The following is a 57,671-nucleotide window of genomic DNA, read 5'->3' on the forward strand; positions in this document are numbered from 1 at the left end:
GCCCAGCCAGCAGCGCCCGGCGATGCTCCCAATGCGGCCGCCCCCGCAGCCGAAGCAACGCAGCCACGTATCAACGCCCTGCCGCAGCCGGGCGCCAACGTCGCACCACAACCGGACCAGGCTGCCGGTGAGCCGACGGTCGCACCGGCGGCCACGGCGCCTGCAACCGGGCAGCCTGCTGTGTCCGCGCCGATCGACACGACCGTCGGTGCACCTGCCGGCACGGACGTTCCCAAGAGCCTGTTGCCGCACGACCTCTCGCCCTGGGGCATGTTCATGGCCGCCGACTGGGTGGTCAAAGGCGTGATGATCGGCCTTGCCTTCGCCTCGCTGATCACCTGGACCGTGTGGCTGGCCAAATCACTCGAGATCGCCGCAAGCAAGGCGCGGCTGAAGAAGGCGCTGCGCGGTATCCTGCACGCCCGCAGGCTCGCCGACGCCTCGCAGACGCTCGGCGACCGCGCCGGCATCGGCGGCGTGCTTGTTCGCGCCGCCGTCGACGAGTTCGAAATGTCGGGCCACGAATTCGGCCATGCCGACGCCTCGGGCATCAAGGAGCGCGTCGAGTCGAGGCTGATGCGCATTCAGGCGCAGGCAGGCCGCCGCCTCAGCCGCGGCACCGGCGTGCTCGCCACGATCGGCGCGACGGCACCCTTCGTCGGCCTGTTCGGCACCGTCTGGGGCATCATGAACTCGTTCATCGGCATCTCGGAATCGCAGACGACCAACCTCGCTGTCGTCGCTCCCGGCATCGCCGAAGCGCTTCTCGCGACCGCGGTCGGCCTGATCGCCGCCATTCCGGCGGTGGTGATCTACAACGTCTTCGCGCGTTCGATCACCGGTTACCGCCAGGGCCTGGCCGACGCCGCGGCTGGCGTGCAGCGCCTGGTCAGCCGCGATCTCGATCGCCAGCCACAGCGCAGTGAGCGCTTGCCGGCCAATGAAGCCATGCGCGGCAACGGGCGTGGCGCGCCCGCCGTCGCTGTCTAGGAGTCGGGACCATGGCCGGCGGCATCAGACAATCCGTTGACGAGGACGATCTCCAGGAAAACCACGAGATCAACGTGACGCCGTTCATCGACGTCATGCTGGTGCTCTTGATCATCTTCATGGTGGCAGCACCCCTGGCCACCGTCGACGTCAATGTCGACCTACCGGCCTCGACCGCGACCGCCACGCCGCGCCCTGAGGAGCCGCTTTACGTGACGCTGAAGGAAGACCTCAGCATCTCGATCGGCCAGGACGCGGTTGCCCGCACCGCGTTCCAGCAGCAGCTCGATACCGCCGCCAAGGCCGACAAGGAAACCCGCATCTTCCTGCGCGCCGACCGCGGCGTCGACTATGGCGAGCTGATGGAAGTGATGAACCTGATGCGCGGCGCGGGCTACCTCAAGATAGCGCTCGTCGGGCTGGAGCAGGTGCAGGCCACTCCGCCTGCGGTCAGCGAGGGGCAGGCGCAATGAGCGCTGCAACGCATGACCAGTTCAGCTTCGGCGGCATCAGCCGCAGCGAGGCATTGCTGTGGTCGACGGCGGCGGCCGTCATCTTTTCCGTCCACATGGCCGGCGCCTGGTATCTCAACCAGCAACCGCCAATGATGATGGAAGACATGCAGGCGCAGTCCGCCGTGATGATCGACCTCGCGCCGATGGCAATGGCCCCGGAAGCCGTTGAGCAGGACGTGACCGACATGGTCGACAGTGCGGCGGCCGAAAACGTCGAGGAAATGACCGAGACCATTTCGCCCGATCCAGTCGAGCCGGTGACGGAGCCGGTCGAGCAGGTCGCGGAGCTGACGCCGGAGCCTCTGGAAGAAGTCACCGAGGCCGAGCCGATCGAGGACGTGATCCCCGACCTCGTCGAGGCACCGCTGCCTGAAGTGGCGATGGCGATCCCCGAACCGCGTCCCGAGATCAAGAAGCCGAAGCCGGTGGAAAAGCCGGTGCGCGAAAAGAAGCCGGTGCAGAAGAAGCCCGAGCCGGTCAAGGAAGCCAAGATCGAGAAGAAGCCGTCGCAGCAGAGCGCCGCGGCGAAGAAGTCGGCGCAGAACTCCGACAGCGTGCGCGCGCCCGCACCCGGCCAGGGCAGCGGCAAGGCAATGTCGCCGGCGCGCTGGCAGTCACGCGTCTTCGCCCATCTGAACAGGCACAAGCCGCGCAACGTGCGCAACCGGGGCGTTGCCGCAGTTCAGTTCTCGTTCAATTCCGGCGGCGACGTGCTGTCGGTCAAGCTTATCAATTCGTCTGGCGACCCGGCGCTCGACGAAGCTGCGGTCAGCCTGGTGCGCCGGTCCTCGCCGATCCCGGCGCCGCCGCCGGCGGTGCCGTCAGTGATCGTTGTTCCGATCGACTTCAAGCGCTGACGGGCGCCTCCCTGTCAGGTGCAGCCAGGCGCAGTCCCTCATCGAAACGCCTCGTGGTTCACGTCCGGCTTCCATGGTCGGCTGGCGATCACTTTGCGCCTGCAAGCATCGTGTGTTGTTTCTGCTACACCCGTAAGACTTTCTTACTGCGACAATTCATGCGGGCCGCGATGCGACTGCCGCCGTTAGTTCAGCAGAATCAAACACTAAACATGATAAAAATAGGAAGGTTTTAGCCCGCAACCCCGGCAGTGCCGTGTTTTCCCTAAGGTGTTGGGGTTGCAGGCACTTTTTTGATGGCCTATCGAACGTCCGTCGCGGCCGCCCCCCAGGCATGCGCGATCGGAACTGGTGCAAACAAGAGTGAAAAAATGACACTCACCAGGCTGATGACCAGCTTTGCGACGTTGCGTCCGCGCATCGAGGCGCTGACGCGTGGCCGCGTCGGTTGCAGCGCGACCTCCGAGGACATCGTTCAGGACACGTGGATCAGGCTGTCCAACGTCCGTCATGACGACGCCATCGACAACCACGCCGCCTTCACCATGCAGGCGGCGAAGAATGCTGCCATCGGGCACTTCCGCAAACAGCAGCGGCGCAACGAGATCGACGCCGAGGTCAATGAGCTTCTGTCGACGTCGGTGGACGAGATCTCGCCCGAACGCATCGTCATGGGTCGCGACATGCTGCGCGCCGTCGACAAGGCATTGCAGACGATGCCGGAGAGAAGCCGGCGCATCTTCCTAATGAACCGGGTCAACGGCGTCTCGCACCGCGAGATCGCCCGCCAGCTCGGCATCAGCGACGAGGCCGTCTACTACCATATCCGCCGCGTCGTCGAGCGCCTGGCCGAGCTGCGCGACAGCAACGGCTGACCTGTTCCAAGATTTATTTTGCCGTGACGCTTAGGCGTGGTGCCATCTCGCGTGTCTATGATAGCAAGATGGTTAGTGTGCCCGAACCGATGGGCACCGCTTGCGTGACTGGCGATGGGCAAAGGGCAACACGGATCCGAGATCGACCGCGGCATCGCACTCGATGCGCGCGACTGGATCGTTCGACTAAGCGCCGGCAATGTCAGCCGGCAGGATCTCGACCGATTCAACGCCTGGCGGGCCCAGTCCCCGGGGCATGCGCGGGCCTTCGCCCGCGAAAAGGAATTCTGGCAGCTGCTGCAAAATGTCGACGGCAGCGGCCTGGATGTCGCCCCGGTTGCTATGCCAATGCCTCGGTCGGCCGTCAGCCGGCGCAAATTCCTCGTTGGCGGCGCCGTCGCCGCCTCGGCGGCGGCTGTCGCTGCTCCGCGGGTCCTGACCTGGATGCGGTCGGACTTCGCAACCGGCGCGGGCGAACAAGTGTCTGCCACCCTGCCCGACGGCTCGACCATGCTGCTCAACACCAACAGCGCCGTCGATGTCGATTTCCGACCGGGCCTGCGGCTGGTGAACCTGCTTTCGGGCGAAGTCGAATTCTCGGTCAGGCCCGATACCCGCGCACCGTTCCGTGTTGCGGCCCTCGGTGGCAACAGCGATGCCGTCGAAGGCACCTATGCTGTTCGTTCCATCGCAGACGAAGTGACGGTCACGGCATCGGCAGGACGCATTTCCGTCTCGGGCGGCGCCAAGGCCGATGCGGCCAACACCGTGTCGCTCGCCACCGGCCAGCAGACGCGCTACCTCACTGGCAAGGCGCCGCTCGCAGTTGCCGACGTCAATCTCGAGAGCGAACTCGCCTGGCGTGGCGGCCGCGTGGTATTCGAGGGCAAGCCCTTCGTCAGCGCCATCGGCGAGCTTGGTCGCTACGTGCCCGAACGCCTCGTGATCGCTACGCACACCCATGATGCGAGCCCTGTCAGCGCCGTGTTCCTGACGCGCGACGCCCATGACGCGATCGAGGCCCTGGCCCAGACGCAAGGGATGTCGGTGCATCGGGTTCCGGGCGTCGTCATCGTCATCTCCTGAGCCCGACGAAGTCGATCCAACTTATTTCAGAAAAATCGCAACTGGCTCTTTAGGCAGTTGGCCTGTTCGCGCGTCACACCATCGAGGGCGCGCGGTGGATGCGTGCGCCAGACCTTTGGGGACCAGCACGATGGGCAACGGCAACATGGATTTTGGCAGCAGGGCGTCGGGGCGCCTGCTGGCACGGCTTCTTGTGGGCACGGCGCTTGGCGCCGGTATGCTGACGGCTGGCACGGCGATGAGTGTTGCCCATGCACAATCGGCGACGCGCGCGCAGAGCATCAGCCTGCCGGCACAGTCGCTCGGCCAGTCGTTGAGGCAGCTGGCGGCGCAGACCGGCCTGCAGATCGCCTTCGGAACCGCTGACGTCGGAGGGGCAGCCGCCCCTGCCGTCTCGGGTAACTTGTCGCCGGAACAGGCGCTGCAGCGCCTGCTCGCGGGCAGTGGCCTCAACTACCGCTTCACCGGGCCCAATACGGTTTCGGTCCAGTCGGCCTCCGCCAGCGCGGCTACGGGCGGGCTTAGCGTCTCGGCCAATGGCGCTGTGGTTCTCGACACCATCGACGTGACCACGCTGGGCTCCGGCGGCAGCGTCAACAATGTGCAGATCAACACCGCGGATCTGGCGCAGAAGGCGCCTGCCGATCTGCAGGAAGTGTTCGCCAACGAACCCAAGGTCGCGGTCGGCAGCTCACTTCCGATGTCGCAAAAGGTCTATGTGCAAGGCATCGAAGAGACCAATCTTGCAGTTACTGTCGACGGAGCCCGCCAGAACAACAAGGTCTTCCACCACAACGCGACCAACCTGATCGACCCCTCACTGCTCAAAGCCGTCAGCATCGACGCGGGTGTAGCCCCGGCCGATGCCGGCCCCGGCGCGCTCGGCGGCTCGATCGCCTACGAGACCAAGGACGCGCGCGACCTGCTCGAGCCGGGCAAGAGCCTCGGCGGCCTGGTCACCGGCACCTACGACTTCAACAGCGAGACCTCGACTGTCGGTCTCGCCGCATATGGCATGAAGGACGGCTTGGAGTTCTTCGGCTATCTGAACTTCGCCAAGGGCGACAACTACACCGCCGGCAATGGCAGTGAGGTCGGCGGGACCAGCGCCAATCTGTTGAGCGGCATCGGCAAGGTCGCCTACCAGGCGGAAAACGGCTATCGCTTCGAGCTGAGCCACGAACAGCTGCGCGACGACGCCCCCCGGCCGTTCCGCGCCAACATGGGCGAACTCGATCCTCCCAAGTACTGGGAGCCGAAGATCCGCGACTATACGCTAGACCGCAGCAGCACCGTCTTCACGTTCACTGACGATTCTCCCGAAGGATGGTGGGATCCGAAAGTGGTGATCGCCTACACGAGCGCGACCGTGGAGACGCTCATCTATCCGAGGCCCGTGGCACCGAGCACCGTTTCAGCCACTTATACCGGTATCGGCAAGACCGAGAGCCTTAACGGCAAGGCAGAAAATCGCTTCGCGCTCGACATGGGCAGCATCACCGCCGGCTTCGATTTCTACAAGGACACCGCCGATCTGGACGCCAAGGAAGATTCGTCCACCGAGCATGCCAGCAATGTCGGCCTCTACGCTCAGGCCCGGCTGGAGCCATGGGAGCGGGCGCGGCTGTCATTCGGCGCACGCGGCGACAACCAGTGGTTCGAGGGAACGACGGGACAGGAATGGACCAATGCCGGTCTGAGTGGCAACATCTCGGGCGAATATGACCTCGTTCCCGAATTCCTCACTGCCAAGGCCGGATATTCGCATATCTGGGCCGGGGTGCCGCTGGCCGAGAATTTCAACTTCAATCCGAAGTGGAACTACGGCGACGGTCCGAAGCCGGTGACATCGGACAACTTCACCGCAGGACTGGTCGCGACCTATGAAGGCTTCACCCTTGAGGGCGGCATCTTTCGTACCGACATCTACGACGCGCGCACCGCCTACTGGCCTCCCGGACGAGCCATCGAGGCACATGATGTCCGCTCACAGGGCTTCTCGCTCGGCGGTGGTTATGACTGGGGTGCAGGGAATCTCAGCGTCAAATATGTCAACATCGACGTGACCATCGACGGTGGACCGGCGGATTCTTACCTCGGCAACTACCTAGCGACCCCGGTCGGCCAGATTTTCACGCTCGCCGCCGTACACCGTTTCGACGACTGGGGCGTAACCGTTGGCGGCGACGTCGAGATCGCCCTTGACTACGACAAGTTGCCGAAGGGCTCGAAGCGGATCGAGGGGCACGAGGTGGTCAACGTCTTCGTCGAGTACCAGCCGGAGTCGCATCCGAACCTGACGTTCCGCGGCGAGGTGAAGAACCTGTTCGACGAGAACTATGCCAGCCGCGCGACCTACGGCCAGGAGTTCAACGATGTGAAGCCGTTGCTGGAGCCGGGCCGATCATTCCGGCTGAGCGCGACGGCCAAGTTCTGACCCTGATGGCCACGGGCGTTGTCCGTGGCCATTTCAACTGAAGCACGGACGGAGAGATCATGTTCCAATCGACAGGACGGTTCGAGACTGCGCATGGCGTGAAGTACCTGACCCAGCTGTGCAAGCATTTTGCCCATAAGATCGAGGTGAGCCATGGCGACGGACATGGCGAATGCCATTTCCCGTTCGGCCATGCCGTGATGAAGGCCGATGTCACTGGCCTAGCGATCGAAGTGGATGCGCCCGACGCCGATCAGTTGGCGCGGACCAAGGCCGTCATCGACGACCACCTCGTCCGCTTCGCCTTCCGCGAGCCGGAACGCAGCATCGCGTGGAGTGCCTGAGGCGCCAGGCAGCGCCTACGTTCCCGAGAAAATCCGTCAGATACCCAGCTGCTGCAAGGGACTCTATCGGTCAAACCATGTGGTGACGACAGATGAAGCTCACGCAGCGGCAGGTTGCCGAACACGCGACGTTCCAGAATTTCGCCAACTGCTATGTCCGCGAAATCTCGCCCGGCAGGGTGACCCAGCACAGGGTCGGACCGGAAGACCCCATCGACTGCATCGAACTGGTTCTGGCAGCACAGCAGCTGGTGCTGCTCGCCGAGCTTCGGTCGCACTCGCTCTGCGGCCCGCACCGCTTCGGACAGGTCTGGCAGCGCCGGGCGACGGAAGGCGGCTGGCGCAATGTCGAGCCCTTCGCCGCACTCCAGCTTTTGTTGCAGGAGGCCTACAGGCAGCTGCATGACGAGCGCGGCGATGCGATGCGCGGCTGCGAACTCGAACTGCTCGGGCGGGCGCTGCAGAGCTACCAGCAGACGCTGCGCTACATCGAGGCACATCGCGTCGACGATGACGACGACAGCTTCATCGCAGCCGAACAGTCGCTGGTGTTCGGCCACTCGCTGCACCCGACGCCGAAGAGCCGGCAAGGCATGACCTCCTGGCAGGAGCCGAGCTATGCGCCTGAGCTGCGCGGCAATTTCCAGCTCGTCTATTTCGCCGCCGACGCCTCCATCGTCAGCCACAAGTCCGCGGCCAGCCAATCCGCGCCCGAGATCGTCGCGTCGCTGGCAGGTCCCGGCGAGATCGAGACGCGGCGTGGTGAGATGCTGCTGCCGATGCATCCGCTGCAGGCCGAAGCGCTCTTGCTCGACGACGGCATCCGCGACCTGCAGGCATCGGGCAAGCTGCGCCTCATCGGTCCGGCCGGCCCGGCATTCACCGCTACGTCCTCCGTGCGCACGGTTTACAACAAAGATCTGCCATGGATGCTGAAGTTCTCGCTGCCGGTGCGGATCACCAATTCGCTCAGGGTCAACAGCCGCAAGGAGCTGGAGGCCGGCGTTGCCATGGCCAAGCTCGTGCAGCGGGCAGGCATCGGCGGCGGCGACGGCCGCTTCAGAATCATTTCCGATCCGGTCTACATCACGCTCGACCTGCCCGGTCGCGGCGAAAGCGGGTTCGAGGTGATCCTGCGCGAAAACCCGTTTGTCGCCTGCAAGGGCAATGGCAAGATCACCATCGCAGCACTGACCGCCGAGCCGCTGCCGGGTGAATGGTCGCGGCTCGAACGCATCATCTACAATATCGGCCTAAGAGACGGCACGCATCCCGAGCTGATCTGCCGCTACTGGTTCCAGCGCTATCTCGACTGCGCGCTCGACCCGCTGGTCTGCCTCTATGACGATTTCGGCCTGGCACTCGAAGCGCACCAGCAGAACAGCCTGATCGACATCAGCCAGGGCTATCCGAGCACGGGTTATTATCGCGACAATCAGGGCTTCTACCTCTCGAAACGCCACCGCGCTCGCCTCAGCCAGCATGTGCCGGAGGCGGCGGAGATCGCCTCGCTCTACTACGACGACCGCGATATCCAGGACCGCTTCGCCTACTACCTGATCGTCAACCAGATCTTCTCGGTCATCGCCCGCATGGGCCATGACGGCCTGGTCGAAGAGGAGGTCCTGCTGAACATGCTGCGGGACCGGCTGGAGGTGCTGTCGCGAACGACATCGGGCGTCGGCCGCGAATTCGTCCGCGGCGTACTCGACCGCCCGACGGTAGCGTTCAAGGCCAATCTGATGACGCGGCTGTTCGATGTCGACGAGCTGCAGACAAGCAACGAGCGCTCGCTCTATGCCCGCCAGCCCAACCCCCTCTTCGCGGCCATTGCGGGCCTCTATCACGGAGATGGCAGTGCCCTTGCCTCTTGACCTGCCCGGCCGCCCCGATGAGCGCGTGGTCAGGCAATTGGTCGAGGCGGTGCTGTATGAGGGGCTCGTCGTGGCTGGTGTAACCGGCGACGGCGCACAGCTCGTCTTTACCTGGTCGGATGGCGCCAAGCGGTTTCGCTGCTCGGGCATGGCAGGCGCTTTCGGCCGGATCCGCCTTTCGGCCGGCTCGGTCGAGAGCGAGGGCCGCGACGGCTTCTGGCAACCGGCGACACTCGACGAGCTGGTCGCGAGCCTGCCGGCCTCGGTGGAAGACCGGCGCCGGCTGCTCAGCGAGCTGCACAGCACGGTGGCGCATTGCAGTTGGAACGAGCGCAACCTGCACAGTGGTCCGCGTCGCGACCTGGCCTTCGCCGCGCTGGAAGGCGCCCTGCACGAGGGCCACGCCTATCACCCATGCTTCAAGGCGCGGACGGGGTTCAGCGAAAGCGACCATCGCGATTTCGGCCCCGAAGCCGGCAACAGCTTCCAGCTCGCCTGGCTGCTGATGAAGCGCACAGAGGTGAGCCAGCGCTTGCCTGGGGATGAAGGCGCGTTCTGGATCGCCGAGCTTGGGGCGGACGTTTGTGCGCAGCTCGACCGCGAGCGCGCGCGCCTCGGCCTTGGCTGGGCGGACTACTGCCTGCTGCCGCTGCATCCCTGGCAGTGGCAGTCGCTGCGGGAGACGCTGCTTGAGCCATGGCTTGCCGATGGCACGGCGCATTTCGCCGGCATCGCCGGCGACCGTTACGTTGCGAGCCAGTCGATCCGGACGCTGCTCAATACCGACCGCACCGAGGCGGCAAACGTCAAGCTGTCGATGAACATGAGCAACTCGTCGTCGCTGCGGACAATCGAGCCGCATTCGGTGTGCACGGCGCCTGTCATCTCGCGCTGGCTCGGCGAAATCGTCGCCGGCGATCCGCTGTTCGAAACGACCTATCCGCTTGTCGTGCTCGACGAATATGCCGGCATCATCGCTGGCCGCGACGGGCCGCTGGCCGGCCAGCTCGCAGCGATCTGGCGCCGCAGCGTCAGCGCAACGCTCGGTGACGGCGAACAGGCCGTGCCGTTCAACGCACTGATGGCTGTCGAGCATGACGGACGCCCATTCATCGACGCGTGGGTGCACCGCCACGGCTTCCGCAACTGGCTGGAGCAATTGTTGCAAGTCGCTGTGCTGCCTGTCTGGCATCTGCTCGTCGGGCACGGCATCGCCACCGAGGCGCATGGACAGAACATGGTGCTCGTCCACCGCGACGGTTGGCCTGTCAGGCTCGTGCTACGCGACTTCCACGACAGTGTCGAATACGTGCCTGGCTTCCTGCATGAGCCGGACAGGGCGCCCGATTTCCTGGCGCTCGACCCAGACTATCGGGACGCACCGCCCGACCAGTATTACTGGATGGAAGATGTCGAGACGCTCGGCGAATTGGTGACGGACGCGCTGTTCGTCTTCAACCTGGCCGAGGTCTCGCACCTGTTGCAGACATTCTACGGTCTGCGCGAAGCCGACTTCTGGAACGCCGTCCGGCAGATGCTGGCCGAGTACGCCGCCACTCATGGGCTCGGCCACCGGCAGGACATGCTCGGCCTCGCGCGCCCGAGATTGACGGCTGAAGCCCTGCTCGCCCGCAAGCTGAACACCGGCCGCTCCAGCCATGCCGTCCCCAACCCCCTCTCCACCCCCGACGCCTGAAGGAAAATCGATGCTCCAGATCGACGACAGGTACTATGACCGACAGAAGTTCGAGCAGATGGTGGCGCAAAGCGCCGACCGGGCCGGACTTGACCCGAACGGGCGCTATGCCGTCTGTTTCAGCGACACGGCGGCCTGGCTGGCGCTGTTCTTCGCCATCCGCAACATCGGCGCCAGCGTCTTCCCTATCCATCCGGCAACGCCGCATGCCGCGGCACGCCGCCTGGCCGTCGCGGCGGACTGCCACGCGCTCTATTTCAACAGCCTCGACGCCGAGACGCTGTCGAGCGAAACCCCGCCAGGCGCCACCGGTCAGCTCCTGCAGATGAGCTCGGGCACGACGGGCGCGCCGAAATGCATCGCCCGCGGCTGGGCCGAGATCGACGCCGAGGTGGCAAGCTATGTCGCGACCTTCCGCAAGCCGGAGGAGATGACGCCGGTCATCGCCTGCCCGACGACGCATTCCTACGGGCTGATCTGCGGCATCCTCGTCGCCCTGAAGCGCGGCCGGACGCCCGTCATCGTCGATGCCGGCAATCCGAAATACCTGCTCAGGACCCTGCGCGCTATCGAGCGGCCATTGCTCTATTCGTCGCCGGCGGTGCTGCACACGCTGGCCCGGCTGATGCCCGAGGGCGAGAAGCTGTTCGCGGCGATGACCTCCGGCACGGTGCTGCCTGAGCCGTGGTTCGCCCGCATCCGGGCACGCACCACGCATCTGTTCCAGCAATATGGCTGCTCGGAAACCGGCTGCATCGCGGTCAACCCCGATGTCACCGACGCGGCCGACATGGGCTTCGTCCTGCCGCATCACGCGGTCAGCTGCAGCAACAGCGCGGTTGCGCCATCCGAAATTGTCGTCAGCGGTCCGAATGGCGCCGTCGCTACCCGCGACCTCGGCTACTACAGGCCTGATGGCATGCTGGTGTTCGTCTCTCGGCTCGACGACACCATCAATGTCTCCGGCCTCAACGTCTATCCGCGCGAGGTCGAAGACGTGGTGATGTCGATGCCTTCGGTCACCGACGCCGTCGCTTTCCGCAAGGCTGACACGCTGGCCGGCGAGCGGGTCGGCCTGCTGTTCAGCGCCACCGAGCGGCTGGAGGGGCCCGTCGTGCGGCAATGGTGCGCCCAGAACCTCGCCAGCCACCAGTTGCCGATGGAGATCGTCCAGGTCGACGCGATACCACGCCAGGCCAACGGCAAGATCAGCCGGCGCGAAGTGGCGGCACAGCATGCCGCCGGCCAGTTCACGGCAGTGGCGAGGGAGGTCGCGTGATGAACACCGAACAGGTGATCGAAGCGATCGGCACAGTGCTGCACGATCACATGAAGCACGCCCATGTCGAGCGTTTCGGACCCGAGGCACGGCTCAACGAGGACCTCTATCTCGACTCGGTGCTGATTCTCGAGATCTTCCTCAGCCTGGAGCTCGAGTTCGGCCTGGCCGCGCCGGAGGAAGCAATCAACCGCCAGGACATCGAGACGGTGCGCGAGCTGGCGCAGCTGTTCACCGGCGAGGCGAGTGTCGCTGCAGAGCGCTCCGCGCCGGCCGGTGAAGGCGTGCATGGCGAGGACTATATCGACATCAAGGTGCATTGCTTCGTCAGCAGCGTCTGCGACGCGCTGAAGCGCTCCGGCATCGACCAGCGGCCGTTCTATTTCAGTGTCTGGGACGCCGGCTTCGCCATCAACGAGCGCTGGCAGCTCGCCTATCACGACAAGTCGATCAACCACGATTTCTTCCACGCCTGGTACCAGCGGCTCTACGGCGTCGGCATGCATTGTTGGTACGACCCGGCACGGTCGAAGGACCAAAACCTCGTCGTCATGCTCGACCTGCTCGAGCGCAAGCGCGACAGCGAATATCTGATGGTGATGCTGGACCTGTTCCACCTGCCGGAGCGGGAGAACAAGTTCAACCAGAACCCCTTCCCGCATTATCTGATGATCGAGAAGACCGACGATCCGAAGATCTGGCAGGTCAACGATCCCGACTTCCGCTGGGAAGGTCAGATCGCCCGCGACAAGGTCATCCACGCCATCCGCCAGCCAACCGTGGGCGGCGGCTACATCTTCGACCGGCTGGAAGCGCGCGTGCCCGCCGCCACCGACCTGCGCGACTTCTTCCTTGCCTGCTACCAGCCCGACCACAATCCGCTGGTCGACGGCGTGCGTCGCATCGTTGCAGCCCATCTCGACGGCAGGGACGGCGTCAAGCTCGCCGATCTTGGTGCGGCGCTGCGCGAGGTGCCTGTCATCTCGATCCGCAAATATGCCTATGAGCACGGCTTCGCCTTCTTCTGGCGCGAGATGAAGCTGGCCAATGCCGATTTCGACCATTGGTGCGACCAGATCGAGCGGGTGATCCAGGACTTCAAGACGCTGCACTACGCCGTCATGAAGCTGGCACAGACCGAGGACCACAGCCTCGCCGACGACGTGTTCTGCCGCCTCGACACGCTGGACGGGCTCGAAAAGCGGATCAAGGCGCACCTCGGCGAAGCCTTCCAGGCCTGGTGCGCCACAAAGGGCATTCCCCACACACTTCCCGCCGAACTGCTCGGAGCAGCCGAATGAAAATCTCGCTCTGCACCATCACCTTCCGCCATCATCTCGTCTCGCTCGAGGACATCGCCAGATGGGCTGGGGCCAACGACTTCCAGGGCATCGAGCTGTGGGGCGCGCATGCGCGTAACCTGGCCTACCAGCCGCAATGCGACGCCGACTGGCTGGCCGGGCAAGGGCTCTATGTGCCGATGGTCAGCGACTACCTGCCGCTCGACGGCGACGCCGAAACCTTGCGCAAGAAGACCGTCGACCTGTGCCGCCTCGCCCGGCATTGGCGGGCGGGCAAGATCCGCACCTTTGCCGGCAGCCGCGGCAGCCGGGATACCCCGGCCGAGGTCAGGCGTATCCTCACCGCGCGGCTGCACGAGGTTGCCGGGATGGCCGCGGATTTCGACCTAGAACTTTTGGCCGAAACGCATCCCGGCACGCTGGCCGATTGCGGCGCCTCGACGCTCAGGCTGGTCGCCGAGGTCGACCATCCGGCGTTCAAGATCAATTTTGACACGCTGCATGTCTGGGAAGGCGGCGATGACCCCGTCGCCGCGCATTCAGCGATGCGTCCCCATATCCGCCATTACCATCTCAAGAATGTGCGCTCGCGCGCCGATCTCAGGGTCTTCGAGCCGGCTAATGTCTATGCTGCAGCCGGCAGCCGCGAAGGCATGACGCCGCTGTTCGACGGCAAGGTCGACTATCGGCGCTTCCTTGCAGAGCTGCGCGACGACCCCACTGTCGAGGCCTCGCTCGAATGGTTCGGCAATGATTGCTTCAATGTCCTGCGCAGTGACCGACAAGCAATCAAGCGTCTGAAAAGCCCCAACGAAGTCTTGCTGCGCACCGGCAGCTTCTGATATGCGCAAAAGAAGAGTATTTGGCGAAGGTTTTATCCAACCAACGCCCACCGACAAGGACGGAGATAACAGATGAAGTTTGTTCGCCTGCTGGCCACTCTTTCGGCGGCACTGGCTATTGCCACCGCACCCGCCCTTGCGGTCGAGATCACCACCGCAACCGGCCCCAAGACCATCGACAAGGTGCCGGCCAAGGTCGCCGTCTATGACATCGCCGCGATCGATACGCTGAACCGCCTCGGCATCCAGCCGGCCGGCATCCCCGACAAGCTGTTCGTGCCGGAACTCGCCGGCGTCGCCAAGGGCGCTACCGTCGTCGGCACGCTGTTCGAGCCAGACCTCGAGGCGCTGAATGCGCTCGCCCCCGATCTGGTGATCGTCGGCGGCCGTTCGTCGACGCAGGTCGAGGCGACGTCGCGCGTGGCGCCGACGATCGACATGACGATGGATGGCGACGACCTGGTGACCCAGGCCAAGGCGCGCCTCGCCGCCTATGGCGAGCTGTTCGCCAAGCCGGACGAAGCAGCCGCTGCCGCCAAGGAGCTGGACGCCGCGGTCGAAGCCGCAAGGCAGGCCGTCAAGGGCAAGGGCAAGGCGCTGATCCTGATGACCAACGGCCCGAAGATCACCGCCTACGGCCCCGGCTCGCGCTTCGGCTGGGTGCACAAGACGCTCGACCTGGAGCCGGCTGTCGCCGACGTCGAGGCGGCAACGCATGGCGAGGCGATCTCGTTCGAATTCATCAGCAAGACCAACCCGGACTGGTTGCTGGTGCTCGACCGCGCCGCCGCGATCGGCTCGAACGACCAGGGCGCCAAGGCAACGCTCGACAACGAGCTGGTAGCCCAGACGACCGCATGGAAGAAGGGCCAGGTGATCTTCCTACCGTCGCCCGACTTCTACATCGCCGCCGGTGGCGTGCAGTCGACGCATCGCGTGCTGTCCACCATCGAGCAAGCCTTCGCCAAGGCCAAGTGATGGCAGCGTTGCCCAACATCCGGCTGCTCGTCGCCGCCGGGCTCGTCGGGCTTTTTGCCGTCAGCCTGAGCATCGGCGTCGATGATCTGCCTGTGGACAGCGTGTTCACCGATGCCGGTGCGCTACAGCTTCTCCTGGTCAGCCGCCTGCCGCGAACCGTGGCCGTGGTGCTGACCGGCGCCGGCCTGGCGATTGCGGGGCTGGTGCTGCAGATCCTGGTGCGCAACCGCTTCGTCGAGCCGATCACCACCGGCACCGGCCAGAGCGCCGCGCTCGGCGTGCTTGCCGTGACCTTGCTGGTTCCGACCGCCTCGATCGCGATGAAGACGCTGGGCGCCAGCGTGACCGCACTTGCCGGCACGTCGATCTTCCTTGGCATCGCGCATCGGCTGCCGCCGACGCAGCCCTTTCTCATCCCGCTGTTTGGCCTCGTCTATGGCGGCGTCATCGGGGCTGCGGTGACGTTCATCGCCTGGCAGACCGACCTTTTGCAATATGTCGACGTCTGGACCAATGGCGAGTTCTCCGGCGTGCTGCGCGGACGCTACGAGCTGCTGTGGATCACGGCTGCCATGGTGGCTCTGGCCTGGTGGGTCGCCGACCGGCTGACCATCGCCGCGATGGGGCGCGAGGTCAGCCTCGGGCTCGGCCTCAACTACCAACGCATCGTCCAGCTCGGCCTGGTCATGGTGGCGGTGATCTCGTCGCTGGCCGTCGTCGTCGTCGGCATGATCCCTTTCGTCGGACTGGTGGTACCCAATCTCGTTTCGCGCCTGATGGGCGACAATCTGAAGAGCGCCCTGCCTTGGGTCGCCGTCAACGGCGCTACACTCCTGCTGGCCTGTGACGTCGTCAGCCGCGTCATCCGCTACCCCTACGAAATTCCTGTCGGTACCGTGCTCGGCGTCGTCGGTTCGGGGCTGTTCCTGTGGATCCTGTTCGGGCGGGCGCAGCGTGCCTGACAAACGTCTCCTGACAATGGCTGTCGCGGCCCTGATCGCGGTGATTGCCTTCATGACCATCGGCCTGCGCGGCAACATCGCCTTCGCGCTCGAACTGCGCGCCGTGCGGCTGGTGACGCTGATTCAGGTCGGCGTGGCAATCGCCATCTCGACGGTGGTGTTCCAGACGGTGACCGCAAACCGGGTGCTGACGCCGCAGATCATGGGGCTCGACGCGCTTTACCTGTTCGGCCAGATGGCGCTGGTGCTGGCGCTCGGCAGCGTCGGTTACGTCGCGCTCGACCCGCGCCTGAAATTCGCCGGCGAGGCCGGCCTGATGATGGTCATGGCGCTGGTACTGTTCCTGCCGATGCTGCGGCGGCGGTTCGACATCGGCCTGCTGCTGCTGACCGGCGTCGTGCTCGGCGTGCTTTTCCGCAGCCTCGCCTCGCTTATCGCGCGGCTGATCGACCCGAACGAATTCGCCGTCGTCCAAGGTTCGAGTTACGCCGACTTCAACACGGTGCGGCCGGACCTGGTCGTCATCGGCCTGGTGGTGACGACGATTGCCGCCATCATCCTCTGGCGCCAGCGCCACCTGCTCGACATCGTGGCACTCGGCGCCGACAGTGCCACCGGGCTTGGCGTGTCATGGACCAAGGCGCTGACCGGGCTGCTGCTTTTGGTGGCTGCCCTGGTTGCGGTGTCGACGGCGCTGGTCGGGCCGGTAACCTTCTTCGGGCTTCTGGTGGTGGCGCTGGCCGAGCGCATCGTCGATAGCCGCCGCCATCACCTGTTGCTGCCGGCGGCGATGCTGACCGCCGTCATCGTGCTGCTTGGCGGCCAGATGGTGCTGCAGCATCTTCTGGGCGGTGCCGCGACGCTCGGCGTCGTCATCGAATTCGTGGGGGGCCTCGTCTTCCTGGCCATGCTGATCACAACGAGCAAGCGATGATCGAGATCAAGAATGTTTCGTTGCGCCTCGGCGACACGCAAATCCTGGAGGATGTGTCGCTGACCATGCCCAAGGGTGGGGTGACGGCGCTGGTCGGGCCCAACGGCGCCGGCAAGTCGAGCCTGTTGTCGCTGATCGCCCGGCTGCAGCCGCTGCAGAGCGGATCGATCTCGGTCGACGGCCTGCCGGTCGACACGACGCCAAGCCGCCAGCTGGCCAGGACGCTCGCCATATTGCGCCAGGACCCGGCGGTGGCAAGCCGACTAAAGGTGCGTGAACTCGTCGGCTTCGGCCGCTTTCCGCACCAGCGCGGGCGAATCGACGCAAACGACACGAAGCTGATCGAGACGGCATTGCAGCAGTTCGGCCTGATGGATCTCGCCGACCGCTTCCTCGACAATCTGTCGGGCGGCCAGCGCCAGCGCGCCATGGTCGCCATGGCCTTCTGCCAGGGCACCGACTACATGCTGCTGGACGAACCGCTGAACAATCTCGACATGCTGTTTGCCCGCCAGTTGATGCGTGACCTGCGCGCGGCCGCCGACAACGACAAACGCACCGTCATCGTCGTGCTGCACGACATCAATCACGCCGCCGTCTATGCCGACCGGATCGTTGCAATGAAATCGGGGGGCGTCGTCGCCGACGGATCGCCGGCCGAGGTACTTCAGCCCGACATGCTGGCCCGCGTCTTCGGCTACGGCATGGACGTCATCGACGTCGGCGGCGCGCCGCTGGTGCTGCACCACCGCTGACTTTTCCCAACTCCGGACGGAAACCGCTGCACGGTTTTCCTGACTTGCGCTACGCCTCGACCTCGATCGCCGACAGCGGCTTCGAGCAGCAGGCAAGGATGAAGCCATCGTCGATCTCATGGTCGAGGATGCCGCCATTGTGGCTCATCTCGACCTCGCCGGAGAGCTTCCTGACCTTGCAGGTGCCGCATAGGCCGAACTCGCAGGCCGCCGGAATACGCACGCCCGAAGCACGCGCCGTCTGCAGCACGGTCTGGCCGGAGAGGCAGTCGGCGTCGACATCAGACAACGCGAAACGAACCGGCAGGACGGCATCCGGCACAGTCTCGCTGTCCCCGCCCGGCGTCGAGAACGGCGCGGGGACCTCCTCGACGGCAGGTGCGGCAAAGCTTTCCTGATGGTAGCGGGACATGTCGAAGCCGGAAGACTCGAGCATGCCGCGCACGGCGCGCATGAAGGGATCTGGGCCGCAGCAGAACACCTCACGCTCGCGGAAGTCGGGCGACAGCAACGGCAGTCGCACCGCATCGATGCGGCCCATATGGCCGAACCAGCCTTCGCGGCTCGACCGCTCCTCGATCATGAAACCGAGCGACAGTCCGGGCATGTGTGCGCCCAGCAGTTCGAGCTCCTTCCGGAAGATGATTTCTTCCGGACGGCGCGCGCAGTTGACGAAGGCAACGTCCGTCCACGGCGCGCAGTCGTTTAGCCAGCGCAGCATCGACATCATCGGCGTGATGCCGGACCCGGCCGAGACGAACAGATATTTGGCGGCCGGATGCTGGTGCAGCGAGAAGTCGCCTGAAGGGCCATAGGCCTTGATGCGGACGCCCGGCTTCAGATGGTCGAACATCCAGCGTGTGCCGACGCTGCCCGCCTGCGCCTTGACGGTGACGGCGATGGAGAACGGCCGCGACGGGCTGGACGACAGGGTGTAGGTGCGCATGACGGGTGCTGGTTCGGCCGGCAGTTCGAGCGTCACGAACTGGCCCGGCTTGTAGCGGAACCAGGTCTGGTTGTCGGAGCGGAAGGTGAAGGTCCTAACGTCGGGCGCCTCGTCAGTGACGCCGATGACCTCCAGCACCTGGAGCCGGTCGTTCCAGGGCGCCATTTCGTCGAGGTTGCGGTAAAGGCCAAGCTCGGTCATCGCGTTCATGCCCTTCTCCCGGTCAGGCGACGTTGCGCAGGACCGGCTTGCCGCCGTCGGCCAGCCGCGGTTCGATGAAGCCGACGTACCATTCGATGAACTGCATGACGCCGCCCTCGTGTTCCTCCGAATAAGGCCCGGGCTCGTAGGCCGGCGATTTGATGCCGAAGGCATTTTCCTCGACGATGCGGCGGTCCTGGTCGTTGGTCTCGGTCCAGACATGGGTCAGTTCGGCCAGGTCGTAGTCGACGCCTTCGACGGCATCCTTGTGAACCAGCCATTTGGTGGTGACGGCCGTTTCCGTGGCGCTGATCGGCAGCACGCGGAAGGTGACGGCATGGTCGCCGAGCACATGGTTCCAGGTTGTCGGATAATGATAGAGCAGCAGCGTGCCGATCCTGTCGGCCGAGACGCTGTCGGAGAGGTTTTTCCGCACTGCGCGCTTGCCCGACATGGTGTAGCTCACCGCGTCACGCAGCAGTGGCGCGCGTGTCGCCCTGTACTGGCCGCCGGCATCGATGCGGAACTTGCTCGGCAACCCCACCGCCTCGCACTTTGCCCAGTGCGCCAGCATTTCGGGATCGCTTTCGGCGCCATTGACGCCGGTAACGTTCGGCGCCTCGGGAAAGGTCTTGCACAGCTCAGGGTGATTGCCGGCGCAGTGGTAACACTCGCGGTTGTTTTCCCAGACCAGCTTCCAGTTTCCCTCCTCGACGATTGTGCTTTCGAAGGCGACCTTGGCTTCGCGCAGCCGGTGCGGCAGCAGGTACGGCTCGACCATGGCCCGCAACGGCGCGAAGTCGGCGGGCTCGTCGGCGAGGCAGATGAAGATGTAGCCGCCGACGGATTCGCAGGCGACCGGCTTCAGGCCGAACTGGCTCTTGTCGAAGCCTTCCGCCATCTGGCGCGCGAACAGCAGGCGGCCGTCGAGTTCGTAGGTCCACTGGTGATAGGGGCAGACGAGCTTTGCCGCGGTGCCCTTTTCTGTCGTGCAGACGCGGCTGCCGCGGTGGCGACAGGAATTGTGGAAGGCGCGCAGCTCACCCTTCTGGTCGCGGACGAGCACGACGGGATAGTCGCCGACCTGGACGGTGAAGAAGCTGCCCGGCTTGGCCAGTTCGCAGTCATGGCCGACAAACAGCCAGTCGCGGTACCAGATCAGCTCAAGGTCGAGCCGATAGAAATCCGGGTCGGTGTAAAAGGGCTGTGCCAGGCTGAATCCGTCGCGGCGTCCGCGCAGCAGCTTCAGCATTTCGTTCTTCGCATCCATGTCCTGTCCTCGCACCAAGGACTGAACGGGTGGCTTGATTTGGGAAGAACGCCAGCCGGCGGACGCAGAGGTCCGTGCAGCAACGATCCGCCTCTTGACCGCCCACCGCGATCAGTCGAGTTCTGTCAGGTTCAAGGCTGGTTTCCGGGCTTCGGAGCTGTCCTTTCGGACTGTCTCGACACCTTCCCAGGCCGGCTTGCCCAGTGGTCTCCCGTCGAAACAATAACTCCGCCACCGTTGCGGGGGCAGCGCCGGCTTCTCACCGGCTTCCCAATTCTCCGCTTCGTCTCACACTCGAAGCAGCACCTTGAACATGACCGGATCAGACCACGGATTGGTGGCCGGGCACGAGCATGAAAACGACATGGGCTCAGCGCAAAGGCGACAGAGCCCATGTGATGTCATCGTGTTGCTATTCGGCCGCTTCGGCGAACGATGCCGGCACATAGTTGAGGATCGGCCCGAGCCAGCGCTCGACCTCGGCGACGGTCATGCCCTTGCGCCGCGCATAATCCTCGACCTGGTCGCGCTCGACCTTGGCGACGCCGAAATAATAACTCTCGGGGTGGGCGAGATAGATGCCGGAGACCGACGAGCCCGGCCACATCGCCATGCTTTCGGTGAGGCTGACGCCGGCGGTTTTCTCGGCATCGAGCAGGCGGAACAAGGTCACCTTTTCGGTGTGGTCGGGCTGGGCGGGATAGCCCGGCGCCGGACGGATGCCGCGATAGGGCTCGCCGATCAGGTCGTCGGGCGCGAGGTCTTCATCAGGCGCGTAGCCCCAGAACTCCTTGCGCACCTTCTCGTGCATGCGTTCAGCGAAGGCCTCTGCGAAACGGTCGGCCAGCGCCTTGACCATGATCGAGGAGTAGTCGTCATTGGCGCGTTCGAAGCGCTCGGCGATCGCCACTTCCTCGATGCCTGCAGTGACCACGAAGCCGCCGAGATAATCCGGCTTGCCGCCGTCGGCGGGAGCGATGAAGTCGGCCAGTGCGACATTGGCCTTGCCGTCGCGCTTGGTCAGCTGCTGGCGCAGGGTGAAGAAGGTGGCAAGCTCCTCGCTGCGTGCCTCGTCGGTGAACAGCCTGACGTCGTCGCCGACCGAATTGGCCGGCCAGAAGCCGATGACGGCCTTGGGCGCGAACCACTTCTCGTCGATGATCTTGCGCAGCATCGCCTGCGCGTCGTCGAATAGCTGGCGCGCCGCGGCGCCCTGCTTCTCGTCCTCGAGGATCTTGGGGTAACGGCCCTTGAGTTCCCAGGTCTGGAAGAACGGCGTCCAGTCGATGTAGCGGGCGAGTTCGGCCAGGTCCCAGGCTTCGAACACCCTGGTGCCGAGGAAGGTTGGCTTCGGCGGCGCATAAGATGACCAGTCGACCTTGTGCGCATTGGCACGCGCCTTGGCCAACGGCAATCGCTGCTTGTCAGCTTCGGCGCGGTGATGGGCGTCGGCGACCTTCTGGTATTCGGCCTGCACCTGTTCAACGTAGCCGCCCTTGGCCTCAGGGGACAGCAGGTTGGACACCACGCCAACAGCGCGGCTGGCATCGGTGACGTAGATTGTCTGGCCGGCGCTGTAGCGCGGATGGATCTTCACCGCGGTGTGGACACGACTCGTGGTGGCGCCGCCGATCAGCAGCGGAATGTCGAACCCCTCGCGCTCCATTTCGGCGGCGACATGCGCCATTTCGTCGAGCGAGGGCGTGATCAGGCCGGACAGGCCAATGATGTCGACCTTCTCGTCTTTGGCAACCTGGAGGATCTTGGTTGCCGGCACCATGACGCCGAGATCGATGATCTCGTAGTTGTTGCAGGCCAGCACGACGCCGACGATGTTCTTGCCGATGTCATGGACGTCGCCCTTCACCGTCGCCATCAGAATCTTGCCGGCAGTCTGGCGTTCGCCATTGTCGATCCCATTGGCGGCGTTGGCCGCCTTCTCCGCCTCCATATGTGGCAGCAAGCCGGCCACCGCCTGCTTCATGACACGGGCCGACTTGACGACCTGCGGCAGGAACATCTTGCCGGCACCGAACAGATCGCCGACGACATTCATGCCGGCCATCAGCGGGCCTTCGATGACATGCAACGGACGCTCGGCCTGCAGCCGCGCCTCGTCGGTGTCGGCGTCGATGAATTCGGTGATGCCATTGACCAGCGCGTGGCTGATACGGCTCTCGACCGGCCAGTCGCGCCAGGCGAGATCGCGCTCCTTTGCTTCCTTGCCGGCCGCGCCCTTGAAGCGCTCGGCAATGTCCAGCAGCCTTTCGGTGGCGGTGCCGCCGGCCTTGGGCAGGCGGTTGAGCACGACGTCCTCACAGGCCTCGCGCAGCTCCGGGTCGATCGATTCATAGACGGCGAGCTGGCCGGCATTGACGATGCCCATGTCCATGCCGGCCTGGATGCAGTGATACAGGAACACGGCGTGCATCGCCTCTCGCACCGGCTCGTTGCCGCGAAACGAGAACGACAGGTTCGACACGCCGCCCGAGACATGGACATGCGGCAAGGTCTGGGTGATTTCCCGCGTCGCCTCGATGAAGTCGACACCGTAATTGTCGTGCTCCTCGATGCCGGTGGCGACAGCGAAGATGTTGGGATCGAAGATGATGTCCTCGGGCGCGAAGCCGGCTTGCTCGGTCAAGAGCTTGTAGGCGCGGGTGCAGATCTCGACCTTGCGCGCCTTGGTGTCGGCCTGACCCTGCTCGTCGAATGCCATGACGACGACGGCAGCGCCATAGGCCCGGCACAGCCGGGCATGATGCAGGAAGGCTTCCTCGCCTTCCTTCATCGAGATCGAATTGACGATCGGTTTGCCCTGGACGCATTTCAGCCCGGCCTCGATCACCTCCCATTTGGAGCTGTCGATCATGACGGGCACGCGCGCGATGTCGGGTTCGGCGGCGATCAGATTGAGGTACTCGACCATCGCCTTCTTCGAGTCGATCAGGCCCTCGTCCATGTTGATGTCGATGATCTGCGCGCCATTGACGACCTGGTCGCGGGCGACGTCGAGGGCGGCGGCATAGTCGCCTGATGTGATCAGCTTGCGGAACTTGGCCGAGCCGGTGACGTTGGTGCGCTCGCCGACATTGACGAAGGGGATCTCGTCGGTGAGCGTGAACGGCTCGAGGCCCGACAGGCGCATCTGCGGCTTGAGCTCCGGCACCTGGCGCGGTGGATATTTGGCGACAGCCTGCGCGATGGCGCGGATGTGCTCAGGCGTCGAGCCGCAGCAGCCGCCGACAATGTTGATGAAACCCTCGCGCGCGAATTCCTCGACCTGGGAGGCCATGAATTCGGGGCTCTCGTCATACTGGCCGAAGGCGTTGGGCAGGCCGGCATTGGGATAGGCGCAGATGAAGGTCTCGGCGACATCGGACAGTTCGGCCAGATGCGGGCGCATGGCGGCCGCACCAAGCGCGCAGTTGAGGCCGACCGTGAACGGTTCGGCATGACGGACCGAATTCCAGAAGGCCGACGGCGTCTGGCCGGACAATGTGCGGCCGGACAGGTCGGTGATGGTGCCCGAAATCATCACCGGCAGGCGCACGCCCTTTTCGATGAAGATCTCGTCGCAGGCAAAGATCGCCGCCTTGGCGTTGAGCGTGTCGAAGATGGTCTCGATCAGGATGATGTCGGCGCCGCCGTCGATCAGGCCACGCAGCTGTTCGCCGTAAGCGATGCGCAAATCGTCGAAGGTGACGGCGCGGTAGCCGGGATTGTTGACGTCAGGCGAGATCGAGGCGGTGCGGTTGGTCGGCCCGAGCGCGCCGGCGACAAAGCGGCGCTTGCCGTCTTCCTGCTGCGCCCGGACGACGGCGCGGCGGACCAGCCGCGCGCCGTCGCGATTGAGCTCATAGACCATGTCCTCCATGCCGTAGTCGGCCTGGGCGATGGAGGTCGACGAAAAGGTGTTGGTCTCGATGATGTCAGCGCCGGCGATGGCGTATTTGTAGTGGATCTCCTCGATCGCCTTGGGCTGCGACAGGATCAAGAGGTCGTTGTTGCCCTGCTGATGGCAGGCGCAACCGGTGAATTTGTCGCCGCGGAAATGGTCCTCGTCGAAGCCGAGCCCCTGGATCTGGGTACCCATCGCGCCATCGAGAATCAGGATGCGCTCACTCGCCGCCGCTTTCAGCGCTGCCATCACCTCCGAACCGTCTGGCTTGGCGGCAACCGACCCAAACAGGGCGTCGAGCGAGGTGGCGTTTTGCGACACTTTTCATCCTTTCGGCGACAAAGCCGTCAGGTCACATAAAGACATCTTTATGTCAATATGTCGAGTGTGTCGTTGTCGCATTTGCGACCACGCGCAACACGACCAGCCTGCCGGCTAGTCCGGCTGCTTCAGCAGATAGGTGTCCATGATCCAGCCATTTTGCTCGCGCGCCTGTTTGTGGATGCGCTCGATGTCGCCGACGACCTCGCGCAACTTGCCCGACACCAGGATTTCATCCGGCGTGCCGACATAGGCGCCCCACCAGATGTCGAGATCACCATCGAGACCGGCGAAGGCACCTTCGCCGTCGAGCATGACGACGACGCTGTCGGCATTGTTGGGAAAACCCTCCGCAAGCTTGCGACCGGTGGTGATGGCGATCGACTGGCCGATCCTGTTCAGCGTGACCTTGTGCCGGGCGGCAAGCGCCTGGACGCTGGTGATACCCGGAATGACATCATATTCGAGTTCGAAGCCGCCCTTGGCCTGCAGCCGGTCGAGGATGCGCAGGGTACTGTCGTAAAGCGTCGGATCGCCCCAGACGAGGAACGCGCCGCACTCGTCTTCCTCGAGTTCCTCCATGAGCAGCTGTTGGTAGACGCCTTCGACAGCGTCATGCCAATCTGCGACGGCGGTGCCGTAGTCCTCCGCCGCCGGCCTGCGGCGAGGCACCTCGAACGCGACGGTGCGATAGCTCTGGTCGCGGATGAAGCGTTCGCAGATCTCGCGCCTGACCCGCGCCAGCCCGTCCTTCTCGATACCCTTGTCGGGGATGAAGAAGACGTTGACCCGGTTGAGCGCATCGACAGCCTGGATCGTGACATAGTCGGGATTGCCCGCACCGATGCCGATGACAAGAATCCTTCGCTTCATGACGGCATGGCCCTGCCGCCGCCGAGTTCGGCGGCAAGGTCCAGGAACAATTGCCTGAGCCGGCGCGGCCCCGGATGCCTGCCACCATATTCGGCGAGCCGAGTGGCCTGCCGCGAGGCGGCCTCGTGGAGGTTGCCGCCTTCAGGCTGCGCGACCAGCCAAGCCAGGAACACCTGTTCGGGTTCGGGCATGACCGATGCAATGGTGGGACGGTTCCAGGTCAGTCCCATGCCAGTGCTCCACCATTCTGGTATTCGATGACACGGGTCTCGAAGAAGTTCTTCTCCTTCTTCAAATCCATCGCCTCGGACATCCACGGGAATGGGTTCTCGACTTCGGCGAAGACCGGCGGCAGGCCGAGCTGGGCGCAGCGCCGGTTGGCGATGAAGTGCATATAGGTTTCGCAAAGCGCTGCATTGAGGCCAAGGAAACCGCGCGGCATCGTATCGCGGCCATAGGAGGCCTCGAGCTCAGCAGCCGTGCGGATCATGCCACGGATCTCATCCTGGAACGCCGGCGTCCACAGATGCGGGTTCTCGTGCTTGATCTGGTTGATGACGTCGATGCCGAAGTTCAGATGGATCGACTCGTCCCGCAGGATGTACTGGTACTGCTCGGCAATGCCGACCATCTTGTTGCGCCGGCCCAAGGACAATATCTGGGCGAAACCGGTGTAGAACCACATGCCCTCGAAGATGACGTAGAAAGCGACGAGGTCGCGCAGGAAGGCCTGGTCGGCTTCAGGCGTGCCGGTCCTGAAATCCGGATCGTCGAGATGCTGTGTGTGCTTCAGCGCCCATGCCGCCTTGTCGGTGATCGAGGGCACCTCGCGGTACATGTTGAACAGCTCGCCTTCGTCCAGGCTGAGGCTCTCCACGATGTACTGGAAGGTGTGGGTGTGCACCGCCTCCTCGAAGGCCTGGCGCAGCAGATATTGCCGGCATTCCGGATTGGTCAGATGGCGGTAGATGGCCAGCACGATGTTGTTGGCAACCAGGCTCTCCGACGCGGCGAAGAAGCCGAGATTGCGCTTGATCATGCGCCGTTCGTCGTCGGTCAGCCCATCCTTCGACTTCCACAGGCCGATGTCGGCCTGCATCGACACTTCGGTCGGCATCCAGTGATTGTTGCAGCCGGCGAGATATTTCTCCCAGGCCCAGCGGTATTTGAGCGGCAGAAGCTGGTTCACGTCGGCACGGGCGTTGATCATGCGCTTGTCGTCGACGCGGACGCGGCCACCGCCGCGTTCGATCACACCCAGCCCCGTGGCATCGGCAAGCGGGACGTCGCCTGTGAAGGCGGGGTGGATGGTTGCGGCGGCAGCCTTTGGTTCGGACCAGTCGAGCATCTTGTTGTTCCTTTTCCTGATCGCCGCTTACTGACAGGCTTCACATTCGGGATCGTCGATGGCGCAGGCCTTGCCCCATGCGACATCGGCGTTGACGATGATTGGGACTGACGCTGCAACAGCTACAGCGGAGACGGAATTGAGCTTGCCGTCGGTGCCCTTCAGCGTCGACTTCTCGACATGCGAGGCCGAGCGCGAGCGCAAATAGTAGGTCGTCTTCAGGCCCTTGTTCCATGCCAGGCGGTAGAGCGCGTCGAGCTTCTTGCCGCTTGGATCGGCGATGTAGAGGTTGAGCGACTGGGCCTGGTCGATCCATTTCTGCCGACGCGACGCTGCCTCGATCAGCCAGGCACTGTCGATCTCGAAGGCGGTAGCGAAGAGCGCCTTGAGGTCGTCGGGGATGCGGTCGATCCGGCCGATCGAGCCGTCGAAATATTTGAGGTCGGAGACCATGACCTCGTCCCACAGGCCGCGCGCCTTCAGCTCATGCACCAGTGCTGCGTTGACCACGGTGAAGTCGCCGGACATGTTCGATTTGACGAACAGGTTCTGGTAGGCCGGCTCGATCGATTGCGCGACACCGCAAATGTTGGAGATGGTCGCCGTCGGCGCGATCGCCATGGTGTTGGAGTTGCGCATACCTGTCTTCCTGACGCGCTTGCGCAAGGCATCCCAGTCGAGCGTCGAGGCGCCGTCCATGTCGACACCGGGGCGCGCCTTGGCCAAGAGGTCGATGGAATCGATCGGCAGGATGCCCTTCGACCACAGCGAACCGTCAAAGCTCGGATAACGCCCGCGTTCGGCGGCAAGGTCGCAGGACGCCGAAATCGCGTTGTAGGAGATCGCCTCCATGCTGGCGTCGGCGAAGGCCACGGCAGCGTCTGACGCATAGGGGATCTTCAGCGCCTGAAGTGCATCCTGGAAACCCATCAGGCCGAGGCCGACAGGACGATGCTGCAGGTTGGAGCGCCTGGCTTCGGGGATGGTGTAGAAATTGATGTCGATGACATTGTCGAGCATGCGCATCGCCGTCTTCACGGTGCGCGCCAGACGGTCGATGTCGAGCCCCTCGGCTGCGATATGATTGGCAAGATTGACCGAACCGAGATTGCAGACGGCGACCTCGTCCTTCGAAGTGTTGAGGGTGATCTCGGTGCACAGGTTCGACGAGTGGACGACGCCGATATGGCCCTGCGGCGAGCGGATGTTGCATGGGTCCTTGAAGGTGATCCAGGGATGGCCTGTTTCGAACAGCATGGTCAGCATCTTGCGCCAGAGGTCCAGCGCCCTGACCGTGCGGAACACCTTGATCCCGCCCGCCGAAGCCTTGGCTTCGTAGGCCTCGTAGGCCGCCTTGAACGCCGTGCCGTAGAGGTCGTGCAGGTCGGGCGTCTCATCAGGCGAAAACAGCGTCCATTCGCCATCGGCCTCGACGCGTTCCATGAACAGGTCCGGCACCCAGTTGGCGGTGTTCATGTCGTGGGTGCGGCGGCGGTCGTCGCCGGTGTTCTTCCGGAGGTCGAGGAACTCCTCGATATCGACGTGCCAAGTCTCGAGATAGGCGCAGACCGCACCCTTGCGCTTGCCGCCCTGGTTGACGGCGATCGCCGTGTCGTTGGCCACCTTGAGGAACGGCACCACGCCCTGGCTCTCGCCATTGGTGCCCTTGATGTGGGCGCCGAGGCCGCGCACCGAGGTCCAGTCATTGCCGAGCCCGCCGGAATATTTGGCCAACAACGCATTGTCCTTCACCGCCTTGAAGATGCCGTCGAGATCGTCGGCGACAGTGGTGAGGAAACAGGACGACAATTGCGGGCGCAGCGTGCCGGAGTTGAACAGCGTTGGCGTCGAGGCCATGAAATCGAAGGACGACAAAAGATCATAGAACTCGATGGCGCGGCTCTCGCGGTCGATCTCGCGGCCTGCCAGGCCCATCGCCACGCGCATGAAAAAGGCCTGCGGCAGTTCGAAACGCTTGTCTTTGCTGTGCAGGAAATAGCGGTCATAGAGCGTCTGCAGACCCAGATACTGGAACTGCAGGTCGCGCTCGGGCTTCAGCGCGGCACTGAGCCTGGCAAGGTCGAAACGGCCAAGTTCGGGGTCGATCAATTCGGCCTTGATGCCGGTGGCGACGAAGGCGGGGAAATAGGTGGCATAGCGCTCGGTCATTTCGGCCTGGGTGGCCTGCTCAGACCTGGCCGAGACGAAGCTCAGTGCCTCGCGCCGCAACCGGTCTAGCAACAACCGGGCGCTGACGAAGGCGTAGTTCGGTTCGGTTTCGACAAGCGTACGGGCGGCCAGGATCGGCGCCAGCGAAAGCTCGTCGACGGTGATGCCGTCATAGAGATTGCGCCTTGTCTCGGCCAGGATCGCATCCGCTGAGACGGCCTCGAGCCCGCTGCAGGCCTCGTCGACAATGCGTGCCAGTCGCGTCTCGTTCAGCGGTGCCAGGCTGCCGTCATCGGCCTTGACCTGGAGCGGCGGTGCGGCGACCTCGACCGACGTGACCTTGGCGGCAGCGCGTTCGCGGGCACGTTCCTCGCGGTAGAGCACATAGGCGCGGGCGACCTTGTGATGCTCGGAGCGCATCAGCGCCAGTTCGACCTGGTCCTGGATTTCCTCGATATGGAAGGTGCGGCCGCTATCTGCCCGCCTGGTCAGCGCGGCGAACACCTGGCCGGCCAGTTCCTCGACGACGTCGTGGACGCGGCGCGAACCGGCGGCCACCGAACCCTCGGTGGCGAGAAATGCCTTGGTCAGCGCCATAGTGATCTTGGTCGCGTCGAACGGCGTCACCGCGCCGTTGCGCCGGATGACACGGTAGCCAGGTTCGGACGCGGTCTTGGAACCCTGGCTGAGAGCGGACGGAACGCTGTCGGTTCCGCTGGATTGAAGTGTGGAGGTCGCCGGCATCATCTTCCCCGATGGTTTGGGGGCGAAGGGCCTTGGGCGGACGCATGACGGATTTCAGCCGGCGCAAGCCGGCGGAACGCAAGCGCACCACCGGACACCCCGCCCGTGGACGTTCAGACTCGATCGCGGCAGGTCTCCTGGCTCGCAGGTCATTGCCGCTGTCTGGCCTTCCCAGCGCCCATTGGCGCCAGTGGCACTACGCGACAGCAACTCACTGCTTACAGTTGCGGGGGCAGCGCCGGCATTGCGAAATCGCGCACCGGCTTCCCTCTTAGCTCCCGAGCTGGAATCAACTCGGAAGACCACGATGTCTACATGTAGTATGACTGCCCGGTGTCGTGTCAACAGGTGGAAGAATCATTTCCACCTCATCGACCGATCAACGCCGGCGGCCGATCAATCCCTGACGTAGTCGCGCCACAGCGCCTGATAGACCGGGCATTCGGCATTCAGAGCCTCATGGCTGCCCGTGCCGACGATTCTGCCGTCGTCGAGCACGACGATCATGTCGGCCGAACGCGCCGAGAACAGATGGTGCGTGACGATGATGACGAGGCGGTCGCGGCCGAAGGCCAGCAGCTCACGCTCGAGCGCCATCGCCGATTCGGCGTCGAGCGCCGAAGTAGGTTCGTCGAAAACGGCGATGTGCGGATCGCGCAGCACGGCGCGCGAAATCGCCAGGCGCTGGCGCTGGTCGCCGGAGAGGTTCTGCCCTGCCTGCACCAGTTCGGTGTCGATGCCTTTGGGCAGGCCGGCGGTGAACTTGTCGGCGGAGGAAAACGCCAGCGCCTTGTCGATCTCGTCGTCGCGAAGCGGGCGCGGCAGCGACGCCTGAAGGTTCTCGCGGATGGTACCCGAAAACAGCGACGTCTCCTGGTCGACAACACCGATGCGGCCGCGCAGCCAGCGCGGATTGTAGGCGCGGACGTCGATGCCGCCGATTGCCACCTTGCCGGCATGATCGCGCTCCAGTCCCAAAAGCACGCGCAGCAGGCTGGACTTGCCGGAGCCATTGCGGCCGACGATCGCCACGACGCCCGTCGCCGGCAGCACCAGGCTGACACCGTTGAGTGCCGCAGCCGTCGCCTCGGGATAGCGGAAGGTCAGATCCTCGACCGTGATCGGGCCGAAATCAGCAGCACGCAGCGCCGGGGCAACGATGGCGCGCTCCGGCTGGCGCTTGAGGAAAGCCGCGAGGGCCGAGACGGTGGCGCTCACCGAATGGAACTGGATCAGGATGCCGGCACTGGTCAGCATCGGCATGGTCGCTCGGGTGACGAGCAGCTGCAGCGCAAGCAGGCCACCGATCGTGAGATCGCCGCGCAGGATGCGCCAGCAGCCGACGAGGACGACGAGCAGCGTCAGGATCTCGCTCAGCAGGCCAAGCGTGAACGAATAGGAGTGCGAGAGGTCGAGTATGTGCCAGCGCGCCTTGATGGCTTCGGCCGACTTCGCGGACCAGCGCCCGATGAAGAAGCGCTCAACCGCATTCGACTTGATGCCGCGGATGTTGCCTACCGTTTCAGCGGCCGCCCCCTGCAGAGCGCCGTTGAGGCGGAACGAGCTGCGGCTCGCCTCGCCCAGCTGGGCATTGGTCTTGCGGGCAAAGGCGGCGAAGATCAGGGCAACGACAAAGGCCAGCAGGCAGATGAGATAGTCGTAGTACAGCGCCACGGCGAACGAGACGGCAGCACCCAACATGGTGAGGAAGAAATTCGGCGCAGCGCTCAGCATGAAGGTGGCGACACGCTGGGATTCGTTGAGGAGGTTGATCGTGCTTCCGCCTGCGGATGCCGAACTCTCATAGGGGATGCGCATGAGGCGGAAGTAGATGCGTCTCGACAGCCGGGCGGTGAACCTTGCGTCCACGTCGTTGATCAGCGAGTTGTGCCAGCGTGAGGTCATGTGCCTGATAACCGCCGCCACGATGGCGATGGCGGCGAACTGGGTCGCTGCCCAACCGTCCTTGCCGACCATGACGCTGTCGACGATCTTCTGCGAAAGGATCGGAACCGTCACCGAGAGCACGATTCCGGCTAGCGAAAGTGCAATGGCAAGAAAAAACTTACGGCGGTAGATGCCCATGATCCGCATCAGTATCCGCCAATCGCCGAGCGGTATCTTGCGCAAGGCGTTCAGTTTCTCTCGAAATTTCATTGCCTACCCGACGCCGCTCGAACAACAGGGACGGGTTCGCTAGGTCATTCGCGCTTTCCTGTCAAATAATATGACAATGATAGTCATATTATTGTGAAACGCTTCGGCGAAAATCGCCCGCCTCGCGGAATGACGAACAAAACAAGTCTTCCAGATCCTCGCCAGCCGTAGCTGGGCGGCGCCGGCATGTGTCTGTTCCAGGTGAGGCCAGGTGTCGCGCCGCGCATCACCCGGCTTGCACACACCGCAGGACCCATTATACAGCCATCACCAATCTTGAGTCACAGACTCATATTAACTTACGCCAGCCCTTCGTTCGCGGACAGCCAGCTTTTCCAGATTTTTCGAGGGGGCTGTCATGTCTAACGTTCACACCGGCCGCGGTTCGCGGTCGCAAATGCTTCTGGCCGGCGTTTCGCTTCTGTTGCTGCAATCGGCCGGCATCGCCAGTGCCCAGACGGCAACGACACCGGCCAAGAAGGTCGAGGAAACGAAGCCGCTGCTGAGCAATGAAGAGCGCATCGTGCTCGACAGGCTCGTCGTCACATCGGCGCGCACCACCGGGAAGGTGCTCGACATTCCGATGTCGGTGTCGGTCATCGACCGCGAGACGCTGCAGCGCCATGTCGTCCGCGACATCCAGGACATGGTTCGCTACGAGCCGGGCGTCACCGTCTCGCGCACGACATCGCTTACCAATCCGTTCGGCCAGCTGACCGGCTTCAACATCCGCGCCATGGGCGGCAACCGCGTCCAGATGAGTGTCGACGGCAGCCGCATCCAGGAGCAGATCATCGACGGCAGCCGCGACTTCGTCGACCCCTTCAACATGCGCAGCGCCGAGATCGTACGCGGTCCGAACTCGGTGCTCCAAGGCGCCGACGCGCTGGGTGGCGCAGTCGCATTCCGCACGCTCGACCCCGACGATCTTCTCAACGGCTCGAAGCCATGGGCAGTCGAGATGAAGACCGCCTATGACAGCTACGACGATTCGTTCCGCAAGCAGGTGAGTGCGGCCGCTGAATCCGGCGACTTCAAGTTCCTCGGCAGCTTCGGTCATCTCGGGGCGTCGGAAGGCGATTTCAGCAACAGCCGCGCCGATGGCGGCCAGTGGGGCTGTCCACGCCAGGCGATCTGGCCGTGCAACAAGGCGTTTCCCGCCGACACCGACGCCTTCAACGGTCTGATGAAGCTGCAGTGGAACCCGACCCAGGATCACGAGGTCAAGCTGACCGGCGAGTGGTTCAACCGCAACACGACGATCCAGCAGATGTACGACTCGTCTGCGGGATCGACGTACGTCAACACCAGCTGGCAGCGCGAACTGGAGATGGAGCGTTACAGGCTGGCCCTGTCGCACGACTGGAAGGTCGACGCGCCGTGGCTCGATGAGATCAAGTGGCAGATCTCCTATTCGCCGCAGAAGCGCGACACCTACAGCAATCAGCTGCGCACCTACCCAACGCGCCGCCAACAGAACATCCAAGTCCGCAATTATGGCGAGGATTTCCTCGAGGCCGACGTGCAGGCCAACTCGTCCTTCGAACTGGGCGGCCTGTCGCACAAGCTGACCTATGGTTTCGACGGCGATCTGACCAAGAGCAACTATGACGGCTACAACATCACCAACAACCTGACAGCTGGCACCACGACCACCGCCAACAACCAGGGCTTCAACTTCCCGAAGGTCGACACCGTCCGCGCCGACATCTACCTTCAGGATGAGATCAAGCTGTTCGACGACCGGCTGACCATCACCCCAGGCGCGCGCCTGGCGCACTATTCCATCGATCCCACCGGCGACGCCGACTACAAGCCGAAGCCCGGCTTCGAGCCCCAGAAGATCGACGAGACCAAGCTGATCAAGCGGATCAGCGCGATGTATGAGCTGAACGACACCTATACGCTCTATGCCGGCTATGGCGAAGGCTTCAAGATGCCGACGTCGCAGCAGTTGTTCGTGTCGTCGGACAATCTTTTTACGTCTCCGCCATCCGTCCTGATTCCCAATCCGAACCTGAAGCCTGAATCCGTGCGCAGCTATGAGGCCGGCATTCGTGGCGAGCTCGACAAGGGTTACTTCAGCCTCACGGCCTTCTATGCCGACTACAAGGATTTCATCCGCTCTCTGCAGGAGGTTCCGGGCAGGCCGAACCACTACACCTCAGACAATGTCGAGGACGTGAAGGTCTGGGGCATCGAGTTCGGCGGCGAGTACGAGGTCTACGAAAACCTCTACCTGAACGGCTCGATCTCCTACCAGAAGGGCACGCAGCGGATTTCGGCAAGTGCTGCCGAAACGGCCTTCGACGGTGCGGTACCGCTCACCGCGGTGCTGGGCGGGCGTTACCTTGTCCCCGACTGGAACCTCGAAACGGAGTTGGTCGCCACCTTCGCCCATGGCGTCACCGAACGCGCCGACCCCAACGCCTTCAAGCCGGGCGGTTATGCTGTGTTCGACGCCTATGCCCGCTGGAAGCCGACCGAAAATGTCGATGTCGACTTCGGCATCCAGAACATCTTCGACCGCCGCTATTTCCCCAACACCCTCACTGGCGTCACCAACGTGATCTCGGGGCCGGTGGCCAACGCCAACAATCCGGAAATGCAGGTGGCGCCAGGCCGCACCTTCAAGCTCGGCGCAACGGTGCGCTTCTGAGCCAGATCGACAGCGATCCGACGCAGGGCACGTTGCCCCTGCGTCTTGCATGAAAGGCCATCGCGGTGACCAACGTCCTCAGGCAGTTCGTTCGCCTGCTCAAGCTCTGCATTGCCGGCAAGGGTGGCAAGACGAGCCTCGTCTACCTCACCGCGGTCATCGCGCTGCAACTGGCCGGCATCTATTTCACCATCAGGCTGGTGAGCTGGACCTCGGAATTCTACGGTGCGCTGGAAAAGGTCGACGCCAAGGCGGCGGTCTGGCAGATCTGGATCTTTGCCGGCATCGTCGCAGCCAATTCGGTGCGCTCACTGACGGCAGATTACCTGCAGAAAATGTTGCATATCAGGTGGCGCAGGTCACTGACCGAGGCAGCCCTCGGCTCGTGGTTCGCCGACCGCGCCTATTGGCGACTGACCCAGGGCGACTGCCCGCGCGAGGTCGACAATCCCGACCAGCGCATCGCCGACGATTGCGGCCTGTTCGTCAAGGGTATCCTCGACGAAGGCATCGAGCTGATCACCAAGATCGTCGGTATCTTCTCCTTTCTCGCGCTGCTGTGGGGGCTGTCGACCTTCGCGCTCAACTTCTCGCTGTTCGGTTTCGACGTCTCGATCCCGCGTTACATGGTCTGGGCGGCGTTCATTTATGTCGCGCTGTCGAGCGGGCTGACGCATCTGCTCGGCCGGCCGCTGAAATCGCTGTTCTACACGCAGCAGAAGCGCGAAGGCGATTTCCGCTTCGCCATGGCGCGCATCCGCCAGTCGGCCGACGAGATCGCGTTGATGGGTGGCGAGAACGTCGAGCGCACCGGGCTCGACCGCCGCTTCGACGGCATCGCACAGAACTGGCGCAAGATGGCGGGCCGCGAATTCCTGCTCGGCTGCTTCACCTTTCCCTATTCGCACACGGTGCTGCGCATCCCGCTGTTCGTTGCCCTGCCCGGCTTTCTCGCCGGCAGCATTGCGCTTGGCGGCCTGATGCAGATCGCCATGGCGTTTTCCAACGTCGTCACCACGCTGTCCTGGTTCATCTTCTCCTACAAGCCGCTGTCGAACCTCGTCGCCGCGTCTTCCCGTCTCGATGGCTTCCTCGCCGCGACCGAGGCGGTGCGCGGCCGTGCTTCGGGCATCGTCCAAGAGGCGTCGTCCGGCGGACTGCATGTGCACAAGCTCACGCTGCGGACACCGGAGGGGCGCGAGCTGCTGCCGCTACCGCGCCTCGATATCGGCGCCGGCGAAGCAGTGTGGCTGCGCGGGCAGTCGGGGCTCGGCAAGACCACTCTGCTCAAGGCGATGGCCGGCGGCTGGGACCATGGCGACGGTCGCATCGAGATGCCCTCGGCCAGCAAGCTGTTCCTGTCGCAGAAGGCCTATTTCCCGCAAGGCGACGTCTTCGAAGCGGTCGCCTACCCCGCGCCAGCCGAGGCCTTCACGCGACAGGAATTGCGACAGGCTATCGAAGCCGTCGGCTTCGGCGACAGCGACATGCTGCGGCTCGAAGATGCCTGGGAAGGCCATCCGCTGGTGTTGTCTGGCCTCTCTGGTGGCGAACTGCAGCGCTTGGCGCTGGCTCGCGCGCTTGTGCTGAAGCCGGACTGGCTGTTCCTCGACGAAGCCACCAGCGCGCTCGACGAGACGGCCGAGGCCGAACTGTTTTCCGTGCTCAAGAAAGAGTTGCCGGCCACGACATTCGTTATCGTCGCGCACCGCAGCCCGAAGGCGCTGGGGACCATTCGCGTCATCGATCTCGATCCGAAAGCCGAAGCGGCGAACGAAAATCCAGCACTGCAATTCGCATAGGAAATGCCCATGACCGCCCGCACGCCCCACAAACGCGAACGCCTCGACGTCGCCCCCACCGCCCTGCTGGCGCGGCTGCCGGCCATCGGCCGGGTGATGATCAATTCGGAACGCCTTGGCGCCACTCACGAGCGCATCGGCCCGGTCGAGAAAGTTCGCATCGAGGATGGCTGGCTGGTCTGCGAAGGGGCCGAGCACAACTCCCGCATCGAGCTGGCGGCGGTCGTCACAATCATCGTCGATCGCACGTCGGTGATGCGCGAAAAATCCTATCCGCGCATCGAACTGCGCGGCGCCGACGGTGAGAGCATCGCCAATGTCACCGGCTTCGAGGGCCTCGAACCGTTCGACGCCGTGCTTGCGGCCTTCCCGCAAGGCACCGAGCTTGCCGCCGAAGAGCGGACCGGCAGCCTGGACGAGCGCAAGGAACTGGACGCCGACGATGCCGGGCTCGAACCCTTCGCCGCGGCCGAGCGCAACGGCGGCCGCGTCAGGATCGAGTTCAGCCGTCCGTCCTTCTGGCAGGCCTGGGAAGGCGACATGCCGGTGGTCAAGCCTGTCATGGGCTACGTCAACGTCATGCGGCCGGACTTCCATCTTCATCTCAAGGGCGGATCGGTCGGCGGCTGGCGCCGCGAGGACAACGCAGGCGAGGCGCGCTTCGTCGCGCTGACCGCCGAAGGCGCCGAGACCGGGCTCACCGTTTCGGGCGCGCAGACGAGCTTCGGGTGACCGTCATGACCGAATGGAACCACCCTGTCGCGACATGGCTCGACGCCGACAGCGGAGCTTTGCTCGATCATACGGCGTTGATGCGCGAGGTCGCGCAGAGCGACGTGCTGCTGCTCGGCGAAACGCATGACCGCTTCGACATCCACCGCTGGCAGTTGCATGTCTGCACGGCGATGCGGACTTTGCGCAATGACATCGTCATCGGTTTCGAGATGTTTCCGCGCCGGTTGCAGCCGGTGCTCGACCAGTGGGTCGCCGGCAGTCTTGAGCGGGACGAATTTCTGAAGGCTGCCGAATGGGGCAAGGTCTGGGGGTTCCCGGCCGAGCTCTACCTTCCGATCTTCCATTTCTGCCGCGAGTTTGGCGTGCCGATGCTGGCGCTCAATTGCTACCGCGAACTGGTGACGCGGGTCGGCAAGGAAGGCTGGGACGCCGTTCCTGTCGACGAGCGTGACGGTCTCACGCCCTCGGCAAACGCGACGCCGGCCTATCGGCAATATCTGTTCGATACCACCGGCGGCGGCTCGCCGGCGCGCAAGGTGAAAGCGCCCGAGGCGCCGGAGTTCGACCGTTTCGTCCGGGCGCAGCAGACCTGGGATCGGGCGTTTGCCTGCAACATCGCCAAAGCGCGGACGGCCGACAGCTCGCCGCTGGTGATCGGCATCATCGGCCGCGGACATCTCGAATTTGGCCATGGCACGCCGTTCCAGCTGAAAGATCTCGGCGTCGACAAGGTGACGACGCTGCTGCCCAACGACACGGCGCAGGTCGACCAGGGGAAGGTCGGGGGAATTGCCCGGTCGCTGTTCCGGCTGCTGCCTCAAGCCGACGCCAGGCCAGCCGCCTGACGCGGGCAGAAGCTGCTTTTGGCAAAAGCTCTCCAGAAAAGAAAAAAGCGGGCATAGGCCCGCTTCCCTCTGGCTCCTGAAACTTGCATGCCGCCGGTACATTCGTGGTCGGCCAGCTGTCAATCAGGGCAAATGCAGCATTCCGCGGCAAAACCCACCATCGTATCTCGATGAGCGTTTCGCTCCCGGCGGAGTGCCGATGAGCCTTCATATGGGGAGGGATGTTCTACAAAACAATAGGCTAGCTGACAGCAAGGCCGGCATTCTTGATCGTACATCGACCGACTGGCATCCTGCCCCGCGCATCGGCCCGAAAATCGGAGTCGTTTTTCGGAAAGCACGACGCCCAGGTGCGTACACATGGGCTGACGCTCCAGGCAGGATTGGCAGTCAGGTGATGCGCTTGCTACTTTGCGGCGCGCGCCACGCGCTTCTTCTTGGCTTCTACGGGTTTCAGGGCCTCGGCAGCGCGGTCAGCCTCGTCCTTGGCCAAGCGCAATTCCCGCAACTTTGCCGTCTTGATGGCCCGAGCCTTTGCTTCTGACTGATAATCAGCCATGGCGCTGTTGCGCTCTGCTGCCTTCTTCTGTGCCTCGATCGAACGGGACTGCGCTTTTTCCAGAAAATTTTCCATGGCTACATCCAATATCTGAAATCCTCTTCGTGCGCGGAAAATAAAAATTCCACTGCACCTTAAATAGGGTTTCTCGACCTGGAATTCAAATTCCCAGCCTATTTGCACTGAATCATAATTTTAATCCGCCCCCTGGCGCCTGTTATTTTTGAATACTCTCGTGCATAGCGAATAATTTTTGGCACTCCTGTCATTCGAGTGCCAAAGGGCGTATATAGGACATGCGGTCCCCTATGCGCCGGCTGCAGAAAGAACATTCATGAAATTCCGACCACTTCACGACCGCGTCGTCATTCGGCGCGCCGAAGGCGATATCAAATCCAAGGGCGGCATCATCATCCCCGACAATGCCAAGGAAAAGCCCCAGCAGGGCGAAGTCCTTGCCGTTGGCCCGGGCACCCGCGACGAAAGCGGCAATCTGATCCCGCTCGACGTCAAGGCCGGCGACACAGTGCTGTTCGGCAAATGGTCGGGCACGGAGGTCAAGATCGACGGCGCGGATCTCCTGATCATCAAGGAGGCCGACATCATGGGCATCGTCGACACGAGCGAAGCCGCCAAGAAAGCCGCCTGATCCGGCTTTGCGACCTCAAGAACGAACTGGACGAAAATCATGCCTGCCAAGGAAATCAAATTCTCGACCGATGCCCGCGACCGCATGTTGCGTGGCGTCGAGCTGCTCAACAACGCCGTCAAGGTGACGCTCGGCCCTAAAGGCCGCAACGTCATCATCGACCGCGCTTATGGCGCGCCGCGCATCACCAAGGACGGCGTCACCGTCGCCAAGGAGATTGAGCTATCCGACAAGTTCGAGAACATGGGCGCGCAGATGGTGCGGGAAGTGGCCTCGAAGACCAACGACCTCGCCGGTGATGGCACAACGACGGCAACCGTGCTGGCTGCATCCATCCTCCGCGAAGGCGCCAAGCTGGTGGCCGCCGGCATGAACCCGATGGACCTCAAGCGCGGCATCGATCTTGCCGTGGCTGCCGTGGTCAAGGACATCCATGCGCGCGCCAAGAAGGTCAAGTCTTCGGACGAGATCGCCCAGGTCGGCACCATCGCCGCCAATGGCGATACCTCTGTCGGCGCTATGATCGCCAAGGCCATGGACAAGGTCGGCAATGAGGGCGTCATCACCGTAGAGGAAGCAAAGACCGCCGAGACAGAACTCGACGTCGTCGAAGGCATGCAGTTCGACCGCGGTTACCTCAGCCCCTACTTCGTCACCAATGCCGACAAGATGCGTGCCGAACTGGAAGACCCCTACATCCTCATCCACGAGAAGAAACTCGGCAATCTGCAGGCCCTGCTGCCAATCCTCGAAGCGGTGGTGCAGAGCGGCAGGCCGCTGCTCATCATCTCCGAAGACGTCGAAGGCGAGGCCTTGGCCACGCTCGTCGTCAACAAGCTGCGTGGCGGCCTGAAGGTCGCCGCCGTCAAGGCACCTGGCTTCGGCGATCGCCGCAAGTCGATGCTGGAAGACATTGCTGTCCTGACCGCCGGCCAGATGATCTCGGAGGATCTCGGCATCAAGCTCGAGAACGTCACCATCGAGATGCTCGGCCGGGCCAAGCGCGTGCTCATCGACAAGGACACGACAACCATCATCGACGGCTCCGGCGGCAAGGACGGTATTGCAGCCCGGATCGCACAGCTGAAGATGCAGATCGAGGAAAGCACCTCCGACTACGACAAGGAGAAGCTGCAGGAACGCCTGGCGAAGCTCGCTGGTGGGGTCGCCGTCATCCGCGTCGGCGGAGCGACCGAAACCGAGGTCAAGGAAAAGAAGGATCGCATCGATGATGCGCTGAACGCCACGCGTGCTGCCGTCGAAGAAGGCATCGTCGCCGGTGGCGGCGTGGCCCTGCTGCGGGCCAAGGCAGCGCTTGAGACGCTCACCGGAGCGAACGCCGACGTCACCGCCGGCATTTCGATCGTGCTGAAGGCGCTCGAGGCGCCGATCCGGCAGATCGCCGACAACGCCGGCGTCGAAGGCTCCGTCGTCGTCGGCAAGCTGATGGAAAGCAAGGATGCCAATCTGGGCTTCAATGCGCAGACAGAAGCCTATGTCGACATGATCAAGGCCGGCATCGTCGATCCCGCCAAGGTCGTTCGCACGGCCCTGCAGGATGCCGGCTCGGTCGCCGCCCTGCTGATCACCGCCGAAGCCATGATCGCCGACAGTCCGGCGAAGGAAGCCTCCAACGGCGGCAGCCCAGCCGGCATGGGTTACTAAGCGACACCTGAACCATCTGGCCGCGACACGGCTGGATGGTGACTTCCCACCATCAACAAGGAACGTTTCCATGGCTATGCAGAGCAACCAGAAGCAGTCCCTCGCCGCACGTTGGGAAAGCTACCAGCCGTCCAAATCAACGCTTGTCTGGACATGCGTCGGCACCGCCGTCGCCACGATGATCGTCGGCTTCAGCTGGGGCGGCTGGGTCACCGGCGGCACTTCGCAGACACTTGCACAGACGGCCGGCGACGTGGCGCGCGGTCAGCTCGCCTCGACCATCTGCGTCGAGCGGTTCAATGCGGCACCCGACGCAGCGGCAAAGCTGGTCGAACTGAAGGCCAAGTCGGTCGGTTATGACAGGCAGAAGTTCGTCGAGACCGGCGGCTGGGCCACCATGCCGGGCGAAACCTCTCCCGACCGCCGCGCCTCCATCGGCTGCGCCACCGCGCTCGCAGCCTGATATCTGACGTATCTTCCTACGTCCGCGCCGGAGACACCGGCGCGGACAGTTCGCGCACTGCCAGTTGTCAAACTCAGCCTGATTTTCTTCCCGAAAGACTAGTGCCGCCGCCGCCAGGACATGTCCCGGCGGGTTCCTCGGCTTCAGCAGAATAGGATTTCGCCCATGATCAAGTTTTCAAGCAAGACCGGCACGCCGCCGAAGCTCGCAGATGCCGAAGAAAACCGGTTTGATTTCATCCGCAAGACGGCAGCCGCGCAACACAAGAAGTCTGACGATGACACCAGGCGGCGCGAACGGCACACTGCGGAAGACGACCAAACGAATGAATTGCGGGGCAGTTAGCCCGCTTGGTGGCGGGCAAATTTGACGTCGCCCGCCGAAGCCACGATCGTCACCTCGTCGCCCAGCGACCATTCCGCTGCCCGCGCGGCGAGATGCGCAGGAACGCCCCCAGAGCCGCCAGGGCCAGGCGGCACGTCGTAAGTGGCATGGCCGTCATGCGGCAGGATCACGCCATAGCCGAGCGCCATCGCTGTTCGCGCCGTCGCCGCAAGGCACATCTCCGACAGCATGCCACAGAAGGCGATGGTCTCGATGCCGGAGACCGACAGCAGGTCGTTCAAGCTGGTGCCATCGAAGGCATCGTCGAGTTCCTTGCGCACGACGTGCTCGCCGGGCCAGGGTGTGAAATGCAGTTGCCAGCCAGGCGTGTGTGGCTCGTCGACGGCGCCTGCCGGACCGTCGTTCTGGATGAAGATGACGGCCACGCCCGACGCCCGCGCATTCTCGAGCAACGTCGCCACCGCAGACAGAAGCCGCTTATGTCCCGGCACCGCGTCCGTGCTCGACACGAAAGCGCTCTGGACGTCGACAACGATCAGCGCTTGGGCGGTGGGAGCTTCGTCTACGTCAGTTTCTGGAATTGCCTGCACCGATCCCTCCTGCCGGAATGAACATGGGATATGGGGGGCGGCTCATGCGATGTCATCGAGCGCCTTGCGCTGGCGGTGCATTTCGAGGAACACCCGGTAATCACGGTCGAAACGTTGCTTCGCCGAGGGGGTGGGCCGGCGCGCGCGGCCTTCCTGGCGCATCGCCGTACAAGCCCCGGTGAGACTTGGATAGAGCCCGGCCGCGGCAGCTGCCGCCATCGCCGTTCCCAGCAGCACTGCATCCCCGCCCAGCGGCTCGACGACGGTGCAGCCGGTGGCGTCGGCATAGAGTTCCATCAGCAGCGGATTGCGGGTGTGGCCGCCGGTGACATGCAGCGTGTCGATGCCGTAGCCATTGGCATTGAGCGCGTCGAGCACATGGCGCAGGCCGAGCGCGATGGCGACCGCGGTACGCCAGTAGAGCCGACACAAGCTGTCGAAGGATGAATCGAGCGTCAGCCCGCTGATCACGCCGAGCGCATGCGGGTCGGCGAGCGGCGAGCGGTTGCCGTGGAAGTCGGGCAGCACATGAAGGCGACCGGCGAGGTCGAGGCCCTCGACGGCGCGCAGGTCCATGATGCGCTCGGTGATGCGCAGGTGCAGCGCAGCGTCGGGTTCGCCGCCGGCGCCGTGCCAGCGAATGACGTGGTCGAGCAGCGCACCCGTCGCCGACTGGCCGCCTTCGCTCAGCCACAGGCCGGGCAATGCAGCGCCGAAATACGGCCCCCAGACACCGGCAAAGGCGCGCGGCTCGGGCGACATCGCCATGACACAACTCGAGGTGCCGGCAATCAGCGCGAGATGGCGCTCGATACCGGACAGGCCGCCGATGACGCCTATGGCGCCGGCAAAGGCGTCGATCATGCCCGCACCGACGCGGCAGGCCGTGGTCAGGCCGAGCGCCGCGGCGGCGATAGGCGTGAGCGGACCGAGGTCGGCGCCGACCGGGCTGGCGCGCTCGGGCAGAGCGGCATGCTCGAAGATGTCGGCGAGGCCTACCGCCGCAAAGAAATCGTGACGCCAGGCCTCACGTTCGTGGGCCAGATAGGTCCATTTGGCGGTCAGCGTGCATTGCGAGCGGGCGAACGAGCCTGAGGCCTTGTGGCTGAGAAAATCGGCAAGGTCGAAAAGCTGCCCGGTTCGCGCCCAGCTCTGCGGCAAGTGACGCTTGACCCACATCAGCTTGGGCGTCGCCATCTCCGGCGACATCACCCCACCGGCATAACCGAGCACGTCATGGCGGGTCTCGGTGCATTCGTCGGCCTCGGCCAGTGCGCGATGATCGAGCCAGACGATGGTGTCCCAACGCTGCTCGCCATTGCTCGAAATACCAACCTGCTCGCCCGCCCTGCCCCGGAACACCGTCGAGCATGTCGCATCGAAGCTGATACCCACAATTTCAGCCGGGTCGACGCTGGCAGCCTTGCGGGCTCCGTGCACAGCGTCGCAGACAGCCGACCAGATCTGCTCGGAGTCATGCTCGCAATGGCCCGATGGCGAGCGGTTCATGACGATGGGATGTTCAGCGCGCCCGAGCAGCTTGCCTGCGGCATCGAAGATGCCGGCGCGCGCGCTGCCGGTACCGACATCGACCGCACATAGATAGGCCGCCATCAGAACGACGACGCCCCGAACGGCGCGACCGCGCGACAGCCAGAGCCTTCCGGCGGCGAGTTCAGATGAGGCAAGGACGTGGAGATCAACACCATGACGCGCAGTCTATATGCGCGCCATGGCCAATTCCAGCGGTCAGCGACGCCCCGGATTTGGTTCAGAGGCGATCGCCGAGATAGCGCGTCAATGTCTCCTGCGTGCCCAACTGCCAGAGCATGTCGAGGCTGTCGCCAAAGGCAGCCGCGAAGGCTGCGGATTTGCCGACATCGCCATAGATGTCCTCCATCGCAAGCCAGGTCGCAGGCGCATTCTTCGCCGCCTGCGCTGTTCGTTGCAGGCGGTCCCAACTCGGGTCATTGGGTTCGATGATGGCACCGGAATCGGTCACCCCGAAGCAATAGCGGCACCAGAGTGCCGATTCGAGCGCCAGCCCCGATATGCCAGCGCCCGCCTTCAGGCGATCCGATATGGTCGGGATGATGAATTTCGGCTGCCGGTTGGAACCGTCGAGACAGAGGCGGCGGACGGTGTCGCCGATCTTGGGATTGGAAAACCGGCGCTCGATGAGCTGGCAATACTCCTCCAGCACCACGCCGGGTACCGGCGGCACCGTGGGCATGATCTCCTCGCGCTCCAGCTTGGCCAGGAAGGCGCGCACCAGCGGATTTTCCATCGCCTCGTGGACGAAATGAATGTCCATCAACCCGGCGGGATAGGCGATCGTGGCGTGGCCGCCATTGAGGATGCGGATCTTCATCAGCTCGAACGGAGCGACGTCATGGACAAACTGGACGCCGACCTTTTCCAGCGCCGGACGGCCGTCAGTGAAATGGTCTTCCATCACCCATTGCTTGAACGGCTCGCAGAACACCGGCCAGCTGTCCTCGATGCCGAAGTCGCTGGCGAGAATGCCGCGCTCGCGATCGGTGGTGGCGGGCGTGATGCGGTCGACCATCGAGTTCGGAAAAGCGACGTTATCGCGGATCCAGTCGGCGAAGGTTTCGTCCGCGAGCCGCGCCAGGCCGATCACCGCATCGGCCGTGACCCGGCCATTGTGGGGAATGTTGTCGCAGGACATCACGGTGAATGGCACGACCCCGTCCTGGCGACGACGCCGGAGGCCGGCGAGGATGATGCCGAAGACGGTCCGGGGCGCCGCGACGTTCTGCGCGTCGGCGACGATATCGGGATGGGTCGGGTTGAAGATGCCCGACGCCGGATCGATGAAATAGCCGCCCTCGGTGATGGTCAGCGAGACGATGCGGATCGCCGGGTCGGCGAGACGTTCGATGACGGCCGCAGCATCGCCGGGGGTCAGGAAATCGACCATGACCGAGGTGACGCGGGCGCTCATATGGCCGCTGTCCTGCTCGACGACTGATGTCAGCCAGTCCTGCCCGGCGAGCTTCGCTTGTCCGGCCTTCTCGCCCTCGAACACGCCCGCGCCGACGATCGCCCAGTCATGTCCGAGGCCGGTGTTGAACAACTCGTCGAGATAGACCGCCTGGTGCGAGCGATGGAAGTTGCCGACGCCGAAATGGACGATACCGGCCTTCAGCGAGGCGCGGTCGTAAGTCGGGCGCGCGACCTTGGCAGGCAAATCCGGCAGTGTGGCGAGGGAGAGCTTCACGGTCATGGTTCGACGCTTTCCTGTTTAGGCGCCGACTTTCGCGACACCTTCTCCCCTTGCGGGAAAAGGTGGATCGGCGCGCAGTGCCGAGACGGATGAGGGTTGCTGGACGGAGCGTCACACTGGAACACCCCATCCGACCTCGCCCCACTCGGCCACCCTCTCCCCTGGGGAGAAGGACATTTCAACTCATCCAGTTGCCGCCATCGACATTGTAGGTCTGGGCGACGACATATTGGCTCTCGGCTCCGGCGAGGAAGATCGCCATGCCGACGAGGTCTTCGGCGGTGCCCATGCGGCCAAAGGGAACGGCCTCGCCGACGAGGCGCTTCTTCTCGCCGCGGGGCCGGTTCTCGTAACGGGCGAACAGCTCGTCGACATGCTCCCAATGCTCGCCGTCGACCACCCCGGGAGCGATGGCATTGACGTTGATGCCATGCTTGATCAGGTCGAGCCCGGCCGACTGGGTCAGGCTGATGACAGCCGCCTTGGTGGCGCAATAGACGGCGACGAGCGCTTCGCCACGACGCCCGGCCTGGCTCGCCATGTTGATGATCTTGCCGCCCTTACCCCGTGCGATCATCGAGCGGGCGGCGGCCTGCAAGGTGAACAAGGTGCCGGCGACGTTGACCGAAAACAGCCGGTCGTAACTCGCCCTGGAAATCTCGACGATCGGGCCGAGATCGAACAGCGCGGCATTGTTGACCAGTATGTCGAGCTCTCCGGTCTTCTGCTCGACGACCTTGATCGCCGCTTCGATCGAGCTCTGGTTGGTGACGTCGAGGCTGACGGCATAGGCCGACGGACCGATCTCGGCCGCCGTCTTCATCGCAGCGTCGAGATTGATGTCGCCGATGGCGACCGTAGCCCCTTCGCGGATGTAGGCCTCGGCGAACACACGGCCGATGCCGCGCGCAGCACCGGTGATCAGCGCCGACTTGCCTTGGAGACGACCGCTCACATGGCCCTCCCGTCGGCGCCGAAGCGGTGGATCTTGTTCGGGCTCGGCGTGAGATAGACGGTCTCGCCATGGCGCACGCCAAGCTCGCCGTCGGCGCGCACGGTGAGCGTGCCGACATCGCCGGCCTGGACATGCAGGAAGGTGTCGGAACCGAGATGTTCGGCGACGCCGACGGTCGCCTTCCACTCACCTGATGTGGTCGAGATGCCCAAGTGCTCGGGTCGCACGCCGATCGTCGTCGCGCCATGCTTGGCGGCGGCCGCGCCGTTGATCAGGTTCATCTTGGGCGAGCCGATGAAGCCGGCGACGAACAGGTTCTTCGGCGTCTTGTAGAGTTCCATCGGCGAGCCGACCTGCTCGATGTTGCCTGCGTTCAGCACCACGATCTTGTCGGCCATGGTCATCGCCTCGACCTGGTCGTGGGTGACGTAGATCATCGTCGTCTTGAGCTGGTGGTGCAGTTCGCTGATCTCCAGCCGCATGGTGCCACGCAGCGCGGCGTCGAGGTTGGACAACGGCTCGTCGAACAGGAAGGCAGAGGGCTGACGGACGATGGCGCGGCCGATGGCGACACGCTGGCGCTGGCCGCCCGAGAGCTGGCCGGGCCGGCGCTCGAGATAATTGGTCAGGTTCAGCACACGCGCCGCATCCTTGACCTTCTTGTCGATGACGGCGGCGTCCTCACCCGCCATCTTCAGCGGGAAGGCGATGTTCTTGTAGACGGTCATATGCGGATAGAGCGCGTAGGACTGGAACACCATCGCAAGCCGGCGCTTGGCCGGCGCCTCGCCGGTGACGTCGCGGCCATCGATGCTGATCGTGCCGGCGGAGGTGTCCTCCAGGCCGGCGATCAGCCGGAGCAAGGTCGACTTGCCGCAACCGGAAGGGCCGACGAAGACGACGAACTCGCCATCCTCGATCTGGAGATCGATCTCCGGGATGATTGTCGTTGCGCCGAAGGACTTCGACACTTTCTTGAGGGTGATGTTTCCCATGGTTTCCTCCCGCGGGGTCGACTACTTCACGGCGCCGAAAGTCAGGCCGCGGACGAGCTGGCGCTGGGAGAACCAGCCCATTATCAGGATCGGTGCGATGGCCAGCGTCGATGCCGCCGACAGCTTCGCCCAGAACAGCCCCTGCGGACTGGAGAACGAGGCGATGAAGGCAGTCAGCGGTGCGGCGTTGGTGGTGGTCAGGCGGATCGTCCAGAACGCCTCGTTCCACGCCAGGATGATGTTGAGCAGCATGGTCGAGGCGATGCCGGGCACCGCCATCGGCGTCAGCACATGGACGATCTCGCCCCATAAGGTGGCGCCGTCCATGCGTGCTGCTTCCAGGATCTCGCCGGGAATTTCGCGGAAGTAGGTGTAGAGCATCCAGACCACAATCGGCAGGTTGATCAGCATCAGCATGACGGTCAGGCCGATGCGGGTGTCGAGCAGGTTGGCGTCGCGGAAGAGCAGGTAGATCGGCACCAGCACGGCGACCGCCGGCATCATCTTGGTGGAGAGCATCCACATCAGAATGTCCTTGGTCCGCTTGGTCGGCGAGAACGCCATCGACCAGGCAGCCGGAATGGCGATCAGCAGCGCCAGGATGGTCGAGCCGACGGCAATGATCACCGAGTTGAGGAAGAACTTGAAATAGTTGCTCTGCGCCTGGACCTCGGCATAGCTCTCCAGCGTGCCCGACGGGACCAGGCTGAAGCCGGCGATCGCCTCCGTCTCGGACTTGAAGCTGGTGATGATGGTGTAGAGGATCGGAAAGAAGATCAGCAGGGCGACCACCCAGGCTGCCACGGTGAAGCCGATCTTGCGTCGTGTCGAGACTGCGCGTGCCATCGTCTCCTCCTCACTTGTCCAGGTTCTTGCCAACGGCGCGCATCAGGAAGAAGGCGACGATGTTGGCAAGGATGACCGCGATGATGCCGCCAGCCGAAGCGCCGCCGACGTCGTAGCCGAGCAATGCCGTGCGGTAGATCAGGAACGGCAGATTGGTGGAGGCGTAGCCCGGGCCGCCATTGGTGGTGACGAGGATCTCGGCATAGACGCCGAGCAGGAAGATGGTCTGGATCAGGATGACCACGGTTACGGCGCGCGAAATGTGCGGGATCGTCAGATAGATGAAACGGCTGACGAAGCCGGCGCCGTCCATCTCGGCGGCTTCCTTCTGCTCGCCGTCGAGCGACTGCAGCGCCGTCAAAAGGATCAGCGTCGCGAATGGCAGCCACTGCCAGGCGACGATGATGATGATCGAAAACAGTGGGTACTGCGCAAACCAGTCGACAGGCTGGGCGCCGAAGAACTTGGCGATGTCGGCGAACACGCCATAGCCCGGATGCATGATCATGTTCTTCCACACCAGTGCGGCCACCGGCGGCATGACGAAGAAAGGCGAGATCACGAGGATGCGGACGATGCCCTGGCCGAACATCGGCTGGTCGAGCAAAAGCGCCAGCGCGATGCCGCCAACGACGGTGATCAACAACACCCCGACCACCAGCACCAGCGTGTTCCAGATCGATTGGAAGAAGGCCGGATCGGTGTAGAAGAACTTGTAGTTGAACAGGCCGGCAAAGCTGACATTGGCCGGATTGAGGAGATTATAGTTCTGGAACGAGAACCACAGGGTCATTGCCAGCGGCACGATCATCCAGATGAAAAGGAGGATCACCGAAGGCGCCATCATCAGGCGCGCTAGCGAACTGGTCTGTCGAGTAGCCATGGCGATCACCCCGGTTCGGACAGATGATGTTTCAGGTCACCGAAAGGGGCCGTCCGGACTGGGAGACCGGACGGCCAGGCAGGGAGGATCTGCCTATTTGATGTAACCGGCGCGGGTCATCTCACGGACCGCTGCGGTCTGTGCACCGGCAAGCGCGTCATCGACGCTCGACTGGCCGGCGAGTGCCGCCGAGAACAACTGGCCGACCGTCGTGCCCAGCCCCTGGAACTCGGGAATGGCGACGAACTGGACGCCGACATAAGGCACCGGCTTGACGGTGGGCTTGGTCGGATCGGCCGAGTTGATCGAGTCGAGCGTCATCTTGGCGAAGGGCGCGGCCTTCTGGTACTCGGGGTTGTTGTAGAGCGAGGTGCGCGTGCCGGGCGGAACGTTGGCCCAACCTTCCTTCGAGGCGACGAGGTCGAGATAGCCCTTGCCGGTCGCCCATGAGACGAACTTCTGCGCCGCCTCGGCCTTTTGCGTGCCGGCCGGAATGCCGAGCGACCATGCCCACAGCCAGTTGCCGCGCTTGCCGAGACCGGTGTCGGGAGCAAGCGCATAGCCGACCTTGTCGGCGACCGTCGAATCCTTCGGATTGGAGACGAAGGAGGCAGCGACGGTGGCATCGATCCACATGCCGCACTTGCCCTGCTGGAACAGCGCCAGGTTCTCGTTGAAGCCGTTGGAGGAGGCACCGGACGGGCCGGCGTCCTTCATCAGGTCGACATAGAACTGCAGTGTTTTCTTCCATTCGGGCTGGTCGAACTGCGGCTGCCATTTCTCATCGAACCAGCGCGCGCCGAACGAGTTGGACATGGCGGTCAGGAAGGCCATGTTCTCGCCCCAGCCAGCCTTGCCGCGCAGGCAGATGCCGTTGATGTCGGCGGCGCGGTCGGTCATCTTGCGCGCCGCGTCGGCGATGAAATCCCAGGTCGGCGCGTCGGGCATGGTCAGCCCTGCCTTCTCCATCAGATCCTTGCGGTACATGACGAACGAGCTCTCGCCATAGAAGGGCGCGGCGTAGAGCTTGCCATCAGCCGAAAGGCCACCGGCGATGGCCGGGATGATGTCTGCGGCGTCGTAGTCGGCACCAAGGTTGTCGAGCGGCAAGAGCCACTGCTGCTTGGCCCAGATCGGAACCTCGTAGGTGCCGATGGTCATCACATCATACTGGCCGCCCTTGGTGGCGATGTCGGTGGTGACGCGCTCGCGCAGCACGTTCTCTTCGAGCGTGACCCATTCGAGCTGGATGTCGGGATTTTTGGCGGTGAAGTCGTCCGTCAGCTTCTGCATGCGGACCATGTCGCCATTGTTGACAGTGGCGATGGTGATGGTCTCGGCATGAGCGGCAAACGCAAGCGCGCTCGCTCCGCACAGGCCCAGGAAGAGCGTGTTCAGTTTCATCGAATTCCTCCCAAAAGCCAAAGTGAGCATTTGCCTTGGCTGTGGGCAATTATTCATCTGATGTGATTTATGTCAAGCGGGAATCTGGACATGACAGTGCAACCGCTAGTCCGGCGGGCGACGCGCAGGAAAGAATGCCGGGAAATGGCGTAAGACGGCGCACTGAAGCGCGGCACCGGGCAATTCGGAAAAGGACGGTGCTAGCCGGCGAGCAGTGCCGCCGCGGTGCGCTCGTCGGTGATCAGTCCGTTGACGAGGCGGCGGGTGACGGCGGCGAGGATGCCGGGCAGCTTGCGCTCGCCCATGGCCAGCGCCACCACCAGCGAGCGCTCGCGCGACGGCAGCGGTGCCGAGGCGACGCGGTCATTGGTGATGCCTTCGATCAGCTTGCCGTCGCGGTCGAAGGCCCAGCCGACGATCTCGCCGACGGCGCCGGCCTTCTGCAGCGCCTTGAGCTCGGCCTCGGTGATGAAGCCGTCTTCATAGAGCGGCGCCTGTGGGCCCATGTCGCCGACGCCGACGAAGGTGACGTCGGCCTGGGCGGCAAGCGCCAGCGTCGGCTGGATAAGTGGCTGGCCATGCAGCATGCGACGCTCGTCGGAAGACGAGGCGATCGCCGGCAAAGGCATGGGAAAGCTGCGCGCCTTGATGGTGTCGGCCATGGTGAAGATGACGTTGTAGAAGGCGGCCGAACCGTCCGGCGAGATATTGCCAGTCAAAGACACCACCTTGTGCTGCGGACACTCCATCGGCGGCAGTTGCTCGATCGCAGCCTTCAGCGTGCGGCCGGTGCCGATCGCCATCACGATCGGCTCGGGCGAACGCAGCCACTTCTCTATCTCGGCGGCCGCGGCCTGCGCGATGCCGATGGTCGTCGACGACGAATCCGGATCGCTTGGCGTGACCTCGACGAGGTCGAGCGCGAATCGCGAGCGAAGCTTGGCGGCAAGATCGAGGCAGTTGGCGATCGGATGGTCGACCCGAACCTTGATCAGGCCTTCCGACATGGCGAGCGACACCAGCCGTTGCGCGGTCTGGCGCGAGACGCCGAGCTTGGTTGCGATCTGGTCCTGGGTGTTGCCGGCGACATAATAGAGCCAGCCGGCGCGGGCTGCCTCGTCGAGCCTTGGGTTTTCGCTCCGGGAACTCATGCGTCACGCCTCTTCATCTGACGAGGCAGTTTCGCAGGGTTTTCGGGAATGCGCAATTGCCCTGAATTCGCGCATTTGCTCGGCATCAATTCTGGACAGAACGCGGCAGCCACGGCCACGCCCAGTCGGCGCGGGTCAGTCGGCGCTGGCCGGCGCGGAGGTGTCGACGACCTCGAAGTCATGGGTGATGACGGCGGACTTGGCGAGCATCGCCGAAGCCGAGCAGTATTTCTCGATCGACAGGTTGACCGCGCGCTCGACCTTGGCCGGCGCAAGGCCACGACCCTTGACGACGAAATGCATGTGGATGCGGGTGAACACTTTGGGGTCGGTGTCGGCGCGGTCGGCATCGAGCTCGACGGAGCAGTCCTCGATCGCCTCGCGGCCCTTTTCCAGGATGTGGACGACGTCATAGGCCGAGCAGCCGCCGGCGCCGATCAGCATCAGCTCCATCGGGCTCGGACCAGGCGTCTCACCACCCGGTTCCTTGGAGGTCCCGAGCACGATCTTGTGCCCGCTGCCCGACTGACCGACGAAGGTGCGATCCTCAACCCATTTGATGCGTGCCTTCATGACGGCGATCCTTCCCTGCAAAAACGTTCCGCGACTGCGGTCAACGTTCATAGCCGGATGCCGGCCGGAGCGTCGAGTACTTGGCCATGAGTGGGGGGCCTTTTGAGCCGGAAAAATCGTCGCGGACGACGATCCGAAACTTGTCCTGCCGAGCGACCGTGTGTTCGAGAGGCTGCGTCGCGTGCAGCCGAAAGTTGAGACGAAAGCCCTGTCGAGTGCCCGTGGAATCCGGCGTTGACCGAGGCAGATCGAAGCCCGCGCCGCGCCACAATTCGACGCATGCAAACTAAATCTTCGATCACGACATTCTGTGCGGAACTTTGCCTGTTCAGGGAAGTTGAGAGGAAGGCAAAAGGTCGAAGTGGTGTTACACTCCCACCGTCTTCGGCATTGTGAGGGTGCCATGCAAACACGTGAAAACGACGTCTTCAATCTCTTCTCGGAAATCTACAGCAGTCAGACGACCGAGGAGATGAGCCTCCAGCAATATCTTCTCGCCTGCCGCGACCAGCCTTCCATGTACGCCACGGCAGCCGAAAGAATGGTCGACGCGATCGGCGCGCCGACGTTGATCGACACCAGTGCCGACCCGCGCATGGGCCGCATCTTCGCGAACCGAACAATCAAGGTTTATCCGGCGTTTGCCGAGTTCTACGGCATGGAAGACACGATCGAGCGCATCGTCGGCTACTTCCGCTATGCCGCCCAAGGGCTCGAGGAGCGCAAGCAGATCCTCTATCTGCTCGGCCCGGTCGGCGGCGGCAAGTCGTCGCTCGCGGAGCGGCTGAAGAAGCTGATGGAGGAGCGGCCGATCTACACGCTCAAGGTCAACGGCCAGCTCAGCCCGATATTCGAATCACCTCTCGGCCTGTTCCATCCCGAACGCATGGCCGGCCTTCTCGAGGACAAATACGGCATTGCCCGACGCCGGCTGACCGGCCTGATTTCGCCATGGGCCGCCAAGCGGCTCGAAGAAATCGGCGGCGACGTCTCCAAGTTCTCCGTCGTCAAGCTGATGCCGTCCAGGCTGCGGCAGATCTGCATCGCCAAGACCGAGCCCGGCGACGAGAACAACCAGGACGTGTCGGCGCTTGTCGGCAAGGTCGACATCCGCAAGCTCGAGAATTTCAGCCAGGCCGATCCCGACGCCTACTCCTACAGCGGCGGCCTCAACCGGACGACGCAAGGGCTTCTCGAATTCGTCGAGATGTTCAAGGCGCCGATCAAGGTTCTGCATCCGCTCCTGACCGCGACCCAGGAAGGCAACTACAACGGCACCGAAAGCTTCGGCGCCTTCCCCTACCAGGGCATCGTGCTGGCGCACTCCAACGAGTCCGAATGGCTGCAATTCAAGAGCAACAGGAACAACGAGGCCTTCCTCGACCGCATCCTGGTGGTCAAGGTGCCCTATTGCCTGCGCGTCACCGAAGAGCGCCAGATCTACGAAAAGCTGCTGCGCGAGAGCGAACTGGTGAGCAATCCATGCGCACCCGAAGTGCTCGACATTTTGAGCCGCTTCACCGTTTCGACACGGCTCGCCGAACATGAGAACTCGCCGCTCTATACCAAGATGCGTGTCTATGACGGCGAGAACCTGAAGGACGTCGATCCCAAGGCGAAGTCGATGCAGGAGTATCGCGACGCCGCCGGCGTCGACGAAGGCATGAACGGCGTCAGCACGCGCTTTGCCTTCAAGGTGCTGTCGGAGACGTTCAACTACGACACCAAGGAGATCGCCGCCGACCCGGTGCATCTGATGTACGTGCTCGAACAGGCGATCAAGCGCGAGCAGTTCCCGGGCGAGATTGAGTCCTCTTACCTGGATTTCATCAAGTCGGAGATCGCGACACGTTATGCCGAGTTCATCGGCCACGAGATCCAGAAGGCTTATCTCGAATCCTACAGCGAATACGGCCAGAACCTGTTCGACCGCTATATCGCCTATGCCGATGCCTGGATCGAGGACCAGGACTACAAGGACCCCGACACCGGCCAGATCCTCAACCGCGGTATCCTCGATTCCGAGCTGTCGCAGATCGAGAAGCCGGCCGGCATCGCCAACCCCAAGGACTTCCGCAACGAGGTGGTGAAGTTCACGCTGAGGGCACGGGCCAAGAACAATGGTCGCAACCCGTCCTGGACGAGCTACGAGAAGCTGCGCGAGGTGATCGAAAAGCGGATGTTCGGCCAGGTCGAGGACCTTCTGCCGGTGATCAGCTTCGGCGCCAAGCGCGACAGCACCACCGAGAAGCAGCATGCTGAATTCGTCGAACGCATGACCGAACGCGGCTACACGCAGCGCCAGGTGCGGCGCCTCGTCGATTGGTACATGCGGGTCAACAAGGCAGGCTGACCGGGAGCGAGCGGGGACCGAAATGCCGAACTTTATCGATCGGCGCCTCAATCCCAAGGACAAGAGCCTTGGCAACAGGCAGCGTTTTCTGAGGCGCGCCCGGGACGAGTTGAAACGGGCGATCAACGAGCGGGTCAGGTCCGGAAAGATCGACGCGGTGGGGGAAGACCAGGTCATCCCGATCCCGCGCAAGGGGATCGGGGAGCCGACCTTTCAACGCGCACCACATTCGGGCCGCCGGGAGGAGGTCCTTCCCGGCAACAAGACGTTTGGCACCGGCGACCGCATCCCGCGCCCGGCCGCCGGCGGCGGCAAGGGGTCGGACCCATCGTCCTCGGGCGACGGCGAGGACGATTTCAATTTCGTGCTGTCGCGTGAGGAAGTGCTCGACCTGTTCTTCGAGGACCTCGAACTGCCCGACTTGGTCAAGCTCAACCTCAAGGAAGTGGTGACATTCCGGCCGCGCCGGGCAGGTTTCACGATGAGCGGCAACCCGACGAGCATCAGTGTCGGGCGCACCATGTTCAACAGCTTCGGCCGGCGCATCGCGCTGCGGCGGCCGCGGCAGGCCGAGATCGACGCGGTCGCGGCGGAGCTCGCCAAGCTGGAGGGTGAGAGGCGGCCAAGCGCCGCCATTCTGCAACGCATCGCGGCCTTGCGCGAGGAGCTTGCAACACTCGCGCGGCGGCGAAAGCTGATCCCCTACATCGACCCCATCGACATCCGCTTCAACCGGTTCGAGCCGCAGCCGGTGCCCAATGCCAATGCCGTCATGTTCTGCCTGATGGATGTCTCCGGCTCGATGGGCGAGCGCGAGAAGGACCTCGCCAAGCGCTTCTTTGTCTTGCTGCACCTGTTTCTCAAGCGGCGTTACGCCAAGACCGACATCGTCTTCATCCGCCACACCCATGAGGCATCGGAGGTCGACGAGGACACCTTTTTCTACAGCACCCAGAGCGGCGGCACCGTCGTTTCCACCGCCCTCGACGAGATGCTGCGCGTCATCCGTGAGCGCTATCCGGCCAAGGAGTGGAACATCTACGCCGCCCAGGCATCCGACGGCGACAACATCCCCAACGATTCAGAAAAGTGCGTGTCGATGCTCGACAGCACGCTGATGCGGCTCTGCCAATACTACGCCTATGTCGAGATCATCGACGAGCGCGAAAGCGAGATGTTCCGCCACGCCGACAACGGCACGTCATTGTGGAATGCCTACCGCGAAGTCAGCGCCGAATGGCCGAACTTCGAGATGACACGCATTGCCAAGCCGTCCGACATCTATCCCGTCTTTCACGAGTTGTTCGCCAAGGCGCCAGCCCCGGCCAAACGCGGATGAGGATGCAAGTTGGAAAAACGTTCGAAACAGTTGCCGCTGCTGTTCACCAGTTCCGACTGGAACTTTGACGACCTGTCGCGCGCCTATGACGCGATCCGCGAGATCGCGGTCAACGAGCTTCGCCTCGACTTCTACCCCAACCAGATCGAGGTGATCTCGTCCGAGCAGATGCTGGACGCCTATTCTTCGATCGGCATGCCGCTGATGTACCAGCACTGGTCCTTCGGCAAACATTTCGTCCACGAGTCCAACCTTTATCGCAAGGGTCGGATGGGACTCGCCTATGAGTTGGTGATCAACTCCAATCCCTGCATCACCTATCTCATGGAAGAAAACACCATGGCGCTGCAGACGCTGGTCATTGCGCATGCGTCGTTCGGCCATAATCACTTCTTCAAGAACAATTACCTGTTCCAGCAATGGACCGACGCTGGCGCAATCCTCCCTTATATGGAGTTTGCCAAGAGCTTCATCGCGCGTTGCGAGGAACGCTACAGCCCGGCTGCCGTCGAGGCCGTGCTGGATGCAGCGCACGCGCTGATGCCGCAGGCAGTGTTCCGCTACCGCCGCCGTCCGCGCCTGTCGGTCGAGCGCGAGCGGGCACGCATTCGAGAGCGGCTGGAGCACGAAGAGCGCACCTTCAGCGACCTGTGGCGCACCCTGCCGCAAGCGGCCGAGGCAGAAGCCCCGCGCGAGGTCCAGACCGACATGTCGGAACGGCAGTCGGCGATCGAGTATCCCGAGGAGAACCTGCTCTACTTCCTGGAGAAAAACAGCCCGGTGCTCAAGCCCTGGCAACGCGAGATCCTGCGCATCGTCCGGGTCATCGCGCAGTATTTCTACCCGCAGCGGCAAACCAAGGTGATGAACGAGGGCTGCGCCACCTTTGTCCACTACACAATCATGAACAGCCTCTATGACAAGGGCCAGATCAGCGAAGGCACCATGCTGGAGGTGCTGCAGAACCATTCCAACGTCGTGTTCCAACCGCATTTCGACGACCCGCGCTATGGTGGGCTCAATCCCTATACACTGGGCTTCAACATGATGCGCGACATCCAGCGCATCTGCACCGAACCGACGGCGGAAGACCGCGACTGGTTCCCCGACTTCGCCGGCAATGGCGACTGGTGCGGCACACTGCTCGACGCCTGGGCGACACACCGCGACGAATCCTTCATCCGGCAGTTCCTGAGCCCGGCGCTGATCCGCGACATGCGGCTGTTTTCGCTGCAGGAAGAATCATCGGACCCCTATTACGAGGTGATGGCGATCCACGACGAGCGCGGTTACGAACGCGTGCGTTCGAGCCTCGCCAACAGCTACGATGTCGGCATGACCCAGCCCGACATCCAGGCAGTGGATGCCGACCTCAAGGGCGACCGCAAGCTGCGCATCAAGCACACCGTGCACAATGGCGCGACGCTGGTCGAGGAAACGCGCAACGAGACGATACGCTACATCCAGCGGCTCTGGGGCCATGAGGTCAGCCTTGTCGGTGTCGATGCCCAGACCGACAAGGTACTCTACGAGGTCTCGTCCAAGGAACTGGGCGAGAAGGCCTGAGCCTATCCTACGCCAGTGCCGCCTTCATCCTGCGCACGACGCCTGTGTCGGTGTGCTTTGGCCGGAGCGCGACAAAGCCGAGTTCCAGCGCCTTGTCGGCGGGTGCGTCTGATGCCACCGAGCAGGACGAGTGGATTTCGCGCAGCGGTAGCCGCGCCTTGATCGCGCCGACAGTGTCGAGATTGACGCCGGATCCCGGCATGATGACGATGCGGCCTTGCGCATGGTCGAAGCACCTAGCCAGCGCGTCGAGCCCCTTCAATGCCGTGGTTTCGCCGCCCGAGGTCAGGATGCGCTCGAAACCGAGAGCGACGGCGAGCTCGACCGCCTCGCTGAAGTCAGGCCCGGCAAGGTCGAAGGCGCGATGCAGCGTCATGCCGAGCCCCTTG

47 protein-coding genes and 2 riboswitches (2 of these 49 cut by a window edge) are annotated in these 57,671 nt (G+C 63.6%); of the genes, 27 read left to right on the top strand and 20 right to left on the bottom strand.

Features of this window, described 5'->3' with window-relative positions; all coding sequences use genetic code 11:
- From exbB to N7E70_RS00925, 16 genes are all read left to right on the top strand, one after another.
- Positions 1-990, top strand: partial view of a tonB-system energizer ExbB gene (exbB, locus tag N7E70_RS00850; protein ID WP_263005205.1) — the 3' portion only. 144 nt of this gene lie to the left of the window's left edge; only the last 990 of its 1,134 coding nucleotides appear in the window; its start codon lies beyond the left edge, outside the window; its stop codon occupies positions 988-990.
- A gap of 11 nt (positions 991-1,001) precedes the next feature.
- A complete protein-coding gene (gene exbD / locus N7E70_RS00855; RefSeq protein WP_067954728.1) occupies positions 1,002-1,463 on the top strand; it encodes a TonB system transport protein ExbD in 462 nt (153 codons plus the stop codon).
- Positions 1,460-2,362, top strand: a complete 903-nt coding sequence (locus N7E70_RS00860) for a TonB family protein (protein WP_067954729.1) — start codon at positions 1,460-1,462, stop codon at positions 2,360-2,362. The genes exbD and N7E70_RS00860 overlap by 4 nt, the downstream gene beginning before the upstream one ends.
- A 371-nt stretch (positions 2,363-2,733) precedes the next feature.
- A complete protein-coding gene (locus N7E70_RS00865; RefSeq protein ID WP_169808286.1) occupies positions 2,734-3,237 on the top strand; it encodes an RNA polymerase sigma factor in 504 nt (167 codons plus the stop codon).
- Positions 3,238-3,351: 114 nt separating this feature from the next.
- Positions 3,352-4,323, top strand: coding sequence for a FecR family protein (locus N7E70_RS00870; protein WP_067954732.1), 972 nt, complete (start codon positions 3,352-3,354; stop codon positions 4,321-4,323).
- Positions 4,324-4,453: 130 nt separating this feature from the next.
- Positions 4,454-6,760 carry a TonB-dependent receptor gene (locus N7E70_RS00875; protein WP_263005206.1) on the top strand — a complete coding sequence of 769 codons (2,307 nt, stop codon included), beginning with the start codon at positions 4,454-4,456 and terminating at the stop codon, positions 6,758-6,760.
- Between the two features lie 59 nt (positions 6,761-6,819).
- Positions 6,820-7,104, top strand: coding sequence for a DUF2218 domain-containing protein (locus tag N7E70_RS00880; protein ID WP_067954736.1), 285 nt, complete (start codon positions 6,820-6,822; stop codon positions 7,102-7,104).
- 92 nt (positions 7,105-7,196) lie between these two features.
- Positions 7,197-8,978, top strand: coding sequence for an IucA/IucC family protein (locus N7E70_RS00885; RefSeq protein ID WP_067954738.1), 1,782 nt, complete (start codon positions 7,197-7,199; stop codon positions 8,976-8,978).
- The gene (locus N7E70_RS00890; RefSeq protein WP_067965769.1) at positions 8,962-10,674 is read left to right on the top strand and encodes an IucA/IucC family protein; all 1,713 of its coding nucleotides are present in this window, start codon (positions 8,962-8,964) and stop codon (positions 10,672-10,674) included. The genes N7E70_RS00885 and N7E70_RS00890 overlap by 17 nt, the downstream gene beginning before the upstream one ends.
- 10 nt (positions 10,675-10,684) lie before the next feature.
- Complete coding sequence (locus N7E70_RS00895) at positions 10,685-11,953, top strand: AMP-binding protein (protein WP_185910225.1); 1,269 nt, start codon at positions 10,685-10,687, stop codon at positions 11,951-11,953.
- The gene (locus N7E70_RS00900; protein WP_067954742.1) at positions 11,953-13,254 is read left to right on the top strand and encodes a DUF6005 family protein; all 1,302 of its coding nucleotides are present in this window, start codon (positions 11,953-11,955) and stop codon (positions 13,252-13,254) included. Before N7E70_RS00895 ends, N7E70_RS00900 begins: the two co-directional genes overlap by 1 nt.
- Entirely contained in the window at positions 13,251-14,096 is an 846-nt protein-coding gene (locus tag N7E70_RS00905; protein ID WP_067954744.1) for a sugar phosphate isomerase/epimerase family protein, read from the top strand. Before N7E70_RS00900 ends, N7E70_RS00905 begins: the two co-directional genes overlap by 4 nt.
- Before the next feature lie 72 nt (positions 14,097-14,168).
- Positions 14,169-15,074: a siderophore ABC transporter substrate-binding protein gene (locus N7E70_RS00910; protein ID WP_067954745.1), complete on the top strand. Its 906-nt coding sequence runs from the start codon at positions 14,169-14,171 to the stop codon at positions 15,072-15,074.
- A complete protein-coding gene (locus N7E70_RS00915; RefSeq protein ID WP_263005207.1) occupies positions 15,074-16,036 on the top strand; it encodes an ABC transporter permease in 963 nt (320 codons plus the stop codon). Before N7E70_RS00910 ends, N7E70_RS00915 begins: the two co-directional genes overlap by 1 nt.
- A 16-nt stretch (positions 16,037-16,052) precedes the next feature.
- Complete coding sequence (locus tag N7E70_RS00920) at positions 16,053-16,970, top strand: iron chelate uptake ABC transporter family permease subunit (protein ID WP_067954749.1); 918 nt, start codon at positions 16,053-16,055, stop codon at positions 16,968-16,970.
- Entirely contained in the window at positions 16,967-17,725 is a 759-nt protein-coding gene (locus N7E70_RS00925) for an iron ABC transporter ATP-binding protein (RefSeq protein WP_067954750.1), read from the top strand. The genes N7E70_RS00920 and N7E70_RS00925 overlap by 4 nt, the downstream gene beginning before the upstream one ends.
- A gap of 49 nt (positions 17,726-17,774) precedes the next feature.
- On the opposite strand, the gene N7E70_RS00930 is transcribed toward N7E70_RS00925, so the two are convergent.
- From N7E70_RS00930 to N7E70_RS00965, 8 genes are all read right to left on the bottom strand, one after another.
- Positions 17,775-18,872, bottom strand: coding sequence for a hybrid-cluster NAD(P)-dependent oxidoreductase (locus N7E70_RS00930; RefSeq protein ID WP_263005215.1), 1,098 nt, complete (start codon positions 18,870-18,872; stop codon positions 17,775-17,777).
- A gap of 22 nt (positions 18,873-18,894) precedes the next feature.
- Positions 18,895-20,142, bottom strand: coding sequence for an aromatic ring-hydroxylating oxygenase subunit alpha (locus N7E70_RS00935; protein WP_067954754.1), 1,248 nt, complete (start codon positions 20,140-20,142; stop codon positions 18,895-18,897).
- A gap of 118 nt (positions 20,143-20,260) precedes the next feature.
- Positions 20,261-20,467: riboswitch (cobalamin riboswitch) on the bottom strand.
- Between the two features lie 87 nt (positions 20,468-20,554).
- Complete coding sequence (metH, locus tag N7E70_RS00940; protein WP_210301677.1) at positions 20,555-24,292, bottom strand: methionine synthase; 3,738 nt, start codon at positions 24,290-24,292, stop codon at positions 20,555-20,557.
- 186 nt (positions 24,293-24,478) lie between these two features.
- A complete protein-coding gene (cobF, locus tag N7E70_RS00945) occupies positions 24,479-25,237 on the bottom strand; it encodes a precorrin-6A synthase (deacetylating) (RefSeq protein ID WP_263005209.1) in 759 nt (252 codons plus the stop codon).
- Entirely contained in the window at positions 25,234-25,467 is a 234-nt protein-coding gene (locus N7E70_RS00950) for a hypothetical protein (protein ID WP_263005210.1), read from the bottom strand. Before N7E70_RS00950 ends, cobF begins: the two co-directional genes overlap by 4 nt.
- Positions 25,458-26,585, bottom strand: a complete 1,128-nt coding sequence (locus N7E70_RS00955; protein WP_263005211.1) for a ribonucleotide-diphosphate reductase subunit beta — start codon at positions 26,583-26,585, stop codon at positions 25,458-25,460. Before N7E70_RS00955 ends, N7E70_RS00950 begins: the two co-directional genes overlap by 10 nt.
- 27 nt (positions 26,586-26,612) lie before the next feature.
- Entirely contained in the window at positions 26,613-29,498 is a 2,886-nt protein-coding gene (locus N7E70_RS00960; protein ID WP_263005212.1) for a ribonucleoside-diphosphate reductase subunit alpha, read from the bottom strand.
- 110 nt (positions 29,499-29,608) lie between these two features.
- Positions 29,609-29,820: riboswitch (cobalamin riboswitch) on the bottom strand.
- A gap of 74 nt (positions 29,821-29,894) precedes the next feature.
- Positions 29,895-31,655 (bottom strand): peptidase domain-containing ABC transporter, encoded by a 1,761-nt coding sequence (locus N7E70_RS00965; RefSeq protein WP_263005213.1) that lies wholly within the window; start codon positions 31,653-31,655, stop codon positions 29,895-29,897.
- Between the two features lie 358 nt (positions 31,656-32,013).
- Between N7E70_RS00965 and N7E70_RS00970 the strand changes: the two genes are divergently transcribed.
- From N7E70_RS00970 to N7E70_RS00985, 4 genes are all read left to right on the top strand, one after another.
- Positions 32,014-34,314, top strand: a complete 2,301-nt coding sequence (locus tag N7E70_RS00970; RefSeq protein WP_263005214.1) for a TonB-dependent hemoglobin/transferrin/lactoferrin family receptor — start codon at positions 32,014-32,016, stop codon at positions 34,312-34,314.
- Positions 34,315-34,379: 65 nt separating this feature from the next.
- Positions 34,380-36,116 (top strand): ABC transporter ATP-binding protein/permease, encoded by a 1,737-nt coding sequence (locus tag N7E70_RS00975; RefSeq protein WP_269441435.1) that lies wholly within the window; start codon positions 34,380-34,382, stop codon positions 36,114-36,116.
- A 9-nt stretch (positions 36,117-36,125) separates the two neighbouring features.
- Positions 36,126-36,848 carry a hypothetical protein gene (locus N7E70_RS00980; protein WP_182573574.1) on the top strand — a complete coding sequence of 241 codons (723 nt, stop codon included), beginning with the start codon at positions 36,126-36,128 and terminating at the stop codon, positions 36,846-36,848.
- A gap of 5 nt (positions 36,849-36,853) precedes the next feature.
- Positions 36,854-37,696 carry a ChaN family lipoprotein gene (locus tag N7E70_RS00985; RefSeq protein ID WP_263005217.1) on the top strand — a complete coding sequence of 281 codons (843 nt, stop codon included), beginning with the start codon at positions 36,854-36,856 and terminating at the stop codon, positions 37,694-37,696.
- A 406-nt stretch (positions 37,697-38,102) separates the two neighbouring features.
- Here the strand turns inward: N7E70_RS00985 and N7E70_RS00990 are convergent, their stop codons facing one another.
- Positions 38,103-38,330, bottom strand: coding sequence for a hypothetical protein (locus N7E70_RS00990; protein WP_067954773.1), 228 nt, complete (start codon positions 38,328-38,330; stop codon positions 38,103-38,105).
- A 259-nt stretch (positions 38,331-38,589) separates the two neighbouring features.
- Between N7E70_RS00990 and N7E70_RS00995 the strand changes: the two genes are divergently transcribed.
- The 4 genes from N7E70_RS00995 to N7E70_RS01010 all read left to right on the top strand — a co-directional run bounded on the left by N7E70_RS00995 (position 38,590) and on the right by N7E70_RS01010 (position 41,377).
- Positions 38,590-38,904 carry a co-chaperone GroES gene (locus N7E70_RS00995; protein ID WP_154384592.1) on the top strand — a complete coding sequence of 105 codons (315 nt, stop codon included), beginning with the start codon at positions 38,590-38,592 and terminating at the stop codon, positions 38,902-38,904.
- A 39-nt stretch (positions 38,905-38,943) separates the two neighbouring features.
- On the top strand, positions 38,944-40,569 hold the full coding sequence (gene groL / locus N7E70_RS01000) for a chaperonin GroEL (RefSeq protein ID WP_154384591.1): 1,626 nt from the start codon (positions 38,944-38,946) through the stop codon (positions 40,567-40,569).
- A gap of 70 nt (positions 40,570-40,639) precedes the next feature.
- On the top strand, positions 40,640-41,032 hold the full coding sequence (locus tag N7E70_RS01005) for a hypothetical protein (protein WP_115729565.1): 393 nt from the start codon (positions 40,640-40,642) through the stop codon (positions 41,030-41,032).
- 165 nt (positions 41,033-41,197) lie between these two features.
- Positions 41,198-41,377: a hypothetical protein gene (locus N7E70_RS01010; RefSeq protein WP_263005218.1), complete on the top strand. Its 180-nt coding sequence runs from the start codon at positions 41,198-41,200 to the stop codon at positions 41,375-41,377.
- Here the strand turns inward: N7E70_RS01010 and N7E70_RS01015 are convergent.
- The 10 genes from N7E70_RS01015 to N7E70_RS01060 all read right to left on the bottom strand — a co-directional run bounded on the left by N7E70_RS01015 (position 41,374) and on the right by N7E70_RS01060 (position 52,024).
- A complete protein-coding gene (locus N7E70_RS01015) occupies positions 41,374-41,967 on the bottom strand; it encodes an isochorismatase family protein (RefSeq protein ID WP_263005219.1) in 594 nt (197 codons plus the stop codon). The genes N7E70_RS01010 and N7E70_RS01015 overlap by 4 nt on opposite strands.
- A gap of 42 nt (positions 41,968-42,009) precedes the next feature.
- Positions 42,010-43,581, bottom strand: coding sequence for an FGGY-family carbohydrate kinase (locus N7E70_RS01020; RefSeq protein ID WP_442866484.1), 1,572 nt, complete (start codon positions 43,579-43,581; stop codon positions 42,010-42,012).
- Positions 43,582-43,738: 157 nt separating this feature from the next.
- On the bottom strand, positions 43,739-45,217 hold the full coding sequence (locus N7E70_RS01025; protein ID WP_263005220.1) for a mannitol dehydrogenase family protein: 1,479 nt from the start codon (positions 45,215-45,217) through the stop codon (positions 43,739-43,741).
- A gap of 178 nt (positions 45,218-45,395) precedes the next feature.
- Positions 45,396-46,172 (bottom strand): L-iditol 2-dehydrogenase, encoded by a 777-nt coding sequence (locus N7E70_RS01030; RefSeq protein ID WP_263005221.1) that lies wholly within the window; start codon positions 46,170-46,172, stop codon positions 45,396-45,398.
- Positions 46,169-47,167 (bottom strand): ABC transporter ATP-binding protein, encoded by a 999-nt coding sequence (locus N7E70_RS01035; protein ID WP_263005222.1) that lies wholly within the window; start codon positions 47,165-47,167, stop codon positions 46,169-46,171. Before N7E70_RS01035 ends, N7E70_RS01030 begins: the two co-directional genes overlap by 4 nt.
- Positions 47,168-47,188: 21 nt before the next feature.
- Positions 47,189-48,013, bottom strand: coding sequence for a carbohydrate ABC transporter permease (locus N7E70_RS01040; RefSeq protein ID WP_263005223.1), 825 nt, complete (start codon positions 48,011-48,013; stop codon positions 47,189-47,191).
- 10 nt (positions 48,014-48,023) lie between these two features.
- Positions 48,024-48,896 (bottom strand): carbohydrate ABC transporter permease, encoded by an 873-nt coding sequence (locus N7E70_RS01045; RefSeq protein ID WP_067965772.1) that lies wholly within the window; start codon positions 48,894-48,896, stop codon positions 48,024-48,026.
- Between the two features lie 93 nt (positions 48,897-48,989).
- On the bottom strand, positions 48,990-50,300 hold the full coding sequence (locus N7E70_RS01050; RefSeq protein WP_154384584.1) for an ABC transporter substrate-binding protein: 1,311 nt from the start codon (positions 50,298-50,300) through the stop codon (positions 48,990-48,992).
- A 200-nt stretch (positions 50,301-50,500) separates the two neighbouring features.
- Positions 50,501-51,451, bottom strand: coding sequence for a sugar-binding transcriptional regulator (locus N7E70_RS01055; RefSeq protein WP_067954795.1), 951 nt, complete (start codon positions 51,449-51,451; stop codon positions 50,501-50,503).
- A gap of 135 nt (positions 51,452-51,586) precedes the next feature.
- On the bottom strand, positions 51,587-52,024 hold the full coding sequence (locus N7E70_RS01060) for an OsmC family protein (protein WP_067965774.1): 438 nt from the start codon (positions 52,022-52,024) through the stop codon (positions 51,587-51,589).
- Positions 52,025-52,427: 403 nt separating this feature from the next.
- Here N7E70_RS01060 and N7E70_RS01065 point away from each other — a divergent pair, with 403 nt between their 5' ends.
- Genes N7E70_RS01065 through N7E70_RS01075 form a run of 3 tightly spaced genes read left to right on the top strand, consistent with a single transcriptional unit; the run spans position 52,428 to position 57,282 of the window.
- Complete coding sequence (locus N7E70_RS01065) at positions 52,428-54,377, top strand: PrkA family serine protein kinase (RefSeq protein ID WP_067954797.1); 1,950 nt, start codon at positions 52,428-52,430, stop codon at positions 54,375-54,377.
- Positions 54,378-54,399: 22 nt separating this feature from the next.
- Positions 54,400-55,716 (top strand): YeaH/YhbH family protein, encoded by a 1,317-nt coding sequence (locus tag N7E70_RS01070; protein WP_067954800.1) that lies wholly within the window; start codon positions 54,400-54,402, stop codon positions 55,714-55,716.
- A gap of 9 nt (positions 55,717-55,725) precedes the next feature.
- Positions 55,726-57,282 (top strand): SpoVR family protein, encoded by a 1,557-nt coding sequence (locus N7E70_RS01075; RefSeq protein WP_067954801.1) that lies wholly within the window; start codon positions 55,726-55,728, stop codon positions 57,280-57,282.
- Between the two features lie 7 nt (positions 57,283-57,289).
- Here the strand turns inward: N7E70_RS01075 and N7E70_RS01080 are convergent, their stop codons facing one another.
- On the bottom strand, positions 57,290-57,671 hold the 3' portion of the coding sequence (locus N7E70_RS01080) for a copper homeostasis protein CutC (protein WP_067954803.1). It continues 344 nt past the right edge of the window; 382 of the gene's 726 nt are visible here — the last part of the coding sequence; the start codon falls outside the window, past its right edge — the gene reads right to left on this strand; its stop codon occupies positions 57,290-57,292.

It is taken from the genome of Aminobacter sp. NyZ550, assembly GCF_025628925.2.
In the GTDB taxonomy this organism is placed as follows: domain Bacteria; phylum Pseudomonadota; class Alphaproteobacteria; order Rhizobiales; family Rhizobiaceae; genus Aminobacter; species Aminobacter ciceronei.

Coding starts and splice junctions, on each gene's coding strand:
- N7E70_RS01010 (WP_263005218.1), top strand. CDS start 41,198: ATGATCAAGTTTTCAAGCAAGACCGGCACGCCGCCGAAGCTCGCAGAT.
- N7E70_RS00970 (WP_263005214.1), top strand. CDS start 32,014: ATGTCTAACGTTCACACCGGCCGCGGTTCGCGGTCGCAAATGCTTCTG.
- N7E70_RS00995 (WP_154384592.1), top strand. CDS start 38,590: ATGAAATTCCGACCACTTCACGACCGCGTCGTCATTCGGCGCGCCGAA.
- N7E70_RS00880 (WP_067954736.1), top strand. CDS start 6,820: ATGTTCCAATCGACAGGACGGTTCGAGACTGCGCATGGCGTGAAGTAC.
- N7E70_RS00865 (WP_169808286.1), top strand. CDS start 2,734: ATGACACTCACCAGGCTGATGACCAGCTTTGCGACGTTGCGTCCGCGC.
- N7E70_RS01065 (WP_067954797.1), top strand. CDS start 52,428: ATGCAAACACGTGAAAACGACGTCTTCAATCTCTTCTCGGAAATCTAC.
- N7E70_RS00870 (WP_067954732.1), top strand. CDS start 3,352: ATGGGCAAAGGGCAACACGGATCCGAGATCGACCGCGGCATCGCACTC.
- N7E70_RS01035 (WP_263005222.1), bottom strand. CDS start 47,167: ATGGGAAACATCACCCTCAAGAAAGTGTCGAAGTCCTTCGGCGCAACG.
- N7E70_RS00915 (WP_263005207.1), top strand. CDS start 15,074: ATGGCAGCGTTGCCCAACATCCGGCTGCTCGTCGCCGCCGGGCTCGTC.
- N7E70_RS00985 (WP_263005217.1), top strand. CDS start 36,854: ATGACCGAATGGAACCACCCTGTCGCGACATGGCTCGACGCCGACAGC.
- N7E70_RS01025 (WP_263005220.1), bottom strand. CDS start 45,217: ATGACCGTGAAGCTCTCCCTCGCCACACTGCCGGATTTGCCTGCCAAG.
- N7E70_RS00990 (WP_067954773.1), bottom strand. CDS start 38,330: ATGGAAAATTTTCTGGAAAAAGCGCAGTCCCGTTCGATCGAGGCACAG.
- N7E70_RS00935 (WP_067954754.1), bottom strand. CDS start 20,142: ATGGATGCGAAGAACGAAATGCTGAAGCTGCTGCGCGGACGCCGCGAC.
- N7E70_RS01060 (WP_067965774.1), bottom strand. CDS start 52,024: ATGAAGGCACGCATCAAATGGGTTGAGGATCGCACCTTCGTCGGTCAG.
- N7E70_RS00960 (WP_263005212.1), bottom strand. CDS start 29,498: ATGCCGGCGACCTCCACACTTCAATCCAGCGGAACCGACAGCGTTCCG.
- N7E70_RS01020 (WP_442866484.1), bottom strand. CDS start 43,581: ATGGCGGCCTATCTATGTGCGGTCGATGTCGGTACCGGCAGCGCGCGC.
- N7E70_RS00930 (WP_263005215.1), bottom strand. CDS start 18,872: ATGACCGAGCTTGGCCTTTACCGCAACCTCGACGAAATGGCGCCCTGG.
- N7E70_RS00965 (WP_263005213.1), bottom strand. CDS start 31,655: ATGAAATTTCGAGAGAAACTGAACGCCTTGCGCAAGATACCGCTCGGC.
- groL (WP_154384591.1), top strand. CDS start 38,944: ATGCCTGCCAAGGAAATCAAATTCTCGACCGATGCCCGCGACCGCATG.
- N7E70_RS00910 (WP_067954745.1), top strand. CDS start 14,169: ATGAAGTTTGTTCGCCTGCTGGCCACTCTTTCGGCGGCACTGGCTATT.
- N7E70_RS00860 (WP_067954729.1), top strand. CDS start 1,460: ATGAGCGCTGCAACGCATGACCAGTTCAGCTTCGGCGGCATCAGCCGC.
- N7E70_RS00920 (WP_067954749.1), top strand. CDS start 16,053: ATGGCTGTCGCGGCCCTGATCGCGGTGATTGCCTTCATGACCATCGGC.
- N7E70_RS00905 (WP_067954744.1), top strand. CDS start 13,251: ATGAAAATCTCGCTCTGCACCATCACCTTCCGCCATCATCTCGTCTCG.
- cobF (WP_263005209.1), bottom strand. CDS start 25,237: ATGAAGCGAAGGATTCTTGTCATCGGCATCGGTGCGGGCAATCCCGAC.
- N7E70_RS01055 (WP_067954795.1), bottom strand. CDS start 51,451: ATGAGTTCCCGGAGCGAAAACCCAAGGCTCGACGAGGCAGCCCGCGCC.
- N7E70_RS00885 (WP_067954738.1), top strand. CDS start 7,197: ATGAAGCTCACGCAGCGGCAGGTTGCCGAACACGCGACGTTCCAGAAT.
- metH (WP_210301677.1), bottom strand. CDS start 24,292: ATGGCAGCGCTGAAAGCGGCGGCGAGTGAGCGCATCCTGATTCTCGAT.
- N7E70_RS01040 (WP_263005223.1), bottom strand. CDS start 48,013: ATGGCACGCGCAGTCTCGACACGACGCAAGATCGGCTTCACCGTGGCA.
- exbD (WP_067954728.1), top strand. CDS start 1,002: ATGGCCGGCGGCATCAGACAATCCGTTGACGAGGACGATCTCCAGGAA.
- N7E70_RS00955 (WP_263005211.1), bottom strand. CDS start 26,585: ATGCTCGACTGGTCCGAACCAAAGGCTGCCGCCGCAACCATCCACCCC.
- N7E70_RS01050 (WP_154384584.1), bottom strand. CDS start 50,300: ATGAAACTGAACACGCTCTTCCTGGGCCTGTGCGGAGCGAGCGCGCTT.
- N7E70_RS00900 (WP_067954742.1), top strand. CDS start 11,953: ATGAACACCGAACAGGTGATCGAAGCGATCGGCACAGTGCTGCACGAT.
- N7E70_RS00895 (WP_185910225.1), top strand. CDS start 10,685: ATGCTCCAGATCGACGACAGGTACTATGACCGACAGAAGTTCGAGCAG.
- N7E70_RS01070 (WP_067954800.1), top strand. CDS start 54,400: ATGCCGAACTTTATCGATCGGCGCCTCAATCCCAAGGACAAGAGCCTT.
- N7E70_RS00925 (WP_067954750.1), top strand. CDS start 16,967: ATGATCGAGATCAAGAATGTTTCGTTGCGCCTCGGCGACACGCAAATC.
- N7E70_RS00980 (WP_182573574.1), top strand. CDS start 36,126: ATGACCGCCCGCACGCCCCACAAACGCGAACGCCTCGACGTCGCCCCC.
- N7E70_RS00875 (WP_263005206.1), top strand. CDS start 4,454: ATGGGCAACGGCAACATGGATTTTGGCAGCAGGGCGTCGGGGCGCCTG.
- N7E70_RS00950 (WP_263005210.1), bottom strand. CDS start 25,467: ATGGGACTGACCTGGAACCGTCCCACCATTGCATCGGTCATGCCCGAA.
- N7E70_RS01045 (WP_067965772.1), bottom strand. CDS start 48,896: ATGGCTACTCGACAGACCAGTTCGCTAGCGCGCCTGATGATGGCGCCT.
- N7E70_RS01005 (WP_115729565.1), top strand. CDS start 40,640: ATGGCTATGCAGAGCAACCAGAAGCAGTCCCTCGCCGCACGTTGGGAA.